The following is a 57,552-nucleotide window of genomic DNA, read 5'->3' on the forward strand; positions in this document are numbered from 1 at the left end:
CATGATCGATGCGGTTGAAGGCATGGAAAGCCAGGACGTGAACATCTTTCATCTCGCCGAAAAAAACAAAAAAGGCGTGGTAATTTTGGTGAACAAGTGGGATTTGATCGAAAAAAACAACAAAACCACCAAAGTTTTTGAAGAACAGATCAAACAAAAACTGGCACCGTTTACCGATGTGCCGATTGTTTTTACTTCGGTTACCGAAAAACAACGGATTTTTAAAGCGATAGAAGCAGCAACCAAAGTTTATGAAAACCGGAAGAAAAAAATCCCGACATCAAAATTAAACGAAGTGATGTTGCCGCTGATCGAAGCTTTCCCTCCGCCTTCTTTAAAAGGAAAATTCGTGAAAATTAAGTACGTAACACAAATTGTTGGCACGTCGCCCATGTTTGCGTTTTTCTGCAATTTGCCGCAATATATCAAAGAACCTTACAAGCGTTTTATTGAGAACAAACTGCGGGAAAATTTTGATTTTGAAGGCGTTCCGGTGCAGATATTTTTCCGGCAGAAGTAATAGGAAATTTCCCTATTTGACTTTGGAAAATTAAATTCAAAAATTATTTTGCTTTTTATAACTTTATAATTACTTTTGAGGTATAAATTTATAAAAAACACAAAGACTTCATGGGTCTATCCATGAAACTATAAACAAAAAAAGTATATAAAAGCCTCCATTAGGGGGCTTTATTTTTTTATAAAATAATATGGCAAAACCTTACACTTCTGAATTATTCTCCTTTTCATTTATTCCCGCGTATGAAGATAAGATTAAAGACTTAGCGGAAAATATAGCAGATATTGAAGCTTGGGATTTTTCTGACTCTCCCACTAAAAGTTATCAGATTTTAAAAAATTATTTGGAACATACATTTCGAAAACTTAAAGCAGAAGGAAAGATATGTTTCACGACGAACAATAAATTTGCAGCTTTTAATACAGGTTTAGTTACTTCTAACATGGAAGAAATTATTGCTTTTTTTGAGGAATATAAAAATCAAAAAAGCGGGTTTACTACTCCGTACTTTTTTAAGGGTTTTTTAAAAAATAGCGATAATTCCGTCCTTACACACTTTTATAATAATTTACCCGAAATAGCAAATTATTTTGAGAAACCTGCATCACTAATTTTTAATCCAAAGTGTAATCTTATACCAGATATCGATCATATTATCAGTGATAATTTACCCAGATTTCCGTCTCATTTACAAAACGCACACGAAGATGAAATTAGAAGGCAATTATTTGGAGCAATAGACGATGTAAAGAAAAAAGTTAGAACTAATTATAAAATTGCCATTCCGCAATATTACGATAACAAAATACAACTACTATTACCACTTTGCCTAACGGCAGGCTCCCCAAATCCTGATTTAGCACTTGTGGTTCATAGTTTAAATGATACGACTTACACCGCCAGAACTTGTCTAACTTTAAAAATGGCCTATAATAATGCAAGATTAATTGTAAAACCTCAAAGTTCTTGGTTAAAGCCATAACAAACGTTTTATCGAAAACAAGCTGCGCGAAAATTTTGATTTTGAAGGCGTTCCGGTTCAAATATTTTTTAGGCAGAAGTAAACCAATGCTTCTTTTATCGGCATAAAATTAAGGTTGAAAATGCCTTTTTTAATTTTAGAATCAGCAAAGAACTGTGTTTCTCAATTCTTAGTTTTTTATCGATTTTTGCACGATAAAAGAAGCATTCCGCATGGAACAAAGAACCACCGAAAAAGACTCCAATTACAACCACTTGGAGCAAATGCCGCTGCGCGAAATCCTGCAAAACATTAATAAGGAAGATAAAACTGTACCCGATGCGGTGGAAAAAGCAATTCCGCAGCTGGAAAAACTTGCTGCTGCTACGATTGAAAAAATGCAAAAAGGTGGCCGCCTTTTTTACATTGGCGCAGGCACAAGCGGCCGTTTAGGCGTAGTTGATGCTTCCGAGTGTCCGCCAACATTTGGTGTTCCGTTTGATTGGGTGGTTGGCATCATTGCAGGCGGCGATCCTGCCATCCGTAAAGCGGTAGAAAATGCCGAAGATGACGAAGGACAAGCCTGGAAAGACCTCGGGCAATACAACATCAGCCCAAAAGATGTGCTGGTTGGTATTGCCGCTTCAGGCTCCACGCCTTACGTGGTCGGCGGATTACAAAAAGCAAACGAAGCGGGTTTAATCACCGGCTGCATTGTTTGCAATGCTGGCAGTAAAGTTGCCGCCGAAGCAAAGTTTCCGGTAGAAATTATAACCGGGCCCGAGTTTTTAACAGGCTCGACCCGCATGAAAGCAGGGACGGCACAAAAACTGGCGTTAAATATGCTAAGCACTTCCGTCATGGTTTTGCTTGGCCGCGTAAAAGGCAACAAAATGTTTGATATGCAGCTTACCAATCATAAATTAGTTGATCGCGCCGTTAGGATGATTGTAACAGAAACCGGGCTGAACGAAGAAAAAGCCTCAGAACTGTTAAAAAAACATGGAAGCGTCCGCAATGCAGTTGCCTATGCTTCTTTTACGGATGAAAAAACGATATCAAAATAACTGGCGGCAAACCAGGAAATAAAATATGCACGAAATTGAGCCTTATTACAAGTGGCGCGACGATTATGTGGCTGCAGAAGATGAACGTTCGCCTTTTTACGACACACAATACAATGAATTTGAGTTTGATAAACAGGTTTACAATTATTTGCTCCATCCGCAGTGGGATTCTTTCGGCTCAAACACGCTTTACTTAAAAGTGCTTTATACAGATTATGATTTGGGGTTTACGATCATCGAATTTATTGGCGAATGGAACGATGCCATCGACAATGACATTATGCTGTTGAAACGCGAAATCCTGGAACTGATGATGGACGAAGGCATCAATCATTTTATCCTCATCGGCGAAAACGTGCTCAACTTTCACACCTCGGATGATTCGTATTACGAGGAATGGTTTCAGGAAGTGGAAGACGGCTGGATTACCGGCGTAAATTTCCGCGAACACGTTTTGGAAGAATTTAAGCAAAGTAACATCGACTATTATATTAACTTTGGCGGCGGTTTGGAACATCTTCACTGGCGGGCGTTAAAACCCGTGCAATTATTTCAAACCGTACAGGATTTGATGCAAAAACGTTTAAATTAGTTAAACTTTTCAACTTAAAAATTGTCTAAAATTGAAATAAAAAATAATGGAAACTCAAAAATCTAATTACGATTATAAAAATGTGATCCAACTGGACGGCACCGCAGACAGTACTCGCCGTTTTATGGCCAATGTATTTATGTGGATGTTTGTGGCACTGGGGATTTCTGCCGCACTTTCATACCTTTTTTCCCATGATTCTTCACTGTTGCAGTTGCTTTTTAACCCCGCAACCGGCCGAAACACAATTTTGGGCACTGTTGCCATTTTTGCACCGCTGGCTTTTGTACTCATAATGTCTTTCGGGATCAATAAAATTTCACAGCCGGTTTTAGTGGTTTTGTTTCTGGCTTTTGCAGCCGTAATGGGCATCAGTTTAAGCTATATTTTCCTGATTTATACTTCGGCATTGATCGGTACCGTTTTTCTCACTACTTCATTGGTTTTTGGGGTGATGGCCGTTACAGGTTATACCACCAATCAGGATTTGACCAAATTCGGTAGCATCATGATCATGGGCTTGTATGGTATTGTAATTGCTTCTTTTATCAACTATTTTTTAAAAAGCGATCAAATGCAATACATCATCAGTTATATTGGCGTAGCTGTTTTTGTAGGATTGACTGCTTATGACGTGCAGCGCATTAAACGTATTGGCGAAGGTTTGGAATACGGAAACGCTTCTGCCGGTAAAATGGCCATTATGGGGGCAATGACTTTGTACCTGGATTTCATTAATCTTTTTATCATGTTGCTGCGTGTTTTCGGTGGCAACGGAAGGAGAAACTAATACTGTTTTTATCACCTGAAAAAAGTCCTGCCGAACAAAACGGCAGGACTTTTTTATTGCACCTAAATGATTGCAGAAGCTGCTTTTATTGTGCAAATTTGTGCCTGCTTATAGCGAAAGACGGAGGGATTAGACCCTGCGATGTCTTGGCAACCTGTGCTTACAAGGTGCCACATTCTACTTCAATTTAGTTTTTAAGTTGAAGAAAGATAAGCGAAAGAGGAACCCAATACCGAATTTCGAGATAAGCTTTTTTTAGTTTCCAGTTGTGAGTTGCCGGTTGCCGGTTTAAACTGACAACTTGCAACTCGCAACTAACAACTCATGACAATCGAACAAGCATTACAAAAACGCATCCTGATTATCGATGGCGCAATGGGCACGATGATCCAACGCTATCAGTTGGAGGAAGAAGATTTCCGCGGAGAACGTTTCCGCAACCATCATTCTGATTTAAAAGGGAATAACGATTTATTAAATATTACACGGCCGGATATCATCAAAGCCATTCATGCCGAATATTTGGATGCCGGCGCAGATATTATCGAAACCAATACTTTTAGTACGCAGGTAATTTCGCTGGCTGATTATCACCTGGAAGAACTGGCTTACGAGCTGAGTTTTGAAGGTGCAAAAATAGCACGTGAAGCTGCAGACGGATACACGAAAAACAATCCGGATAAACCGCGTTTTGTGGCTGGCGCAATCGGGCCGACCAATCGTACCGCGTCCCTTTCGCCGGACGTAAACGATCCTGGTTATCGTGCCGTAACTTTTGATGATCTGGAAGCTGCCTATTACGAGCAGGTTCGCGGATTGGTTGATGGTGGTTCGGATGTTTTGCTTGTGGAAACGATTTTTGATACGCTAAATGCCAAAGCAGCGCTGTTTGCCATAAACCGTTATGCTTCTTTTACCGGTATAAAGTTGCCGATCATGATTTCCGGGACGATTACCGATGCCTCCGGACGTACACTTTCCGGGCAAACAGTCGAGGCGTTTTGGAATTCAATCCGCCATGCAAACCTGCTTTCCGTTGGATTAAATTGTGCGCTCGGTGCCAAAGATATGCGCCCGCATTTGGAAGAACTTTCACAAAAAGCAGACGTTTATATTTCCGCTTATCCGAATGCCGGTTTGCCCAATGAATTTGGTGCGTATGATGAAGTTCCGCATGAAACCGCCCATTTGGTAGAAGATTTCCTGATGGCCGGTTTCGTAAATATTGTGGGCGGCTGCTGCGGCACCACGCCGGAGCATATAAAATGTATCGCAGAAAAAGCGGCCAAATATCCGCCCAGGATCAAACCGGAAATCACACCGAATATGCGGTTAAGCGGTTTGGAAGCGGTTACGATTACGCCCGAAAGTATTTTTGTAAATATTGGCGAACGGACAAATATTACCGGTTCCCCGAAGTTTTCCAAGTTGATTTTGGCCGAAAATTATGAAGAAGCCTTAACCGTTGCACGCCAGCAAGTGGAAGGTGGTGCGCAGGTGATCGACATCAACATGGATGAAGGCATGATCGATTCTGAAGCGGTAATGGTTAAATTTTTGAACTTAGTTGCTTCAGAACCAGATATTTCCAAGCTGCCGATCATGGTAGATTCCTCCAAATGGACAGTTATCGAAGCTGGCTTGAAATGTTTACAAGGGAAAGGCATTGTCAATTCCATCTCGTTGAAAGAAGGCGAAGAAAAATTTAAAGAATACGCGCGTAAAATCATGAGTTACGGCGCGGCAACCGTGGTGATGGCTTTTGATGAAAACGGCCAGGCAGACAATTACGAACGCCGCATCGAAATCTGTAAAAGAAGCTACGATATTTTAGTTGACGAACTCGGTTTTCTTCCGCAGGACATCATCTTCGACCCAAACATTTTAACCGTTGCCACCGGCTTGGAAGAACACAATAATTACGCAGTTGATTTTATCAACGCCACGCGCTGGATCAAGCAAAACCTGCCCATGGCAAAAGTAAGCGGCGGCGTAAGCAATATTTCGTTTTCTTTTAGAGGGAATAATGTGGTTCGCGAAGCGATGCACTCAGCTTTCCTGTATCACGCGATACAAGCTGGCATGGATATGGGAATTGTGAACGCCGGTATGCTGGAAGTTTACGAGCAAATCCCGAAAGATTTATTGGAACTGGTTGAAGATGTGCTTTTAAACCGACGGGAAGATGCGACAGAACGATTGGTAACTTTTGCCGATACCATTAAAAGTAAAGGAAAAGAAATCGTTCGTGATGAAGAATGGCGTAAAGAACCGGTTGAAAAACGTTTATCGCACGCTTTGGTAAAAGGCATTATTGAGTATCTGGATGCTGACGTAGAAGAAGCACGCCAGAAAGCCGCAAAACCTTTAGATGTAATCGAAGGGCCACTGATGGACGGGATGAATATCGTTGGTGATTTATTTGGTGCCGGAAAAATGTTTTTGCCGCAGGTGGTAAAATCTGCACGGGTAATGAAAAAAGCAGTGGCTTATCTCCTGCCCTTTATTGAAGCAGAAAAAGCAAAAAACCTTGCTGCCGGAGGGAGTGCCGAAGATGCGCGCGCCAATGCTGGTAAAGTTTTAATGGCAACCGTAAAAGGCGATGTGCACGATATCGGCAAAAACATTGTGGGCGTAGTTTTGGCCTGCAATAATTTTGAAGTGATCGATTTGGGCGTGATGGTTCCCGCACAGCGAATCCTGGACGAAGCCAAAAAACAAAAAGTAGATATTATCGGTTTGAGCGGATTGATTACGCCTTCGCTAGACGAAATGGTGCATTTCGCTAAAGAAATGGAACGCGAAGGCATGACGATCCCGCTGATTATTGGTGGCGCAACAACTTCACGTATTCATGCGGCGGTAAAAATCGACCCAAATTATTCGGGCGCGGCCATACATGTTTTGGATGCTTCGCGCAGCGTAACGGTTTGCAGCAGTTTGATGAACAAAGACCAGCGCGAAGGTTATATTCAAAATATCAAAGACGAATACGCCAAAGCACGGGAAGCACATTTAAACAAACGCAGCGACAAGAAATTTATACCGATAAAAGAAGCATCGGCACAAAAGTTTCAGATTAGTGTTGACGGAGATATCGCTCCAAAACCAACATTCCTCGGCACCAAAACAATCCATAATTTCCCGTTGGAAGAATTGGTTCCGTACATTGACTGGACGCCGTTTTTCCATACCTGGGAATTGCGCGGCAGTTACCCGAAAATTTTTGCCGATACTTTTGTTGGTGCCGAAGCAAAAAAATTGTTTGATGATGCGCAGGTTTTGTTGGAAGAAATTGTCTCGCAAAAACAGCTTCAGGCAAATGCGGTGATCGGCTTTTGGCCGGCAAATGCGGTTGGCGACGACATCGAATTATATACAGACGATTCGCGCAAAGAAATTTTGGACACGATTTACACCCTCCGCCAGCAAGCAGAAAAACCCAAAGGCGAACCATACTACGCGCTTGCAGATTTTATCGCCCAAAAAAATACCGGAATTGCAGATTATTGGGGAGGTTTTGCCGTTACCGCAGGTTTAGGTTGTGATAAACTGGTGGCAAAGTTTGAGGCAGACCACGATGATTACAACAGCATTATGGCCAAAGCTTTGGCCGATCGTTTGGCAGAAGCTTTCGCAGAAAAAATGCACGAATTAGTGCGTCGCGAATATTGGGGCTACGCTAAAAACGAGCATTTGAGCAGCGAAGACATGATCAAAGAAAAATATCAGGGAATCCGGCCCGCACCTGGTTATCCGGCCTGCCCCGACCACACCGAAAAGTGGACTTTATTTAAACTTTTAGATGCTGAAAAAAATACGGGAATGTACCTCACAGAAAGTTTGGCGATGATGCCTGCTTCTTCTGTCAGCGGTTTCTATTTCGCGCATCCGCAATCTAAGTATTTTGGTTTGGGGAAGATTACCAAAGACCAGGTTGAAGATTATGCAGAACGCAAAAAAATGCCGGTAAACGAAGTAGAACGCTGGTTAAGCCCGAATTTATCTTATTAGATTGAAGATCGAGGAGCGGAGAGTGAGGACATGCATAGCGTAAATATCAAACGAAAACTATCTAATTATGACTTTTACAGATTTGGATGCCTGGAAAGAAGCAAGGAATTTAGTTAAAATAGTTTATACTCATACCAAGCTTTTTCCGAAAGAAGAAGTTTATGGCTTACAATCACAAATTAGAAGATCTGCAATTTCGGTTCCATCAAACATAGCAGAAGGATGTGGCCGAAACCATCCGAAAGATATTATGCGCTTTTATTACATTGCCCGTGGCTCTGCTTACGAACTGGAAACACAACTTTACCTTTCGCTTGATCTCAATTTTATTAATGAAGAAGATTTAAAGATGATGTTGGAAAAACTAAGGAAAATAAGAATTTTACTTGCCGGCCTTATTAATTATCAAAATAATCAACTCAACAAATAGTTATATCTTTTTCTCCGCTCATTGCTCTTATATTAAAATCAAGATATCTTTTTTCCGCTCCCCGCTCTAATCAACCCATGAAAATTACTGACCATATAAAAAACGCCGCTGGCAAAACACTTTTTTCTTTTGAACTTTTACCGCCTATAAAAGGACACGGCATTCAGGGAATTTTTGATGCGATTGATCCGCTGATGGAACTTAACCCGCCATTTATTGACGTTACTTCCCTGCGCGAAGATTCTTATTATAAAGAACGTTCTAACGGTTTGCTCGAAAAACTGACTTACCGCAAACGCCCCGGCACGGTTGCCGTTTGTGCAGCCATCATGAACCGTTATAAAGTAGATGCCGTGCCACATTTGCTTTGCGGCGGTTTTACCAAGGAAGAAACCGAATATGCGTTGATAGATTTACAGTTTCTGGGTATTGACAATGTGCTGGTTTTGCGTGGCGATGCCCGAAAAGGCGATACCGGTTTTGTGCCAACGCCGGGCGGACATACGTACACAACCGAATTATTGGAGCAGGTAAAAAACATGAACAATGGCATCTATCTGCATGAAGACCACGAAGCTTTTAAAACCAATTTTTGTGTTGGCATTGCCGCTTATCCGGAGAAACATTTTGAATCGCCCAATATGAAAACGGATTTTCAATTTTTAAAAAAGAAGGTTGATCTTGGTGCAGATTTTATGGTAACACAAATGTTTTTCGACAATTCCAAGTATGCGGAATTTGTAAAATGCTGCTGCGAAAATGATATCAACATTCCAATTATTCCGGGTTTAAAACCGCTCACTACTTCCAAACAACTGATTAGTTTACCAAAAATATTTCATATTGATATCCCGGAAGATTTAAGCGATGCCGTACAAGCCTGCAAAAACGAAAAAGATATAAAAGAAGTTGGCATCGAATGGATGATCAACCAATGCAAAGAACTGAAAGAAATGGGCGCACCGGTTTTGCATTTTTACACCATGGGCAATGCCGAGCCAACGAAGCGGATTGCGAAAGCGGTGTTTTGACTTTATATCGATAAAAGAAGCATTGCAAGTTTTGGACTTTACAAAATATCCAAAGCTTGCAACTCTTTCTCCAATTTCTCCGCAGAAGTAAACCTGATTGATTCAATTCCTAATTTCCGTGCAGCTTCCACGTTTCTTAAATTATCGTCGATAAAAACAGCATTTTCCGGTTTAACCTGATAACGGTCAAACAAAATCTGAAAGAAAGCAGCTTCCGGTTTGCGGATGCCTTCATCGCCGGAAACCACTATGCCATCAAACCATTTTAAAAACTCAAATTGCCGTAAAGCAATCGGAAAAAGCTCTGACGACCAGTTAGTTAAAGCATAAATTTCATATTTTCCGCTTGCTTTCAGTTGTCGGAAAACCTCTACTGTTCCTTCAATCGGCCCGTTCAGCATTTCTTCCCAACGATCATAATAAGCTTCGATATCTTTTTTATGCTGAGGAAATTCTTCAATTAAAGCTTTCGTTCCGGCTTCCAAACTTCGGCCGGCATCTTGTTCTTCGTTCCAATTTAACGTGCAGATATTTTCCAGGAAATAATTTGCTTTTTCTTCGGAATCAAAAATCTTGTTATATAAAAGTTTAGGGTCCCAATTAATCAAAACATTTCCTAAATCGAAGATGATTGTATTGATCATGAAATAATTAATCGATAAAAGTTGTCAAAAATTCTTGTGGTGAATAAATGGGTAAAGTTGGAATGGCTTGCTTTTGAAAATGCTGATCGAAAGTAATTATATAATCCAAACGATGTTGTAACGCAGTATAATATTGTAGCGCATCTTCAATGTCGGTCATTGCAGAATTAACTGCTAATACAACAGTTTTATGATCACAATCTATCGTTTTAATATCTGCCAAAAGTTCCAATAACAACATCTTTGTTGTTTCTGTTCCGAGCGACTTTTTCACCCAATAAGAAGTTATATGGATGATAGAAGACGTTACAAAAAGCTTATGAGGACTATCGATCAATCCTTTTAAAAGTCTTTGAGATAACTGAAAATTATTTCGTTCTAATAAGAATTCGATTAAAATATTCGCGTCTAAAAGTATTTTAGAAGCCATATTTTGCAGCGTTATCTTCGTAATAAGCTTTTTTTAGATCCGGAATGGAATCAAATTTCTCTTTGATATCAAGATTTTTGACCATATCAAATATTTTAGATTTCTTTTTTGGTTTGGCCAACTGCTTAAAGTACTCCTCAACCAGTTCAGAAATACTCACTTGCTTTTCCGCAGCATAAGATTTAATTTCCGAAAGCAGGTTTTGTTCGATGGTAAGATTAACGCGACTTTTCATATTCAAATGTACGCATAAAATTATTTAATGCGCACAATAATAATGCTTCTTTTATCGATATAAAATCTTTAAACCGAAGTTCCTTGTTCTGCCAATAAATACGCCTTAAAAGAAGCATAGTTTGTTCCAAGTGAATCCGCTTTTTTTGGTTTGTCCATTAATTCCAAAACCTGTTCCGGGATTTCTATTTCCGCGGCAATTTCATCCGAAAAAACATCCGGGAATTTACAAGGATGCGCCGTTGCTAAAAAAACGCCCATATTTTCCTGATGCGGATGTTGCTTTTGCCAAACATTCAAGGCTAAATATGCAATGGCTGTGTGCGGACAAACTACATAATTATACATGCGGTAAACTTCCTGAATTGCAGCTGTAGTTTGCGCATCATTAAAACTAAAACCACTTACCAATTTGGTGATGGCCGTTTGATCTTCCCGGAACATGTCCATAATGCGCGCCCAATTGCTTGGGTTGCCTACATCCATCGCGTTGGAAATCGTTGCAACAGAAGGTTTGGGTTGATAAATTCCACCGTTTAAAAATGTTGGAACGGTATCGTTTGCGTTGGTTGCGGCGATGAATTGTTTTACTGGCAAACCCATTTTCCAGGCCAATAACCCGGCACCGATATTACCGAAGTTGCCGCTTGGGACAGCAAAAACAACATCTGTTTTACCAACCCTTTTCAGCTGTGCAACTGCATCAAAATAATAGAAAGTTTGCGGGATCAAGCGTGCGATGTTGATGGAATTGGCAGAAGTCAAACGGAATTTTTCATTCAATTCTACATCAACAAAAGCCTGTTTCACCAATGCCTGGCAGTCATCAAAAGTACCGTCAATTTCGATAGCGCGGATGTTTTGTCCGTTTGTAGTGAGCTGCAATTCCTGTATCAAACTTACTTTTCCTTTGGGGTACAAAATCGTAACCAATGTATTTGGCACGCCCAAAAAACCTAAGGCAACTGCGCCGCCGGTATCGCCGGAAGTAGCCACTAAAACATTCAGTTCTTTTTCGCCTTCGCGGAGGAAATAAGCCATGATGCGGCTCATAAAACGTGCGCCAAAATCCTTAAAGGCAAGCGACGGACCGTGGAAAAGTTCCAATACATATCTATTTTCGTCAAGCCGAACAGCAGGTGCCGGGAAATTGATCGCGTCGTTGATTATCGAACGTAAATCCTCCGAAGGAATAATGCCTTGCAGCAAATTATCCGCAACTCGAAAAGCAATTTCCAGCAGTTCAAACTGATGCAGGTTTTCCAAAAAATCATCCGGTAAACGAAGTATGTCCACCGGCATGTACAAGCCTTTATCCTGCGGCAAACTGTTAAAAACAGCATCTTTAAAAGACACTTCGGTGGTTTTATTATTGGTGGAGTAGAGTTTCATTTTTTTTAGTGTGGGGTGAGAGGTGCGGGGAGCAAGGAAAAGATCAATTCGCCAATAACTAAATCAATCTAAAATAACTGGTCCGTGATCATTAATCGGCGATACATAAGTTTTGCTGCTGATATTCAAACCAGCTAAATGTTTCGCTATTTTTTGGGTGATAAAAACAGCATCGGCCTCTGTTTTACAAAACGCAAAAACCGATGGCCCTGAGCCGGAAATACCAAAACTTACCGCGCCGCTTTCCATCGCCATTTTGCGCATTTTGTAAAAGTCAGGGATTAAAATAGAGCGCACAGGCTCAACTAAAATGTCTTTCATGCTGCGGCCAATCATATCAATATCTTTCAAAAACAAACCGCTTACCAAACCGGCAATATTGCCCCATTGTGTTACGGCATCTTTTAAAAATACCTTTTTCCGGATCATTTCCCGTGCATCACGCGTTGGCACATCAACTTCCGGGAAAATAATGGCGCAAAACAAGTTTTCGGGATGCGGCAAACGGATAATATCCAGTGGTTCATAACTTCTGATCAACACAAAACCGCCTAAAATCGCTGGCGCAACATTATCTGCATGGCCGTAACCGCAGGCTAATTCTTCTCCTTTCATAGCAAACGGAACAAGTTCCATTTGTGATAACGGCTTATCCAACAGTTCATTAACAGCAAATAAACCTGCAACCGTACTGGCCGAACTGGAACCTAAACCGCTGCCGATCGGCATTTTTTTATGGAGTTCGATTTCAATGCCTAAATCCGGCTGGCCGATATGATCGAGAAAATGTTTTACACTTGCGCTAACGGTATTTTTTGTGGCATCCAAAGGCAAGCGGCCATCATCACCGGTAATTTTTTTAATGCTGATACCTGGTTTTTCAACTTTGCGCATCACCACTTCATCGCCGGGCGCGTTTACGGCAAAACCCAAAACATCAAAACCGCAAACCACGTTGGCAACGGTTGCCGGGGCAAATATTTTAATTGAATTTTTCATTTTTGAAGAAGTCAGGAAGACCGAAAGTCGGAAAAGTCCGAAAGTTAAAAAAGAGCGGAAGACCAAAGATAAAAGACCGGAATTTAAGTTTAACTAATTAATGCGCGCCAGCATTTACCAGATCGGCAAACACACCGGCAGCTGTAACTTCGGCACCTGCGCCCGGGCCTTTTACCACCAGCGGACGGTCTTTATAGCGTTCTGTAGTGAAAGAAATCACGTTATCACTGCCCGAAAGCGAGTAAAAAGCATGGTTTTGATCAACTTGTTGCAGCGTGATCGAAACCTGTCCGTTTTCTAATTTCCCAATGTAACGCAGCACTTTGCCGTTGCTTTCGGATGCTGCTTTTATGGCATTAAAATAAGCGTCCTCCGCTTTTAAGGCTTCATAAAATTCGGCAACAGAACCAGCTTCCAATGCTGTTTTTGGCAGCATATTTTCCAGTTGTACATCGCTTGCTTCCAGCGGATAACCGGCATCACGTGCCAAAATCAGCATCTTCCGCATAAAATCCATTCCGCTCAAGTCATCACGCGGATCAGGTTCGGTATAGCCTTTTTCCTGCGCTGTTTTTACCACATCATGGAAACTGGCATCGCCTTTAAAATTATTAAAAATGAAGGAAATAGTGCCCGAAAGTATTGCTTCGATCTTCAAAATACGGTCGCCGGAAACCATTAAATCTTTTAATGTGCGGATAATCGGCAAACCGGCACCAACATTGGTTTCGTAATAAAAATCTACGCCATGGCTTCTGGCCGTTTCTTTAAATTTTTTATATTGCTGATAACTCCCCGAATTACCGATTTTGTTGCAGGTTACGATAGAAATGTTCGACTTAAAAACCTCTTCGTAAAAAGTAACCGGTTTTAAACTGGCCGTATTATCGATAAAAACAGCGTTCGGAAGATTCATTTCCCGCATCCGGTTTACAAAAAGCCCCAGTTCGGCGGTCTCGGTAGAAGTTTCCAGCGTTTCCTGCCAGTTGTTCAGCGATATTCCATCCGCATCAAAAACCATTTTTCGGGTATTGCTGATGCCTGCAACTTTTACTTGAATGCCGTTGTGTTCTTCCAGAAAATCGCGGTTGGCTTTTAACTGATTGAACAATGTTTTGCCGATGTTGCCCGTGCCCAGACAAAAAGCATGGAGCGTTTTATTTAGTTCGATAAAAAAAGCATCGTGCACAGCATTTAACGCTTTGCGGAGATCAGAACGCGAGATCACAACGGAAATATTGTACTCAGACGAACCTTGCGCAATCGCCCGGACGTTAACACCATTTCGCCCTAAAGCATGAAAAAGTTTGCCCGACATGCCCGGCGTTTGCTTCATGTTTTCACCCACAATCGCCAATATGGAAAGGTTTTGTTCGAAAACAGGCTTTTCTAATTTTTTGGCATGAAGCTCGAGGTCAAATTCCTGTTCGATCAAATGCTGTGCTTTTGAAGCATCTTCCGGCCGGATAGCGAAGGTAATGCTGTGTTCTGACGATGATTGCGTGATCAAAATTACGTTGATCTGTTCCCGCGCCAAAAGCGAAAACAACCTACCGCTAAAACCGGCTTTTCCTACCATTCCGCTGCCTTCCAGGTTGATGATGCTGATCTCGTTGATGGAAGAAATGCCTTTTATGCTGAGGTTGGACGGCCCACAATCGTGTTTGATGATCGTGCCGGGAAAGTCGGGCTGGAAGGTATTTTTGATTGAAATCGGGATTTTTTTCAGGAATGCCGGGATCATGGTTGGCGGATAAATCACTTTGGCGCCGAAATAAGAAAGTTCCATCGCTTCGGTGTAAGAAAGTTCGGGAAGCGGAAACGCTTTTTTGACCATCCGCGGATCGGCCGTCATCATGCCGTTTACATCCGTCCAAATCTGTATTTCTTCTACGTTCAAGGCAGAGCCAAAAATTGCGGCCGTATAATCGCTTCCACCGCGGCCCAAAGTTGTGACACGGCCGTTTTCGTTGCTGCCGATAAAACCGGTCACAAACAAAACCTGATGCTGTTTTTGCAGGTAAAAAACCTGGATCAACTGGTCGGTCAACTCGGTTTGTAAACGCGCTTGCCCGAAATTACTGTCCGTTTTTACCAATTCCGTGGCATCAACAAAACACGTTTCGCCTAAATGCTGTTCGGCAATTTTACTGATTAAAAAAGCGGAGCAGCGTTCGCCGTAACTCAAAACCAGGTCGCGCGTTTGTGCGGTCAGTTCTTTCAGGCTGAAAATACCTTGCAGCAAATCCTCCAGTTCGTTAAAAAAGATTTTCAACTTAGTAAAAACCGGATTCTGCCGTTGTACATCAAGCAAAGTTTTAATAATGGTGAAATGCCGTGTTTCCAGCTCAGACAAATAGAGCGCATAATCCTCGCCCAAAGAAGCCTTTTCGGCCATTTTAGAAAGCAAATTGGTAACGCCGCTCATGGCCGAAACCACCACGACCGGATTGCCCGAAACCACAGTTTCCTGCTTTACAATTTGCATCAGCGATTGGATACTTTCGGCAGAACCAACGGACGTGCCTCCGAATTTTAGGACTTTCATTTTTTTGAGTTAACAAAAAAGCCTTCCTCTTTGCGGAGGAAGGCTTTTTTGATTTTTATCTTTAAATTAAAACCAAGTTTAAACTTCCTCCGCTATTTTGCCGGTGGTAGTAATAATGGTAATAACGGATGTATTGTTGAACATTTATAGTCAATTTTGATGACGGCGTAAAGTAAATGCTTTGTTCCGGCATTTACAATAGAAAACTAAAATTTACCGGTAAAAGAAGTATATACCAAAAGTATATTTATTTTTGATAGATAAAAACAGTATCAGATGAAAAGTATCCTGTTAAAAATTGACGACAAGCTTTTGGAGGAAATGGATAAGCAAGTCAAAAAAATGAATGTGAGTAGAAACGGTTATATAAAAATGGCCATTGAACAATACAATAAAAGCTGGGCACGCAAAGATTTAGAAGAACAATTGCGCAGAGAAGTAGAGATTATTAAAAATGATAAAGCTGGCTGGGCAGAATTTAAAGAATGGGAAGAAGCATCTTTAGTTGATTTGAACAAGTATCTGGATAAAATTGAAAATGGAAACGCTTAAACGTTTTGATATCTGGATTGCTGATATGAACCCGCCATTAGGCTCCGAACCGGGCAAAATAAGGCCGGTTGTAATTGTTCAGTCAGACGTACTTCACCGTTTTAATTTTCCGGCAACTATAGTTTGTCCGATATCTTCTCAACAAAAAGGTGTGTCCAAAATTAGGATTTCTATAGAACGAACTGTTCTAAACGGGTTAAAACGAAACTCTTCAATCCTAATTGATCAGATCACGGCAATAGATTTAAGCCGTTTGCGCGAAAGGATCGGCTTTTTGGAAGCCGAATATCGACAACCACTTTGCGAAAGTTTATTTGAGATTTTGGACTTAGCCAATACAGATTAAATGCAAGGCCTCATCACCAAATCTACCGGCAGTTGGTATCAGGTGCAAACTGCTGATGGTCAACGCTTTGATTGCCGCATCAAAGGGAAATTCCGCATAAAAGGTTTAACAACAACCAATCCGCTGGCTGTTGGTGATGTGGTAGATTTTGAAATCGAGCCCGAGCAGCAAACCGGCGTGATCAATAAGCTGCACGAACGCAAAAACTACATCATCCGCAAATCCATCAACCTGAGCAAACAAGCGCAAATTATCGCTGCCAACCTGGATTTGGCCTTGCTGGTTGTCACGCTGGCATCTCCACGGACTTCATTGGGTTTTATAGACCGTTTTTTGGTTACTGCGGAGGCTTATGATATTCCGGCCGGGCTGATTTTTAATAAACTGGATTTGTTTAGTGAGGAAGGTTTGGAAATTTTGGCAGTTTATAAATCTGTTTATGAAAACATTGGTTATCGGTGTTTTGAGGTTTCGGCCCTTAAAAAAACAGGTATAAAAGAAGTATCCGAAGTTTTGAAGGATAAAACAACCCTCTTTTCCGGCCATTCCGGCGTTGGGAAATCTACTTTGTTGAACGCGATTTTGCCTGGAATGGAAACCCGGACCGGCGAAATTTCTGACTGGAGCGAAAAAGGCAAGCATACCACCACTTTTGCCGAAATGTTCGAGCTGCCGTTTGGCGGGTTTTTGATCGATACGCCGGGCATCCGCGAACTTGGTGTGATCGATATTGAAAAACAGGAACTCAGCCACTTTTTTCCGGAAATGCGCCAATTGCTCAATCAATGTCGTTTTCATAATTGCCGCCACATCAACGAGCCCGGCTGTGCCGTTTTAGCTGCGCTGGAAGAAGGCGAAATTGAAGCTTCGCGCTATGAGAGTTATTTGAGCATTTATCAGGGAAATGATACGCGGGCGTAAAAAAGTAGCAAATATTCAATAGCAAGTTAAAACTTACAAACCTAAATGAGGGCCGTGATCCAGCGCGTTAGCGAAGCTTCCTGTAAAATAAACGGTTTGGCAACGGGCGAAATTGCCGTTGGCTTTTTAGTTTTACTTGGGATTGAAGATGCCGATACGGAAGAAGATGCAAGCTGGCTGGCACAAAAAATCATCGGAATGCGGATTTTTAGTGATGAAAACGGCCTGATGAACAAAGCTTTGGCCGATGTGAACGGCAATATTTTGCTGATTTCACAGTTCACGCTTTTTGCGCAAACCAAGAAAGGCAACCGGCCTTCGTTCATCCGCGCGGCAAAACCCGAAAAAGCAATCCCGCTGTATGAGCTGATGATCAAAACGCTGGAAAACCTATCAGGCAAACCTATTTTCACAGGTGTTTTCGGTGCAGATATGAAAGTAAGTTTGATAAACGACGGACCGGTAACGATTATGATGGATACAAAAAACAAAGACAACCACTGATTTTATGACGATAAAAGAAGCACAACAATCCGTTGACGAATGGATAAAAACAACCGGCGTCCGCTATTTTAACGAACTCACCAACACGGCGATTTTGATGGAAGAAGTAGGCGAAGTTGCCCGCATCATGGCGCGAAAATACGGTGAGCAATCCTTTAAAAAATCCGACGAAAGCATAAACCTCCCCGATGAAATGGCCGATGTGTTATTTGTGCTGATCTGTCTGGCCAACCAAACCGGCATCGACCTGACCGAAGCTTTGGAAAAAAACATGGCTAAAAAGAGTATCCGCGATGCGGATCGGCATCGGAATAATGAGAAGTTGAGGTGAATTTATACAAAATCTTTTTCTACCTTTCAATTAAACTTTTTTCCTGGCCTAAGCCCTTTTTATATTCTTCCAAACTTTCCAATAACCGCTTTGCATTTGCTGAACTTTTCAATAAATACAGCGTTTCCATATGCGATTTTATAATTTTTTTCTTATCAGTAAGGGCTTTTTTCATCAATACAAATTCAAGTAATCATTACTCCTTCAACTTCACCAAATTCTCACCTTCCAAAACCGGAATTGCCGTCGTCAAATTAACCTGCAAACAAAACCTAATATCTTCCTCAATACCCAACTTTTTTAAACGTTCACTGTGTGCTGTTTTTTGCAGATACAAATTCAGATCGTTTTTTCCAAGTTGAAAAAGATCGTTTGCAGCAATTCCCGGATCATCTAATTGGTAATTGCTTGCTTTTAATTGATTTATAACCGCTCCGGCAAAAAGTGTATCTTCCAAATTGAAATTGTTTTTCCATCCGGCACAAACCAACAGAATATTTTCCTCTTGAAATTTCAGCCAGTTGCACAAAGAAGTCAGGTTTAAAAACGAACCGATCACCACTTTTTTGGCCTGGCGGGAAAGGTGCAAAGCGTGCGTGCCGTTAGTTGTGGTAAGCACAACGGTTTTTCCGGCAACTTTTTCTTTAGTGTAAGAGAACGGCGAATTTCCGAAATCAAAACCAACTACCACTTCGCCGTTACGTTCTGCGGCGAGCAAATATTCGGAGCCTTTTTCACGATATGCAGCGCATTCTTCTACCTGCGCAACCGGAATGATCGCTTCGGCTCCGTTTTCAATCCCGTAACAAATAGAAGAAGTGGCGCGGAAAATATCAATAATTACCGCGATGCTGTTTTCGATGTTGTAAAGCGGTAATAATGCTGGCGTTAAGCAGGTTTCGATTTTTAGTTTTTCGCTCATTAGAATTTATTCGGACACCAAAATTTAGGTGATAAAAGAAGCATCGGCTCAAAAAATTATTTGTAAAAAGGCGGCTTTACAACTTTCGCTTTCACTTTTTGCCCGCGGATTTTAATATAAATTTCGGTTCCATCTTTGGTAAAAGCATTTTCTACATAACCTAAACCAATGGCTTTTTGCAGCGATGGCGATTGCGTACCCGAAGTTACTTTGCCGATTATATTTCCTTCCGCATCCGTAATTTCGTAATCATGGCGCGGGATGCCGCGTTCAATCATTTCAAAACCGATCAGTTTTTTGCTGATGCCTTGCTCTTTTTGTTGCTTTAAAGCTTCAGAATTGACAAAATTTTTGCTGAATTTGGTAACCCAGCCCAAACCTGCCTCAAGCGGAGAAGTGGTATCGTCAATGTCGTTTCCGTACAAACAAAAACCCATTTCTAAACGCAACGTATCGCGCGCAGCGAGACCGATTGGCTTGATACCAAAAGGTTCTCCGGCTTTAAAAATGGCTTCCCAGATTTGATCTGAATGTTCGTTATCAAAATAAATCTCAAAACCACCGGCACCGGTATAACCTGTGGCAGAGATGATTACGTTGTTGATCCCGGCGAAAGTGCTTCTTTTAAAGGTATAATATTCCATCGAAGCCAGGTCAACATCGGTCAAGCTTTGCAGTGCTTCGGCCGCTTTAGGGCCTTGCACGGCCAGCAGCGAAGTACGATCGGAAATGTTTTTCATCTCCACGCCAAAATCATTAAAACCGGAAATCCAATCCCAGTCTTTGTCGATGTTGGAAGCATTTACCACCAGCATATAGGTTTTTTCGTCCATGCGGTACACCAGTAAATCATCTACAATACCGCCGTTTTCGTTGGGCAGACAGGAATATTGCACTTTGCCGTCGTACAATTTGGAAGCATCGTTTGATGATACTTTCTGGATCAGATCCAACGCTTTTTCGCCTTTCAAAATAAATTCGCCCATGTGGCTCACATCAAAAACGCCAACGGCTTTGCGCACGGTTTCGTGTTCTGCGTTGATGCCTGCGTAAGTGACCGGCATGTTGTAACCGGCAAAAGGCACCATTTTGGCACCGGTTTTTATATGGGTAGCGGTAAGGGCGGTATTTTTCATGTTGATTTTTGGTGGATAAAAGAAGTATGTTAAAGTTTTGGGGCGATGGTTTTGACCGCATCCGGGCGCGGGTTGCGCACGCGGAAGGTTTGGCGGTGATAAGGCGTCAATCCTTTTTCAATAATAACCGAACGGTGTTTGATAGTTGGATAACCTTTGTTTTTATGCCAGTGATATTCGGGATGTTCTTCCGCTATTTTTTTCATGTAATCATCGCGATAAGTTTTGGCCAGGACAGAAGCCGCTGCAATGCTGAAATATTTGCAATCGCCGCGAACAATGCAGGCATGTCCCAGCGAAGTATAAGGTTTGAAATAATTGCCGTCGATAATCAAAAATTCAGGGTGTAAAAGAAGCATGTCCACCGCGCGGTGCATGGCCAAAACGGATGCCTGCAGGATGTTGATCTGATCTATTTCGAGGTTATCAACCTGGGCAACGGCAAAACTGAGCGCGCATTTTTCTATCTCCAGCCGCAGCTGGTTACGTGTTTTTTCGCCAAGTTGCTTAGAATCATTCAGTTCCGGATGGTTAAAATCTTCGGGCAAGATCACGGCCGCGGCAAACACAGGGCCGGCCAGGCAACCGCGCCCAGCTTCATCACAGCCGGCTTCGAGCAAATTATTTTGGTAGCGCGACAGTAATATTTCTTTATTGTTCATCAGCCTAAATTTACTGCCCTAAAAACAGCATAGGCCGCAAAGGTAAAAACCGGGATGCTGTTTTTAGCAACAAAAAAACATGGATTATCTGCAACTGATGGTGAGGATGGTCACATCGTCAATTGGTTTGCCATCTACCATTCGGCCCACATGATCCAGGATTTTGTTGTTAAACTGATCTGGTTTTAGTTTGCCGTGGGCCTTCACGTATTCGCTTAGTCTGACTTCGTTCCAGTCCGGGCTTTCCTGGTCATACTCAATCAAACCATCGGTATAGTTAAAAATCATGAACGGCCCATGCAGATGCATTTCGCCGGTGTTGATAAACGGTAAATTATCAAGCACGCCAATAATGGTTGTGCCCTGTTTCAGCTCGGTAATTTTGCCATTATCATAAACAACCGAAGGGTTGTGGCCGGCATTAATGTAAGTGAGCATCCGGGTTTGCTGGTTAAATTTCCCCAGAAACATGGTAATAAATTTTTCGCCTTTGGTTGTTTTGATAATTATATCGTTCAGTTTTTCAATAATGGTGGTCAAATTATCTTCTACCGATGACCATGCGCGCAAACTGGCCTGCAAGGTAGCCATCAGCAAAGCGGCCGAAACACCTTTGCCAGAAACATCTGCAATGCACCACAAAAATTCGTTTTCGTTCAGGCGGATAAAATCGTAATAATCACCGCCAATATTTTGGTGCGGCAGATAACGGGCCGAAACATCAATGCCGATTTCGTTATAAATAGTTATCGGGATGAGCATTTGCTGCACATCACTGGCCAGCTCCATTTCCCGCTGAAACCGTTCGGCCTCGATACGTTTTTTAAACAGCTTTTTATTTTCCAGCGCAACCACAATTACGTTGGTAAGGGTTTGGATAAAGTTTAAATCATTGCCCATCATCTGCGGGGTGGTTTTAAAATCACCGATGAGGGCAAAAGCCAGCATTTTGTTTTTCTGGAAAACTGGGATAAAATAATCGTAGTTTTTAAGCACTTTGTTTTCGTGCTGATTAATGGAAACCGGCCCTTTAAACCGGCTCAAACCTTTGCTGCATTGCACTAAAACCCGGTGCTGCTCAAACTCGCCGCCGTAATAAGAAATACATTTGAATTTATTATCTACTTCGGTGATGAACCTAAACTTGCCTACGTTGAGGTAATCCTTCATAATCACTTCCAGCATATCAACCAACACCACAATAGATGCGTTTTTGTTGATTGCCTGCGTAATTTCCAGCAGGGCGTTAAGCTCTGCCTGCCTTTTTAGCAGCAGCCGGATCAGTTCGTCTTCGTCAGAATAGCTATAGTTCTGCATGAATTATAATTCTTCTCCTATCATTTCTCAGTTTAAATGCGTGTATCCTGTAATTTAATATCAAACGCATCCCTTAAGCCAATGGTTACCAAATTAAAGGCATAAACCATCAGCATAATGGCCAAACCAGGCAAAACAGCCAGGTATGCCGAGCCAATTACGATATATCCGTAGTGTTCTTTGATCATGGCACCCCAGGTTGGCGTGGGCGGCTGTGCGCCGTACCCTAAAAAACTTAAACCGGCTTCCAGCAAAATGGCCGAAGCAAAATTGGATGCCGCGAGCACCAAAATCGGACCACTTATGTTGGGCAGGATATGTTTTGCAATAATCCTGAAATTACCGTAACCCAAAGCCCGTGCCGCCTCAATAAATTCCACTTGTTTCAGGGCAATAACCTGTCCGCGCACCAAACGGCCAACTTCAACCCACATCGAAAGCCCAACGGCCACAAATATCTGCCACAAACCTTTGCCCAAAGCAAAAGAAATGGCAATCACCAGCAGCAAAGTTGGCAAAGCCCACAAAACATTCATCAGCCAGCTTAAAACAGCATCCGTTCTGCCTCCGTAATAACCGGCGGCCGCACCAACAGCAACGCCAACTAACAGGCTGATGAGCACCGCTAAAAAACCAACGGCCAGCGAAATGCGCGAACCGATGATTAACCGGCTTAACATGTCCCGGCCATAAATGTCTGTGCCGAGCCAAAAAGTTTTTCTGACCAATTGGTGATGAACGATTTCATCCCGCAGGGCCGCAACGGATGCTTCTTTTACCATTGTTTTTTTGGTTTTGGCAGATGCAATGCTGTTTTTATCACTTATTTTATAGATATTGAACGAAGTTTCGGCTGCAGTTTCTTCATCGCCGATATATTTACGAACATAAACAGAATCTTGATCGAAACGAAAAGAGGAAACCGGAATATCACGAAAAGCGGAAGGCTGGCCATAAAGCATTTTCTGCAAAAAACCGGTTGGGGCAGCAGCATTTTCTTTTTTTATGCGGAGGACGGTAAAAGTGCTGCCCGGCTTTTTGAGGCCAAACTGCACCAGCATATCGTTGGCTTGCGGCGTGGCATCGGGCGTGATCAAATAACCCAAAACCGAAAGTACCGTGGCCAGCACAATCAGGCATAAACCTGTTACGGCAAGTTTGTTCTGCACAAATTTTTGCCATCCGGAAGTTAATGAATTGATGCTTGTCAAGGTAGAATCAAACAGAAAATTTATGGTTTAAAGATAGCCTATTATTACGCAAACCGCTGTGCTAATTTAATGCACTTTGCGGCCTTTCCATTCGTAAGTTTTTTTATTGCCGATGATCCCAATATAAACCACATAAAAAACGTGCAGCAAAGAACCCAGCGGCAAAAGCAGCAGCAGTTTTTCCCGCTTAAAAAACCTGGCAACAATCAGTAAAAAAACACCTTCTGCCAAAATTTTCGCCAGCAATTGCAAAGCGGCAACTTCCAGGTAAAACAAATTAAAAATACCGACCACCAGATTCATCAGAATAGTGGCATTAAACAGCCAGAAACCAACGGCCAGCGCCACAATGGCCTTATCTTTATATTTTACGGATTTTGATGCCCAGCGGCGGCGCTGCTGCTTAAACTCTTCCCAGTTTGGCTTGGCGTAAGTGTAAACAATGGCTTCGCGCTGTTTTAAAAAACCGATTTTGCCGGGATATCTGGCCGAAATTTTTTGCAGCAGCAGCTCGTCATCACCGGAGGCCAGATCGTCAATCCCTTTAAAACCGCCAACTTCATTAAAAATGCTTTTTTTATAGGCCAAATTTGCGCCGTTGCAGGTAGATGCTTTTTTGTTGCCGATGGTGGCCGCGCCCAAGCCGATAAAAGCCGAAAACTCCAGCGTCTGCATCCGCTCAAACAGGTTTTTCTCTTCAAAAAAAGCAACCGGCGAAGATAACATCAGCACATCGGTTTCTTCAAAACGGGCAACAATGGATTGCAGCCAGTGCACGCCCATGCGGCAATCGGCATCGGTGGCCACCATCAAATCGCCGGATGAAAGTTTGATGGCTTCGCTGATGGCTTTCTTTTTGTACGAATTTAATTGCTGATCTTTTGGCTGCAATAATTTTACGCCCCGATCTGCATAACTTAAAATAATTTCGGCAGTGCGGTCGGTAGAGTGGTCATCGGCAATAATTACTTCAAAAAGTGCTTTTGGATATTGCTGTGCCAAAATATCTTCAATGGTTTGGCGGATGCCGACTTCTTCGTTTCGGGCAGCAATCAAAACCGTTACTTTGGTTTGAAATGCTGTTTTTATCACCCCAAAACTTGGCTCGATGCTAAGCCAGCCTTTAATTAAAAATATAAAAAGGAGCACATATAAAACCGTGAACAGGATTGCTGCCGAACTAAGTATTGTTGCCAAAGAAGTTGAGTTTGAGTACAAAAACCGACCCTAAAATAGCCGGAATAATCAGGTTTATCAGCCAGATGCACGAAACACAGGCCATGATGGCAACCGATTGCGTGGTGATGAAGCCAAAAAGATAGGTGGCGATAAAATTACGGACACCAACGTCCAGCAAATCCAGCGAAGGGATGGCGGATTGGATAAAAAACAGGTTAAAAACCATCAGCATTACCGCAACCAGTTTTAAATCAGGCAGTAAAACATGGATCAGGATGTAATATTGAGAAGAAAAAACAATAAACCTTGTCAAACTGATCAGCATAATTGAAACCAGTTGTGCAAAACTGTACCTGGCCATAATCCCAAAAAAACGATGGTATTTTTTGAGGAATTTGATTTTGTCCAGCAAAAAAACCAGCCAGCGTATGCGAAAATAAAACAACAAAAAAACAGTGATAAAAACAGCACCGAGCAGCGTAATGCCCAGTGTAAGCCAGTGATTTAAATGCTGGTAAGTGTACACAAAATACAGCAGCGAAAGTGTGCCCACCACATTGGTGACCGTATTTTGTCCGAACGCGCCAACCGCCATTGCAAAAATGCCGTGTATCCGTTTTCGGGGCGGCAAATACAAAATCCGGCCACCATATTCGCCAATGCGGTTTGGGGTGATGATGGCCATCGTTAACCCACAGAAAACACCTTCGATGGCTTTCCATAAACTCATTTTTTCGAGCAGTTTGGTCAGGTATTGCCATTTAACAGCTTCCAGCAGCCAGTTGATCAGCATCAAAACGGTTACCAAACCAATGGCCAGATAAACTTCTGCATTGCTTAATTTATGGATGCGGTTTATAAATTGTTGCAGATTTTGATTGTTGTTAAGGTGCCGGTAAACAAACCAAATTGTTAAAAAAACAATACCTGTTTTTACTAAATAAGTTAATGTTTTACGGGCAATGCGGGCCAAAGCGAATTTTTTTGCAATGTTACGGATTTGGCCTATACTTGTTTTATGCAGGTGGAAAAATCGAAGGAGCGGATTATTTTAGGGATCGATCCGGGAACGAAAGTGATGGGTTATGGTTTGGTGAAGGAGAACGGACAAAAGCTGGAACTGCTGAGTCTGGGCGTGGTAAAAATGGACCAATTAGACGACCACATGCTGAAATTACAGCGCATTTTTGAGAAAACAGTCAACCTGATCGACAATTACCATCCGGATTGTTTGGCCATCGAAGCACCTTTTTACGGTAAAAACATCCAGGTAATGCTGAAATTGGGCCGGGCGCAGGGCGTGGCCATGTCGGCAGCCCTTTCCAGAAACGTGGAAATTACGGAATATTCGCCGCGAAAGATAAAGCAATCCATCACCGGAAACGGAAATGCCAGCAAAGAACAGGTTGCCGCGATGCTGCAAAACCTGCTGAAATTTAACGAAACGCCTGATTTTTTGGATGCCACGGATGGATTGGCGGTTGCCGTTTGTCATTCGTTCCAGAAAATCGGCACAAAAAACGGTGATAAAAAAAGCTACACCGGCTGGGAAAGTTTTGTGAAAGACAATGCAAAACGGGTTGCCGCACCAAAAAAAGTAGTGTAAAAGAAGCATCAGGATTATGTTTTGATGCTTCTTTTATCAGGTAAATTTTAGTCTTCCCGCAACGCTTCACGGATTTTTTCTGCCGTCAGCTCCATTTCTTCTTTGCTGAAATTTAGTTTCGGGCGGGAGAAATTCATATCGTTCACCTCGTTCATCGGGATTAAATGAATATGTGCGTGCGGCACTTCCAGTCCAATTACCGCAACGCCAACTTTTTTGCAAGGGATTACTTTTTTGATCCCGACGGCCACAATTTTGGTGAAGATCATCAGGCCGTTGTACAGCTCATCTTCCAGATCAAAAAGGTAATCCACTTCTTTTTTCGGGATCACCAACGTGTGGCCGTCCGCCAGCGGGTTAACATCCAGAAAAGCCAGAAAATCAATACTTTCGGCTACTTTATAAGCCTCAATTTCACCGGAAACGATTTTAGAAAATAGGGTTGACATGGTTTTAGTTGAATTTATTTAGGTTGGTTTTGTTATGCCGAACTTGTTTCGGCATCTCACTTAACTGGTTTTTAGCTTTGCCTGAGGAATCCTGAAACAAGTTCAGGATGACAATCACCTGCTGATTTCCATAATTTCAAACTCGATTTTACCGGCCGGAACGGTAATTTCTGTTTTGTCGCCTACTTTTTTGCCCAGCAAACCTTTGGCAATCGGCGAATTGACGGAAATTTTCCCGGCTTTAAAATCGGCTTCCGTTTCAGAAACCAACTGATATTGCATGATAGCACCGTTTTTCAGGTTTTTTATTTTGACTTTAGACAAAGCCAAAACTTTAGAAACGTCCATTTTAGATTCGTCCAGCAAACGCGCGCTGGCCAAAACTACGCCCAGCTTTGCAATTTTGGCTTCGTGCAAACCCTGTGCTTCTTTTGCCGCATCATATTCGGCATTTTCCGATAGGTCGCCTTTATCGCGCGCTTCGGCAATCTGCTTGGCGATAGATGCGCGGCCTTCCGTTTTTAAATATTGCAGCTCTTCTTTCAGTTTTTCCAAGCCTTCTTTCGTATAGTAAGCAACCTCTGCCATAACTTTTGTTTTTATGTTGAATAAATTTTAAACTAAAACATCCTTCCAAAAAAAAGAAGGATGCCACCTGATAAAAAACAAACAAGACTACACCGGCGCAACCTGCATAGTCTTGTTTTTATTGATAACGAAGATAAAAATTTTAAATCTTAAACTCCAAATTTTTTAGTTTTTCGGCCAAAACTTCGCTTATTTTCCGGTACGAATCAAACGTCCAGCCGGCAATGTGCGGCGTTAGCAACACTTTGCCCGAATTTTTTAATTCCTCAAACCAGCTTTGTTCGGCCAGTGCCGGGAATTTTTCTTTTTCCAGCACATCCAAACCTGCACCCAAGATTTTGCCGCTTTTAATGCCGTTTAAAATGGCCTGCACTTTGGCAATTTCGCCGCGCGCTGTGTTCAGCAAAAAAATTGGTTTGCGGAAATGGAACAGGTATTCATCGTCCACCATTCCTTTGGTTTCGGCCGTAAGCGGAATGTGGAAACTGACCACGTTGCTCAGCCTTACAATTTCTTCCATGCTTACCTCGCGTGCAAATTGATCCGAAAAACCGGTTTTATATTTATCGTAAGCAATCACTTCCACGCCAAAACCGCTTAGTTTTTGGGCGAAACTTCTGCCCATGTGGCCGTAACCGATTATGCCAACGGTTTTACCTTTCAGTTCGCAGCCGCGGTTGCCTTCGCGCTCCCAGATGCCGTTCCGGATTTCTGTATCAGCTCTCCGGAAATTGTTCATCAGCGAAAGCAGCAAACCAACGGCATGTTCGCCCACGGCATCGCTGTTCCCTTCGGGCGCGTTAATGCAGGTGATGCTTCTTTTACCGGCATAAATTTCGTCTATATTGTCCATCCCGGCACCGGCACGCGCAATAAAACGCAGGTTTGGAGCGGCATCGATCATTTCCTGATCAACTTTAAATTTCGTTCGGATGGCCAAACCCTCGTAATCTGCAATAATTTCCAACGTTTTTTCCCTGGTAAAAGAAGTATCGATGGTGCAGGAATAACCTAACTTTTCGGCAGCCTGCGCAAAGGCCGGATGAAGGTCATCAACAATTAATATTTTTTTATTTGGATGGAGATCAGACACATTATTTTGATTTTGAAGCAAATATACTGGATAATTTAGAAAGGGTTTTGAACCGGATCAGCGTTAATACCGTACCTGGTTTTGATTTCCTGCCCTAACGGCACATGCAACAAATAGCGTTTTTTGTGTTTTTTATTAAGCGGGTTTAGAAATAGTTTAAACAATGTGAGCCTGTTTAAATTTTGTCCGGTTAATTTTCCATGCTTCTTTTACCATACAAAAACAAGAAAAAACCCATGCTTCTTTTATCGGTATAAAATCCAAAACACAAAATTTACCGGCTAAAAGAAGCATTATCAATCTGAAACTAAACACACTTATCTATTTAAAACTTGCAAAAAACATCAAAATGTCATATACTTTTTTAGGACTTTACGTTTAATCAATCGTTTGATTAACTTTGTGCCCATAATGGAAAAGGAAAAAACCGATAAAAAAGACCATATCCTAGATATTGCCGAAAAGGTTTTTTCGGATTTGGGATATGATGGTGCTTCCACCCGTTTGATTTCCGGCGAAGCCAACGTAAACATGGCCATGCTAAATTATTATTTTGGCTCAAAGGAAGGTTTGTTTATCGCTGTTTTTGAGCGGAAAACAAATGATTTTAAAGCATTGCTTCAGAACATTTTAGAGGATGAAAGTTTAAACTCCTGGCAAAAACTGGAGCAATGTACCGATAAGTACCTGGACCGGGTTTTTGAAAACAGATGCTTTCATAAATTAGTTAACCGCGAGGTTTCGCTCAGCAATCACCCGGAAATCAATGCTAAGATATCCGATATTTTGATGGTGAATATCAGGGAGTTTAAAAAAGTGATGCAGGAAGGGATTGATGACGGCTCGTTTTTTAAAGATGCCGATATTGATTTGAGCATCATTACCATCTTTGGCACAAAAAACTTTATTATCAATATGCCAAAGGTGGCTTCGCAAATGCTGGAAAACGATGTACAGCAGGAAGATTTTTTACAAGCGACAATGAAACCACGGATGAAAACATACCTTAAAAGAATTTTAAAATCTTATTTAGTAATAGAACATGACAGGACAGACTCATAAATCTGCTTTGGTTTTTGCAAAGGGCCGGAAGCACCATCTTTTTAAATCTTTGCTTGGTTTGCTGCTCGTTGGCGGCGTGGTAAACGTTTCGAGCGCACAAGACAGGACACTTACTTTGGACGAAGCCATAAAATTAGGCCTTGACAACAGCAAAACTTTAAAGTATTCCCAATCTAAAATTGATCAGGCCGTATCAAAATACAATCAGGCCAAAGATTTGGCATTGCCCACAGGTTCTGTTAGTTACATGTACAGCAGGGCGCAAATTCCGGCCAATACGTTAAATTTAGGCCCGAGTTCTTTCAGTCTGCCAAAAAGTGCCAACGCTAATTTAGGCATTGCCTCAATTGCAGAACCTATTTTTGCCGGCGGAAAATTCAAATACGCTAAAGAATCTACCGATTTACTGGTGCAGGTGGCGCGTTTGGATGTGGACAACGATAAAGACCAGATCACTTACGGCATCATCAGTGCTTATTATAACCTGTACAAAGTGCTGCAAAACAAAAAAGTAGTTGAGCAGAATATTGCAACGGTTGACCAGCAGATCAAACAGGCGCAGCGCTTTTTTGACCAGGGAATTGTGACCAAAAATGACGTGCTGCGTTTCCAGCTGCAACGATCTGATATTGAACTGAATGGCATTGAGCTGGAAAGTAACCGCAAGATCATCAACTACAATTTAGATGTTTTATTGGGATTGCCGGAATCAACCCAAATCCAGGTAGATCAGGTAAACACAACCGACCATCCGGTTTTGCCTTTAACCAGTTATTTAGATAGTGCTTACACCAATCGGCAGGAACTAAAACAGATTGATTTGCGCACCCGCGTGGCCGAAACCAATATTAAAAATACCCGTGCAGACCGCTTGCCAACTTTGGCCGCAACCGTTGGTGCCTATTATGTAGATATTTCCCTGAACCCTTTTCCAACCAGAGGCAATTATATTACGCCAATAACAGCTGGTTTGGCTTTGTCCTGGAATTTTGGTTCGTTGTGGAACAATAAAAACAAAGTATCAGAAGCACGTATCGAGCGGGATCAAACGGTCATCAATAAAGGCATCATTACAGATAATTTAAAAAATGAGGTCAACCAGGATTATCAAAACTATTTATCTGCTTTAAGCAGGGTAACGCTGCTGCAAACTTCTATCACGCAGGCAACCGAAAACAACCGATTGCAGGAATCAAGGTATAAAAGCAGCATTGCTTCGGCAACAGACCGGGCAGACGCGCAAACGCTGCTCTATCAGGCGCAAATAAATTTAGAGTTGGCCAAGGCTGATGCAGGTTTGGCTTATTATAATCTATTGAAATCAACAGGAAAAATCAACAAATAAAAAAATACCTTATAAAAACAGTATTGATATGGCACAGGAAGTAGAAACAGAAGAACCGGCAGTTACCAAAAAACCGAACAAAGTGATTCCGATTATATTGGGGATTGTGATTTTAGTAGGGATATTTTTTGGGATTAAGGAATACATTTATTACAGTAAACACGAAGATACGGACGATGCGCAGATCGACGGCGATATCAGTCCGGTTGTAGCCCGCGTGGGCGGTTATGTGGACAGTATTGCTTTTGAAGAAAACACACACGTAAACAAAGGGCAGCTTTTAATTAAACTGGACGATCGTGATTATAAGCTAAAAGTAGAACAAGCCCAGGCTGCCCAAAAAGTTGCCGGTGCCGGTATAGGTGTTGGTCAATCACAAATCAGTACCACAGCGGCAAATTCTGCAGAAGCAAAGGCGCAGGTACAATCTGCCAATGCAAAATTAGAGCAGGCCAACCGCGATTATGCCCGTTATGCCAATCTGGTAAAAGATGGTTCGGTTACGCAGCAGCAGTTTGACCAGGCAAAAGCCAACCGCGATGTGGCTCAAGCTAATTACGGTGCAGCAAAAGAGCAATATAAAGCGGCTCAGCAGCAAATCAGCACTACCCGTAAGCAATTAAAAGTAACCAATACCGGTGTTGACCAGCGCCAGGCAGATGTAGATTTTGCCAAACTGCAATTATCCTACACCACTATTTACTCTCCGGCCAGCGGTATTGTATCAAAAAGAAATGTGCAAAGAGGGCAATTGGTACAAGCCGGGCAAACTTTGTTTTCTGTAGTGAATGACAACAGTATTTATGTTACCGCTAACTTTAAAGAAACACAGTTGGACAACCTGCGCAGCGGCGAAAAAGTAGATATTAAGGTAGATGCCTATCCTGATTTAAAGCTGGAAGGCGAAGTTTACAATTTCTCGCCCGCAACTGGCGCAAAATTTTCTTTGCTTCCGCCGGATAATGCAACCGGTAATTTTGTGAAAGTTGTACAGCGGGTTCCGGTAAAAATCAAAATTAACGCAAGCAAAGAAGTGATTTCCAAATTACGCCCCGGAATGAGCGTTGATGCTTCTGTAATTTATAAAGATTAATTATGGCCGAAGTTGGTTTTAAAAAGTGGATCATCACCATTACAGTGATCACAGCTTCATTACTGGAGCTGATCGATACCACTATTGTGAATGTTTCCATACCTCAGATACAAGGTAACCTGGGGGCAACATTGGAAGATGTTGCGTGGGTAACCACCGGATATGCAGTTGCAAACGTAATTATCCTGCCGATGTCTGGCTGGCTGGGCAGTTTTTTTGGCAGGAAAAATTATTTTCTCGGTTCAATCATCCTGTTTACGATTGCGTCTTTTCTTTGCGGAAATTCACATAGCCTCAACGAACTGATTGCCTTTCGTATCCTCCAAGGCGTGGCAGGCGGAGGTTTGATTGCCACTGCACAGGCGATATTGCTGGAAACCTGGCCTCCGGAGCAAATTGGCACCGCAACTGCTTTATTTGGTTTGGGCGCAGTTGTTGGCCCAACAGTTGGCCCCACAATCGGTGGTTGGATTACAGATAATTTTTCCTGGCAATGGATATTTTATGTAAATATCCCGGTAGGTACATTGGCTGCTTTTTGTACCTACACTTTTGTCCGCGCCACACCAAAAACCGGTCGGGGGAAACCGATCGACTGGTTGGGGATTGGCTTACTGGCCGTTGCGGTAGGTAGTTTGCAAGTTATCCTAGAAAAAGGTGAATCTGAAGACTGGTTTGCAAAAACATATATACTATTACTGACAATTGCAGCGGTTTTGGGCACACTATTATTTATTTGGAGGGAATTGAGCACCGACCATCCAATCATAAACTTTAGTATCATGCGCCACAGGAGCTTCTCCGTGGGCATGTTCACGTCTTTTATCCTCGGTTTTGGTTTGTACGGCTCCGTGTTTGTGTTCCCCATATTTTGCCAGCAACTGTTAGGCTTCTCTGCGGAGCAAACCGGTGAAATACTTTTTCCCGGAGGCGTATGTACAATTATCATGATGCCATTTATCGGTAAAATGCTTAATAAAGGCGTGCCGGCACAGTTTATGGCATCAGCTGGTATGTTTTTGTTCTATGTTTTTACCCACATGCTTAGTAAATCCACACTTTCTACGGGTATTGGTGATTTCTTTTGGCCATTAGCGATCCGGGGCGTAGGAATGGCTTTGTTGTTTGTGCCATTAACAGTATTGGCCATTGCAGATTTAAAGGGTGCCGAAATCGGCCAGGGCACAGGTTTGAACAATATGATGCGGCAATTAGGCGGATCATTTGGAATTGCGGCACTTACAACCATAATCCACGTCCGTCAAGGTGTGCACAGGAACAATCTTCTGGTCAATATTAATGCTTACAACCCGGCTTTTGTGCACCGCTTTCAAATGTATGTACAAGGATTTGAAGCGAAAGGTAAATCTTTGCTTGATGCCACGCACATGGCTTATGGTGCAATGGAAGGCGTGGTCATCAAACAATCGCTGCTGCTTACTTATGATGATGCTTATTGGATATCAGGTTTGGTAATGCTGTTTTCTATTCCGTTGCTGTTCCTGCAGCCATTTAGAAAAAAGAATGCACAGATGCCGGTAGATGCTCACTAAAAAAGTTTTTAAAAAATAAAAAGCCGTTCTGCAAAAACAGAACGGCTTTCCCCCAAAAAAAAATTAACAATTAGAATGTAATTGCCTGTGGTTATCTTTTTATAACAGATTGTTTGCGCAATCCATAGATAAAACATAAGCTTTTAATCTCTTTATAAAAATAAGTTTTAATATCTGTTAAAACAACTATCTGCAGCATTTTATATACAAAAAGTTTTGCACAAATGATATTGAAAGCTGCTGATTTCCTGCTGCGTGAATGGCAAACTGACGATGAATATTCGCTGTTCCAAAACGCCAACAACCCAAAAGTTTCTCAATATCTCGAAAACAGGTTCCCTGCACCTTATACTATTGCCGATGCCAGGTTTTGGATTGATGCACATTTGAACCAGCCTGAGCCAATTACCAATGCGGCCATCATTATTGCCGGTGAGGCTGCCGGTGCGATCGGTATCACGCTGCAAAACGATATTTATGTAAAAAATGCCCGCATCGGCTACTGGCTGGCCGAACCTTACTGGGGCAAAGGCATCATGACGGCAGCACTTGCTTTGTTTACCAGCTATATTTTTGCAGGATTTGAGGTTGAACGGATCGTGGCCGGCGTTTTCGGCAGCAATCCGGCATCGGCAAAAGTGCTGCAAAAAGCCGGGTTCCGGCACGAAGGGACTTTTAAAAAAGCCCTTTTTAAAAACGGGTTTTATGATGATGAACTGATCTTTGCCAAACTAAGGCCTTGAATTTAGGTAGATGAAAGAAGCATTCGCTGCCAAGTTATGTTCCTGAATTTATACCTGTAAAAGAAGCATTTAACCCTTCCCCGGAAAATAATAGTTGAAGCCATGCTTCTTTTACCGGCATAAATTTCAATTAATCAGTTTCCCCGTTAAATTCACCGAACGGTCAAACGGTTTCAGGTAAATATCCGCCAGTGCAGCAAATTCCCTTCTGGTGATCGGCCGCAACATGTTAAAATCTGATTTCAAATGCAGTTTTGTTTTCCATCCGTTTTGGATTTGCATCCGGAAAGTTTTGGCATCGCGTAAGTTCAGTTCCTCAATAAAAGAAAGCATATTGCCGATGGTAAACGTTTCCGCAGGTTTGTATTTGTTGAACCACAGAAAAGACCGCGTATAAATTTCATTTAAAACCGGTTTGATTTCCGCAGTTTTCACAACAGAATCCGGCAAAAAGAAAACCTGTGCCGTGCCGCCGTTTGCTTTTTGCACGCCTTGCAGCAAACCGGTAACGCCAAGCTTCTGTATCGCTATAAACTGCGGGTCGCTTTGTTTTACATCGATAAAAGGCATCAAAAAACCGTGATAACTTAAAATTTCATTCTGGATTATGCGCAGCTTGATGTTTTTAGTGGTGGTTTTAAAAAACGCACAATAGGCCGCAATGCTGCCGATACCTTGCCCGATCGTCATCTGCACCGAAGGGTACATCGTGCTGGCGTTGACCAAATGCGAGACCGACAATGCTTTTTCGGCCACTAAAAAATTATCAAAACCTTTTACAATCGTAGCTCCTGCGGGCACGCTGTAGGCCGGAAACGCGCCATAATTGGTTTCCGGTGCCGTTTTTAAAGGCAGTAAATGCTGTCCGGGCGAAGCATCGCCAATCCCGATCGAAGTACGGTACAATTTGGAAGAGCGGTTGTAAGGCGTATAAATATCGTCCAAAACCATTTTGACCATGCCTTTGCTGCGCCGCACTTCACGCAGGTACGGAATGTACGGCAAATGATCGGGCGTATTAAATTCCAGGTTTTCCAGGCTGATGTTTTTCATCCCCATTTTGGTTTGCAGGAAATAAACCAGGCCAAGCGTTTTCAGCCATGCTTTTTGGTAAGCCGCTTCTTTGTTTTCTGCGGAGGCAAAATCATGGATCGTAACCGGATAATCATTTATACCTTTTATTTTCAGCATAAACTGATCATTTGGCAAACGGCTGTCTTCCAGCATTTTCCTGATGTTTTTATTTTGAAGCGAAGCATATAAAGTTTCGTCATAACCTTCGGGCTTGGCCAGGGTTCGGTCTGCGGCGCGGCCATAATCTTTCAAAACCGCAATCCAGGTCATGTTTTGGATCATGGGCGATGCTGTTTTTGGTGCCCATTTTTCGCCGGATTGCGCTTGGCTTTCAAACCCTTCATCAAACGGAACACCGAGTTTTAAAGCTACCTCACCGGTTTCCGTGGCATCCACAACCACCTGTGCTTTAATGGTTATGTTTTCGCCGTTCAGCTTCGCCACAACTTCATAACCGTTGCCGTCCTTTTTTATGCCGATAAAAGAAGCATTAAGTTTTACGCTGAGGTTTTTTACGGTGTCGGCAATCTTTTTCAGGATGGATGCGCCTACTGCCGGTTCAAAACGGAGCACTGCATTGGCCGTAGTATCATAACCGATACTGTTTTTATAGTAGTTTTTTACGTGACGGGAAAATTCGCCCCAAACCCCCGAAGGAAAACTGCGGTTGCCATCTACCACACACATCGCACCGCTGGTCAAACTGCCGCCCAGCCACGGCCCGGGTTCTAAAATAATGGTTTTAACGCCGCTTCGGGCACTTTGGATGCCTGCCGAAACGCCTGCTGCGCCGCCGCCGATCACCAAAACACCAATTTTGATCGCTTCTGCAAAAACGCTGCTGCTTAAAAAGATTGTAAACAAAAAAATACAGATTTTTTTCATTGCGCCGAAGTTAACAAATTACAAAACGCTATTTTTAGGACAAACAGTTGTACCACTATGAATATTTCTACAAAAAAAACCTTTATCATCGTTTTTTTATGCGGATGCAGCTTTGTTTCCGGCGCATTCATCGCTCAAAAACTGGAAAACAGTGCAATTACGGTTGCTGTAGTTAAAGAGGCCGAAAAAATTATTGGTCTGGATTTTAAAGACGCGCAGGCAGATTCTATGCTGACCGGATTGGCCCAACACCGGAAAGCTTATGAAGAACTGCGGAAACTGAACCTGAACAACAGCGTGGTCCCGGCTTTAAACTTTAACCCGGTTCCGGTAAATTTTGTTTATCCGGATAAAACAAACGGATTTTTACTCGATAAAAGAAGCATTACAACCATGCCTGCGGACAAAAACGAACTGGCTTTTTATACGGTCAGGCAGTTGGCAGATTTGATCCGCACGAAGAAAATAACTTCGGTAGAATTGACAAAATTCTTTTTGGGGCGATTAAAAAAGTATGATCCGAAATTATTGTTCGTTGTAAATTACACGGAAAATCTCGCCCTAAAACAAGCCGCACAAGCCGATGCGGAGATTAAAGCCGGTCATTATCGTGGCGTTTTGCACGGCATCCCGTTTGGGGTGAAGGATTTGCTTTCAGTAAAAGGTTATAAAACTACCTGGGGATCAGTGCCTTACAAAAATCAGGAAATTGATGCAGATGCCACCGTGGTTAAAAAACTGGAAGCAGCCGGCGCGGTTTTAGTGGCAAAGCTGACGCTTGGCGAACTGGCAAACGGCGATGTGTGGTTTGGCGGGAAAACTAAAAACCCATGGGATATTACGCGCGGTTCGAGCGGTTCTTCGGCTGGCCCGGCTTCGGCAGTTGCGGCCGGTTGTTTGCCATTTGCTATTGGCTCAGAAACGTTAGGATCGATTGTTTCGCCTTCCACCGAATGCGGCGATACCGGTTTGCGGCCGTCGTTCGGGCGGGTTAGCAAAGCAGGTGCGATGGCTTTAAGCTGGACGATGGACAAACTCGGCCCGATTACGCGTTGTGCCGAGGATTGCGCCATCGTTTTTAATGCCATACAAGGAACCGATCCGCAGGATTTAAGCACGATTCCGGCCCCATTTAAATATGATGGCAATCAGAAAACGTTGAAAGGCTGGAAAATCGGTTACTTAAAAGCAGATTTTGACCGCAGCCGTTTTAACCGGGAAAGTGATTCATCAACATTAACCGAATTGAAAGCGTTGGGCGCAGAATTGGTGCCGATAGCTTTGCCAAAACTGCCTTATAATGCTTTGGGGTTTATTCTGGAAACGGAAGCAGGGGCAGCCTTTCAGGAACTGGTTTTGAACCACAAAGACGATCAGCTGGTGCGCCAGGGAAAAGATGGCTGGCCAAATATTTTTCGTACGGCACAGTTTGTTCCGGCGGTTGAATATATTCAGGCCAACCGTGTCCGCACCATGGTGATCCAGGATTGGTACGAAAAATTAAAAGGGCTGGATATGTACGTTGCACCTTCATTTTCGGGAAATTTGGTGTTGACTAATTTAACCGGAAACCCTTGCGTGGTGCTGCCAAACGGCTTCAACAGGCAAGGAAGGCCATTAAGCATTACCTTTATGGGCCAGCTTTTTGGCGAAGGGAAAATCCTGGAAGCCGCCAAAATATATCAGGAGGCCACGGGTTTCAACAAAAAACATCCTATCTTGAATTTTTAACCGATAAAAACAGCATCAACACAAAAAACAATGACAGACGAACGTTACCCAACCGGAAAATATACGCCGCCGGCATCTTTCACCAACGAGCAAATCCAGAGCTGGGTTGCAGAAATTGCCGCCCTGCCCGGGCAAATGCGCCAGGCCGTTGTTGGCTTAAATTACCAGCAATTTGATACGCCGTACCGTTTGGGCGGCTGGACGATCAGGCAGGTAATCCATCACGTGGCAGATAGTCATGCTAACGCTTTGACACGTTTTAAACTGGCTTTGACAGAAGAAAACCCAACCATCAAACCTTATCGGGAAGCCGACTGGGCCTTATTGCCGGATTATAAAATGCCGGTTGCGCCATCCTTCCAGATGATCGAAGGTATCCATTACCGCTGGGCAGAACTGATGAAAAGCCTGACAGAAGAACAATGGAGCCGAACCTTCTTCCATCCCGGAAACCAAAAAATTACCTCGCTAAAAGAAGCATTGGGTTTGTATGTCTGGCACGGGCGTCATCATCTGGCGCATATCGGGCTGGCGTTGGGCAAGGTGTAAAGTTGCCGAAATCCGGGTGGTAAAAGAAGCATTTCGATACTTCTTTTACCACCTGAAAATAGGAGTAATGAAAAAGATATAACTGACCCAACGTTTGGGTTTCGTTTAAACCTTTGATCCTGCAATTTTAAACAACCTGTAAAATTTAAACGTGTTCTAAAAATGTTACCGCAGTTGATAAACCTTTAGGAACAATTTGGCCGAAAACTTTTTTAACTATCTTCACGCTTTATCCAAAACATGAAATACTGCTGCGCCATACTGTTTTTATCCTGCTTTTTTAGACAAAGTTTCGCACAAACCGCCCCTCCTGCCGATCGGGTTTCTATCGAACAGGAACTCAAAAAGCTGCCTGTTTTGGGCACTGTGCTTTATATTGCCGCCCATCCGGACGATGAAAATACACGCCTGCTGGCTTACCTCGCTCAGGAAAAACATTACCGCACGGGTTACCTTTCGTTAAACCGGGGCGGCGGCGGCCAAAACCTGATCGGAACAGAACAAGGCGAATTGCTGGGTTTGATCCGCACGCAGGAATTGCTGGCCGCCCGGCGTGTGGATGGTGCCGAACAGTTTTTTACCCGGGCCAAAGATTTTGGTTTTTCCAAAGGGCCGGAAGAAACGCTGCGGATCTGGGACAAAGAAAAAGTTTTGGGCGATGTGGTTTGGGTGATCAGAAAATTCAGGCCGGATGTGATGATCTGCCGTTTCCCGACAACGGGCGAAGGTGGCCACGGCCATCATACCGCTTCGGCAATTTTGGCGCAGGAAGCTTTTACGGCCGCTGCAGATCCGAAACGTTTCCCGGAACAGTTAAAATTTGTACAGCCCTGGCAAGCCAAACGTTTGCTGTGGAACACGTTCAATTTCGGCGGAAATAATACCACCAGTCCGGATCAGTTTAAAATAGATGTTGGCGTTTACAACAGTTTGCTGGGCAAAGGTTATGGCGAAATTGCTGCCGATAGCCGATCTAACCATAAAAGCCAGGGGTTTGGCACGGCAAAACAACGCGGCAGTTCGTACGAATATTTTAAAACGATTTTGGGCGATGCGCCACACACGGATTTGATGGACGGCGTTAACACCACCTGGAAACGGGTGGCCGGCGGCGATGAAATTAACATCCGTATCAATGATCTGGAGAAGAGTTTTAATACTGAAAACCCGCCTAAATCTTTGCCGCTTTTAATGGATATTTATGCCTCGACCCAAAAACTAACGGATACCTACTGGAAAACGCAAAAGCTGAAAGAATTGAATTTACTGATCCCGGCTTGTGCCGGTTTGTGGCTGGAAAGTTATGCAGTAAACCCAACGTACGCTTTAGGCGATAGCATCACCATCCGCAACCAGCTGATTGACCGGGCTGGTAGTCCGGTGCGGTTTGTGGCCACTGTAATTGGCGGACAGACAAAAACTTATGATAAGCTGCTGCCGAACAATCAGTTGATAACTTCAGAAAATACCGCATTAGCACAAAAAATTACGCAGCCTTATTGGCTGGCTGGCCCGCAAGTTCACGAAATGTACCCGGTAGCCAATCAAGAATTGGTAGGTTATCCAGAAAACCCTGATCCGGTTACGGTTAACTGGCAATTTGTGATTTATGGTCATCTAATTACGCTGCAACGGCAGGTGATGTATAAATACGTAAGTGCGGTCCGGGGCGAAGTTTATCAGCCACTGGAAATTACGCCGCCGGTTACGGCCAATCTGGATCAGCAGGATTATATTTTCAACAGTAATCAGCCCCAACAAATTGTGGTAAAGCTGAAAAGCTTTACCAATGCCAGCGGCAGCATCAGCCTGAAAGCACCGGCGGGCTGGAGAATCACACCCGCCAATGCTTCTTTTACAGGTAAAAAATCAGGCGATGAATGGACGGCCGCATTTGCGGTTACTTCTGCCATCAGCAAAACTAAAACTGATACGGTTCAGGCCATTGTGCAGGTGAACGGTAAAACCTTTACGCAGGGCATCCACCAGATTACGTACGAACATATCCCGAACATTACTTTTTTTCCGCCTGCACAAGCTAAACTGGTCAATGTTGATTTAAAAACTGCCGGCAAACGGATCGGTTATCTGCCAGGAGCCGGGGATTTAGTGCCGGAAGCGTTGCAACAGGTTGGTTATCAGGTTACAATACTTAGCGAAAATGAAATTTTAAACGGAAACCTTTCCGGTTTTGATGCTATCATTGTTGGTGTCCGTGCTTTTAATATCAATGCACGTTTGCCCTCAGAGCAGCCAAAATTGTTGGAATATGTTAAAAACGGCGGAACACTGCTGGTTCAATACAACAACAACAATGGCCTGGTCACTAATCAGATCGGGCCATATCCTTTCCGGATTGTTAACGTTCGGGTGACGGACGAAAACGCGCCGGTCACGATTTTGAACCCGGCAGACCCGGTCCTGAATTATCCCAACAAAATAACCGATCAGGATTTTAAAGGCTGGATACAGGAACGCGGTATTTATTTTGCTACAGATATCGACCCAAAATACCGCACCGTCCTACAAATCAACGACCCGAACGAAGCACCCAACAAAGGCTCTTTGCTGGTTGCAGATTATGGAAAAGGCCGGTTTGTTTACACTTCGCTGGTGTTTTTCAGGGAATTGCCTGCCGGTGTCCCGGGCGCGTACCGTTTGTTCATCAATTTAATCAGTAAAGCAAAAAATACAAATTAGCATTAGGCCGCAACAAAATATTCGGTTAATTTTACGGCCATAACATCACAATCATGGAAAATCAGGAAGTAGAAGAAGTTAAAAGCTTTGATAATTTGTATTACATTGTTGGCCTGCTGGCCGGTATCATTACGGCCTACATTGTAAAAGGCACTTTTTTATGGGCCTTGATCGGGGCAGTTTTGGGCTTGCTGAGTGCCGGTTTCTACATTAAAAAGGTTGCGCCGAGAGATCCGGAAAATTAACGCTTTTAAGGAAATTTTCTTTTGATGACCGGAACCAGTTGAGTGATAAAAATACTTAATTGGTTTTTTATTGTAAAAATGATTATTACCGATGCTTTTTTTACCACCTAAATTTCCGGTTTTAAAGCAGCAAAAAAATAAAAGCCCCACGAAACGGTGTCCGTGGAGCTTTCAACCTAAACCTTATCACAATTAAACCAGCATTGCTACTGATTCAAACAAGGATTTATCAATTACCATACCAGAAATTAGCTTTTTTTCTAATAAATCTGCCCAGCTCAACAAATATTTAATCACGTCTTCAAGCTTGTTTCGTTTAAGATATTGTTTTCCTTGCGGCAGATTGGCCAGCACCGCATCGTCCGAAAGTTTTTCCAGGTGCGCCAGGTCTGTTCTGGTAAAACCAAAATCCAGCATTGTGTCAATTATATGATCGAAAGGCAAACCACTTTGCGGACAATAATCAAATAATTGTTCGTTCCAATCGCCATGCCGCCGCATCGCTTCCTGATGAATGGCCGCCTTGTCCAGATTTGTAACCACCTGTGCCAGATTACCGCAATTGCAGCTGCCCATGTGGCCCCATTGATAAGGTGCTTTGTTTTGCAGGTTTGCGGCCGTTTGTCGTAAAGCCTGAACCACTTCTATCGTTGCTTTTGCCATTTTGCTTCGTGTTTTGCCCTGATTTTTTATTTGATATGTTGAAGATAACGTTATTTCCTGTTGGTAAACAACTTTCTAAAATAATGATCTGCAAAAAACAATCCTAAAATCAAATCAAAAAACAAAAACCCTTTTAGCAAAGTGGCACTGAAATAAGCATTTACCGGTGGCAGCTTGATTTCCGGCACCGAAATCAGGGCTGATGAATGCCAGTTGACCTGCATAAAAAAATATCCTAAAAGAAGCACGATACAACTGATGAAAAACGCGGCAATACCAAAAACAATCCGCTGATCTACCCTGGTTTTAAGCGGTTTCAAAATCTTTTCCTGCTTAATGTTTTCCATCACGCTGAAGGTGAAATTCATGGCCGGTTCTTCTGTTTCCAGCAAAGCCAGACTTTCCTGCAAAGCCTTTAATTCATGGTATTTCCGGCAATAGTTTTCATCGGTTTCAATCAATAAACGGATGGCTTTCTGCTCTTGTTCCGGACAAAAACCATCCAGGTAATCCCATAATTTTTCTTCCATATTCATCCTAAATCCCTCACTTCCGTTTTTAACAACTGCTCCAGTTTTTCTTTTAAACGATGCCGCGCCCGGTGTAGTTTTACCTTCACCGTGTTAGTTTCCATTTTTACAACGGCCGCAATTTCTTCTAAAGATTGTCCGCCCTGATAAAACAACGTCAAAATCGCAGCATCATCCGGCAATAACTTACTGATAGCCAGGTTTATATAATACGATTGCGATTTCTGTTCGGCCAAATCCGACTTAATATCCGATTGATTATTTACCTCGATAAAAACAGCATCGTCATCCAGCGAATAGGTTTCGGGTTTTTTTCTGCGGAGAAAAGACATCGATGTAGTGTAAACGATGGTGTACAACCACGTGGTAAATTTGGATTGCTGCTGGAAACCGGCCAACGCTTTATATGCTTTTACAAAACTGTCCTGTGCAATTTCCTGTGCATCTTCGCGGTTTTTAACAAAGCGCAAAGCCAGCGTAAAAACATACCGCTGGTGCCGTTTCACCAAATCGGCATAAACCGTTTGGTTGCCGGCCAGCACCTGGCGGATCAGTTCTGTATCATCTGTTTGCATCGATTACCGGTTATGACGCCGTAAAGAAAACCCAGGTTACAGCCGATGCTTCTTTTATCGGTATAAATTTGGGCAAATAATTTTTGAGAAACTGAAATAACACTTCAATCAATTCCCGAAGTTTTTTTACAGCAGCAAACCATCAACCGATCGCAGCCCCAAACCTGATGCTTCTTTTAGCACATATTTTCCATTGGCAAAACCTGGGTTTTGGTACGGATTGTTTTTGGTGAGAAAAGGCCCGTCCAGATCGGCCCAGTCACACAACGGTGCCAATGCGGCGGCGGCTAAAGTGGCGCAACTGCTTTCGCTCATACAGCCGATCAAAACCTTTAAGCCCAACTCTTTAGCGCGCAAAATCATGCGGTGGCCTTCATACATCCCGGCAGCTTTCATCAGTTTTACGTTGATGCCGTGGTAAACGCCGTGTGCTTTTTTTACATCCTCAAAACGCTGTACGGCTTCATCGCCAATTATTACAACCGGACTATTTTCTGTCAGCCAGGCGTTGCCGTCGATGTCGTTTTTGTCCATCGGCTGCTCAATCAGTTGCACGCCTTGTTCCTGCAGCCAGAAAATCTTATCAAGCGATTGCTGCCTGTCCGTCCAGCCCTGATTGACATCTACATAAAGCGGAACATCGGTAACCGAGCGGATGGCACGGATGATTTCTTCATCGTTATTTTTGCCCAGCTTAATCTTAATCACTTTAAAATCAGCAGCTTCTGCGGCTTTTTTAATCATCATTTCGGGCGAATCAATGCCTAAAGTAAAACTGCTGACCGGCATTTTTTCCGGATCAGAGCCGAACAGTTGATAACACGGTTTTTGTTCGATTTTCCCAATCAGATCATGAAAAGCAATATCGATGGCCGCTTTAATGTTCGTATTTCCGGGAGCAAGATCATCCAGATAAGCCAAAATTTCAGTAATGTTGAACGGATAATGAAAGCGGCTTAAATCTGTTTTTTGCAGAAAAGCTTCAGCCGTTTCCGGATTTTCGTGATAATACGGTACCATTGAAGCTTCACCATAACCGGCAAAACCTTCATATTCCAGCTTTAAAAGCATCAACGGCGTGGCCGTGCGCGTAAATTTGGCAATACTGAACGGATGTTTCAGTTCGAGTTGAAAGGGTTGGTAAGTCAGTTTCATGTTAAATCGCCTAAAGCTAAAAAATCCCACGCAAAATCATTTCTATCTTTGGCGATATGTTAACGGAAATTTACCAGCCATTTGATCGTTTCAATTTCGGCAACAAAACCTGCTTCCTCAGCGGAAAACCACTGCAGTCCGAAGAAGAAAAAATACAGGTTTTCCCGGCCTGGCTGCTGGCCAGATACAATCTGTACGATGCGCCATTTAAAATGCTGGACGAGAATTTTCCGACGTATAAAGATTTGAAACTGCCGTGTTCTGCGGAAGTGAACAACCAGTATCTGGAGCCGCTGGAAACCGAAATCAAAGCTGCTTTTGAACAAGGTTTTGAAGCGGTGCAAGCTTTGGACGAATGGAAACTGTTTATCTGGGCCGGCAAAATCATGTACGGTATTATTTTCAACGAGCTGCAATCCGCTATCCGCCAGCAATATGCGCAGGGAGAAGGTTTAAATATTTCGCAATCGCTGATGCACAAATTCAGTTCGTTGCATATTATGCTGCAGATGCTGTTTTTACCGATCATTTTTGAGGATTTCAAACCGTACAGCTTTTTTCTGTTCAAAATAAGCCCGGAAACAGACCAGTTTAACTATCGCGACGAGATCAATTCGCTTACATTTTCATTACGGCTGAAAGATTTCGGTTTTATATTTTGCTTGCAGGACAACGGTGCAAACGGCGTTTATCACCAGGAAATCCTGCAAAAAATTGCCTTAAAAACATTGCATCCGATCCAGTTTGAAGAGTTTTGCGGACGCATTTTTTATTCGGCTTATTTATTCAACCGTTTGCCGGAATACAATTTGCTGCCTGTGGAAAATAAAATTTATGTAGAAGCCATGCCGCTGAAAGGTTTAAGCGCGAAACCGCTTTTTGATGAATGGAAACCGAAAGTTTACGGTCAGGTTTTAGAGAATTTTTGGAAACCCTGGGGCTTTTTGTTGTTGGAAATCATTAAAAACCCGGAGCAGCCGATGAGTTTTTTGGTCGATAAAAACAGCATGTTTATTCCGGCGGAGGCGATTTTGTTGCCAGGATAATTTTTAGCTGTCATTGCGAAAGCAGAGAGAGGAATCTTCTTCAAACCAAATTTATACCGATAAAAGAAGCATTGTATTGTTAAATAAAGATTTCTCCTAAAGTCGAAATGACAGAAATCAACTTTTTAATTTCTCCAAAACCGCTTCCGCAGATAACTTTTGCTGCTCACCGGAAACCATATTTTTAAGCGATAAAAGCTTGGTTTCCATTTCCTCACTACCGATCATCACCGCGAAAGGAATGCTTTTTTTATCGGCATAATCCAGTTGCTTTTTGATTTTTGCGCCCGGCGGATACAATTCTGTACGGATTTCCTGATTGCGTAATTGATTGACTAATTGAAATCCGTAGTTCTCAAACTCTTTATCAAAACAGCAAATTAAAACCTGCGTGCCTTGCGTGGCATCTTCCGGAAAAAGTTTTAATTCTTCCAGCACATCGTAAATCCGGTCGGCACCAAAAGAAATCCCGGCACCGGTCAGTTTTAGTTTCGGGTCGAAAATCCCGGTCAAATCATCATAACGGCCGCCGCCACCGATGCTGCCCATCGCCACTTCGTTGGTTTTTACTTCGAAAATAGCACCGGTGTAATAATTTAAACCGCGGGCCAATGTAATATCGAGTTCGAGTTTTGCTGTTTTTAGCGATACATTTTTTAGGTAGGTAAAAACAGTATTAAGTTCTTCGATGCCTTTTAAGCCGATTTCGGAAGTTTGCAATACTGTTTTTAGCGCATTAATTTTCTCCTCATTACTGCCTTCCAATAAAATTACAGGTGTTAATTTCAATAAATCATCTTCGGTGAAACCGCGTTCCAAAAGTTCTTTGTTTACGCCGGAAAGTCCGATTTTGTCGAGTTTATCAATGGCAACCGTCATATCTACGATCAATTCCGGTTTGCCGATGATTTCAGCAATGCCGGATAAAATTTTGCGGTTATTGATTTTGATCGTAAAATCTTTCAACCCAAAATTGCTTAAAGCTTCGTCGTATATCAGGATAAATTCAGCTTCATTCAGCAAAGAATCAGAACCAACCACATCGGCATCGCATTGATAAAACTCGCGGTAACGGCCTTTTTGCGGACGATCAGCGCGCCAAACCGGCTGTACCTGAAAACGCTTGAACGGAAAAGTAATTTCGCTTTGGTGCGAAACGACGTAACGGGCGAAGGGAACGGTGAGATCGTAGCGAAGAGCTTTTTCGGAGATGTCACCAACAATATTTTTTGAGGTAAGATAGTCTTTTACTATTTGTATAACTTTACCGGCGTTATCTTTAAGTTTAATGAATCCATTTTCAAAATTTTCCTTAAGTTTTAATTCAGCAAGTTTTTGTTTAAAATGATCATCAGATTCGATTAAAAGGTTTTGTACCTCACTTTGCATATCTCCATATTCGATTTGTAATTGCAACATTTTAGATGTATTGTCAACTAATTCTCGAAGTCCTATAATCGTAGTATTTTTTTCTAAAAACTCGCCACTATCTAAAATCTTAAAAATCAACTTATCACCTTCATCACCATATTTGCCGGTTAAGGTTTCCAGGTTTTCCATGGAAGGTGTTTGGATTTCCTGGTAGCCGTATTTGCGGAATACTGTTTTTATCGTATCAAAAATGTAATTGCGTTTGGCCATTTCGGCGGGAGAGAAATCGCGGGTGCCTTTCGGTACAGATGGTTTTGCCATAATGCCGCAAAGGTAGGGATTTGAGGACAAGGTGAAAGGCGGACGGGAGAAAACATAAACAGCTTTACAATTGCAAAATTTATGTTACCTCGGTAATATAGCACAATATTTATCCAGCTTTGCAGGATTGATTTAACTGATTCCGGTTACGCTGCCCATGCCAAAACTGAAATTTACGTATTTCCTTTTCTTTTTAGCTGCAATGTTTTTTGTTGCGAAGCCTTTTGTGGGTTTCAGGCTGCGTGCAATATTTTCAAAATCTTCAGGCACAAAATCTGTTTGCGTGAAAAGTTTTACCAAGCGCAAACCCGAATATCTGGAAGAAGCGGATTCAAAAAAAGCCGAAATTTCTGCAAAGCTGAACAATCCGCCGTTGACAGAACTGTTTACGATGCTGCAATTAATGGCGATACTGTTTTTATGCGCTAATTTTCTTCAAACCGTTTGGCATTTTTTTTATAACCGGTTTTACAAATCACGCCAACTTTATTTGCTTACGGGCAAGCTGATTATTTGATTAAGGATGCTTCTTTTATGCCCTGTTTTTACAGGTTTTAAACTGAACCAAATCGTTAAATTAAATACTTTAGATGTCTGGCTTAAAAAAAGCCTGGTGCATTTTATCACTGCTTTTACTTACCCTAACGCAGTTGTTTGCCCAGCAACCACCGGTTACTTTACCGCAATTACTTCATCTGGTTGGCCAAAAATCGCCAGCTTTACTTACGGATTCGGCTGCTGTTTTGATCCGGCAGGCCGAGGCAACCGAAATCCGCAGTAACCGCCTTCCCAATTTGCGTTTAAATTATCAGGCTGATATCGGCACAAACAACAACGTGGCCGGCCCGTACTTTGGTTATGGCATTGTGCCGTCCAATTCCCGCGGCGTGCGTGATCAAAGCAATACAACAACGGCAACGGTAAACTTGGGCATTGCCGCTTTTGATTGGGAAATTTACAATTTTGGTGCTTACGGCGCGCAAAACAAGGTTGCCCGTTCGGCCATTGGTGTAGAGGAAAACCAGTTTGCAAAATCAAAATACCAGCTTCAAAGTTTTACCATTGGCAATTATCTGCAGTTGTTGCGGCTGCAGGATTATCTTAACATCCAATCCAGAAACATCCGGCGCAACCAGGAAATCAACCGTTCTATCCGTTCGCTGGCCATCAGCGGCGTGCGGCCCGGCGTGGATACCAGCATTGCCGAAGCCGAACTTTCTAAAGCGCGCCTTAATTATATCGAACTGGACAATCAGTTGAAACAGATACAGTTGCAGCTGGCTTCGGTTAGCGGTTTAACTTACCAAACGATTGTTCCGGACACGCTGGCCGAGCAAAAACTGATTTCGCAAACCAGCGTTGTGCCAACTTTAAACACCGATACCAGCACCCATCCGCTGATTAATTATTACCGCTCGGTTTACAAAAATAACCTGCTAAAAGAAGCATTGGTCAAAAAGCAGTATAATCCGAAAATCATGCTGGAAGCGGCTGCCTGGGGCCGTGGATCGAGCATTGACGCCAACGATCATTTCAACAGTCTGGGCAGCGGTTTGGACCCGCAGCGTGGCAATTATCTGGTTGGCCTTGGCATTTCTTACAATTTGTTTGATTTGCGGCGGCGGCACCTCAAACTCAATACACAAAAAACAATCACCAATTATGCTTTAAAGCAGCTGGACGAGCAGAAATATCTGCTTGCCGTAAGTGCCAGCCAGGCTGATGTGGAGATGAATACCGCGCGCCAGCGTTTGCAGGAAATCCCGAACCAGCTAAAAGCCGCCAACGCAGGTTACCGGCAAAACTTAAGTTTATACCGAAATGGTTTGATCAACATCATCGAGCTGAATGCGGCTTTAAATATTTTGTACCGGGCCGAAACTGATTATGCCGAGGCCAAATATGCTTACGCCAATGCCCTGTTCCAGAAAGCCATTACCGATAACCGGGTGGGCAGCGTTCTAAACCTTTTAAACCCATAATTTATGTCGATGGTCACTTCCGCACTCAAACGGCCAATCACCACTTTGGTAATTACGCTGAGCCTGCTGATTTTTGCAGTTTTGAGTGCCATTAAAATCCCGATAGATATTTTCCCGCAGCTTAACCTGCCAGCCATTTACGTGATCGAATCTTACGGCGGCATGTCTCCGCAGCAAATGGAAGGTTTTTTTTCCACGCGTTTGCAGGATCAGTTTTTGTATGTAAACGGCATCAAAAGCATCACCAGTAAAAACATACAGGGTTTAACCATGCTTAAGCTCAGTTTTTACGAAAGTACAAACATGGCAGAAGCCTCGGCGCAAGTTGCTTTACAGGTAAACCGGGCCATGAAGTTTTTCCCTCCCGGAGCGTTGCCACCGCAGGTTGTACGTTTTGATGCTTCATCTTTACCTGTTGGCCAGTTGGTGCTGTCAAGTAAAACAAGAAGTTTAAAAGAGATTTATGATTTGGCTACAACACGTGTGAGGCCGCTGTTTTCAACAATCCCGGGCCTTTCTGCGCCGCCGCCTTTTGGTGCCAATTCGCGCTCTATTATCATCAGCGTAGATCCCGCAAAACTGCGCAGCTATAATCTTACCCCGGATGAAGTAGTGACCGCGTTGGCAAAGTTTAACGTAATGTCCCCTTCCGGAAATTTGCGGCTTGACAATTCGATGTTCATCACAACGATCAACTCGCTTGTGCAAAAAGTGGACGAGTTCGGATCCATTCCGGTGGTGACCAAAAATGGTGTTTCGGTAATGGTAAAAGATATTGCCCGGGTAACTGATGGCGCGGACATTACAGTTGATTACGCATTAATCAACGGAAAACGATCGGTTTATATTCCGGCGGTAAAAACAGCCGATGCCTCTACCTGGTCTGTAGTGCAAAACCTGAAAAAAAAATTGCCCGAAATGCAAAGTTTGTTACCGGATGATGTAAAGATCAGTTATGAGTTTGACCAATCGGTATTTGTGGTCAATGCAGTAAAAAGTTTGATGACAGAAGGCGGACTTGGCGCAATACTTACCGGTTTGATGGTATTACTTTTTTTACGCGATTGGCGCAGTAGTTTAATTGTTGTGGTTACAATCCCGGTTTCTATACTGATAGGTGTGTTATTGTTGAGCCTGTTTGGCCAAACCATCAACATTATGACTTTGAGCGGACTGGCTTTGGCCATCGGCATTCTGGTCGATCAGGCAACGGTAACCATTGAAAACATCCACCAGCATTTGGAAATGGGCAAAAATAAACGCCGCGCCATTTACGATGCCTGCGAGGAGATTTCGTTTCCGCTGCTGCTGATTTTACTTTGTATCCTTGCTGTTTTTGCACCTTCTTTTTTGATGAGCGGCGTACCCAAGGCAATGTTCCTGCCGCTATCGCTATCAATCGGCCTAACGATGATCGTGTCTTACATCCTGGCACAAACCGTTGTCCCTATTTTAAGTAATTGGTTGATCAAGGCTGAACAATACCAGCATTATCAACATGAGCGTATTCATTCTCATGCAGGCGAAGGCTTGGACAAACAGGAACGCCAGCAGATACAAGCGCACGCCAGCAAAGAAGCCGAAGAACCTGAAAAGAACGACTTTTTTGAAAACATCAAATCAAAATTTACGCTCATTCTCAAAAAGTGGATGCCTGCAAAAAAAATGATCGTATTGTTTTATCTGGTTATAGTAGTTGTTCTGGCTGGCTTATGCTTCGTTTACATTGGGAAAGATATGATGCCAAAAGTAAATAACGGGCAGTTTCAGATCAGGATAAAAGAACCGGAAGGTACAAGGCTGGAGCGAACGGAAGATAAACTGAAAATGGTTCTCGGCATTATTGACAGTACCGTTAATCATCATGTAGCCATCACTTCAGGTTATGTTGGATTGATACCCAGCAGTTATGGCGTGAGCAACCTGTATGTGTTCAATACCGGTACGCATGAAGCAGTATTACAGGTAAACCTTGATAAAGATTACAAAGTTAATATGGACGAATTGAAAGATGCGCTCCGTAAAAATATCGCCTACAAAATCCCTGAACTTAAAGTAAGTTTTGAGCCGATTGACATGACGGAGAAAATTATGAGCCAAGGGGCCGCAACACCGATTGAGGTGAGGGTGGCCGGAAAAAACATGGCTCAAATAGAAGGTTATGCTAATAGATTGGTTGGAAAACTCAAAAAGATTGGCTATTTGCGTGACGTACAGATTGTACAACCTTTGAAAGTCCCTGTGATTGCTATTACTATTGACCGTTTAAAAGCCGCACAACTTGGGTTGACCGTAACTGATATAGCACGTTCTGTAACGGCAAGTACCTCTTCCAGTCGTTTTACCGAAAAAAATCAGTGGCTCGATGAAGCCAAAGCTTATACTTACCAGGTGCAGGTACAGGTACCCGAATATGTGATGAACAATATGGATGAGTTAAAAGAAATCCCCTTGTTAAAAGGCCAAAATGCACCTGTACTGGGCGATATCGCAACTTTTAGTACCAAATATGTCCCTGGTGAGTATGACCGGACGGGGCCGCGCCGTTTTTTGACCGTTGGTGCCAATATTTACAAGAATGACCTGGCCAGTGCTACCAATGATGTGCAAAAAGCGATAAAAAGTTTGGGCCCGCCAGATAAAGGAGTGGTTGTGGAGATGAAAGGGATGTCAAGCCTATTAACGGAAACCCTGACCAGTTTACAAAACGGACTGTTGTTTGCCGTACTGGTTATCTTTTTGTTACTGGCTGCTAATTATCAATCGTTTAAAGTATCGCTAACGGTGCTTTCTACTATACCGGCAGTTATATTAGGGTCGCTTTTGATGCTGATTTTAACCGGATCTACGCTTAATCTGCAATCGTATATGGGCATGATCATGTCGGTAGGTGTATCTGTTGCTAATGCTATATTAATTGTAACTAATGCAGAAAAGCTTCGGGTAGATTATCACGATGCCACCAAAGCATCCATCACCAGTGCATCTATCCGGTTACGGCCAATCCTGATGACCAGCCTGGCCATGATTGCCGGCATGATCCCGATGGCATCCGGCATGGGCGAGGCAGGTGAGCAATCTGCACCGCTTGGCAGGGCAGTTATTGGTGGGTTGTTTGCCTCTACTCTTGCCGCATTGTTTGTTTTACCCCTTGTTTTTGCCTGGGTGCAAGATAAAACCACGTATGATTCGCCTGCTTTAATGCCGGAAGATGAACCGGAAACCGAAACTTTAAATGCTTATTAAAATCATGAAATTTAAACTCTTTTTAAGTGCTTCTTTTATCAGTACTTTTTTATGGTCATGCTCCGGCGACCAAAAACCTGTTGATCTCACCGCAAAAGCAAACAATAAAAATACCCACTATCAGATTGGGGATGTAACCGAAAAAAGTTTATCAACCAGCACACGTTTGCCCGGCCAGTTAAAACCTTATAATGAGGTTTATCTCTTCCCAAAAATCAATGGCTTTGTAAAAAAGATTTATGTTGATCGCGGTTCGATCGTAAAAAAAGGCCAGTTGCTGCTCACGCTGGAAGCACCGGAAATGCAATCACAATATCAGGCCGCAAACTCGAGATATTTGCAAACGCAGGAAACCGCCGCGGCCAGCAAAGAAAAATATCAGCGGCTAAAAGAAGCATCGCGCGAACCCGGTTCTGTTTCGCCGCTGGATCTGGACAATGCCAGTGCCAGGATGAAAGCCGATCAGGCCATTGCCGCTTCCGAGCGTTCTAATGTGGCTTCGGTGCGCACTATGCAAGGTTACCTCAACATTACCGCACCTTTTGATGGCATGATTGTGCAGCGCAACGTTTCGCCGGGCGCGCTGGTGGCACCGGGAAAAGCAACCGACCAGCCGATGCTGGTTTTGCAGGACATAAAAAAGCTGCGCCTGGAGGTTTATATCCCGGAAGATTATGTGGACAAAGTGGACCTGACCAAACCCGTGGATTTTACTTTTAACGCGATGCCCGGCCAGCAGCACACGGCAAAAATAAGCCGCTCGGCCAATGCGCTGGGCAGTATGCGCTCGGAAGCAATTGAAATTGATGTGCAAAACGCCAATGATCAGTTTAAACCGGGCATGTATGCAGAAGTGCGGATCCCGATGACTTCCGGTGCCAAATCTTTACTGATCCCGACTTCGGCCATTGTGCGCTCTACCGAACGTAAATATGTAGTGGCTTTGCGTGATGGCAAAGCGCACCTCATTGATGTAAAAAACGGTTTGGCCAGCCATGATTCTACCGAAGTTTTTGGTGAATTGAAGCCCGGCGAAAAAATCATCCTCAACGCCAGGGACAATATCGAGGAAGGTGATGTGATTAATTAACCCAAAAAAACAGGGATAAAAACAGCATGCCCCCCGCCAAAAATATTACGCAGGGTTTTTTTGCAGATGGGCGTAATGCCTGAAAGTTTGTTTTTGTAGCAACTGCTAATTTAATAATGCTTCTGGCTGTTCAGCATTTTTAGGTGATAAAAGAAGCATTTATTTGTTTACCGCTGATGGTTGAATGGTCAACAGTAGCTGCACCGGCAATTAGTTATCAACTATACGCTTTAATCACATCGGCGCAACCGGTTTCGATCAAATCAAAAACCTGCTCAAACTGCGCATTATTAAAGTAAGGATCGGGCACTTCTTTATCTCCCAGAAACAGCTTTACTTTGGCCTTGTCCTGTTGGTTTCGGGCCAAAGCCAAAACATTGCCGAGGTTGTTTTTGTCCATCACCAAAATCAGGTCGGACGTATCAAAATCATTCAATATAAACTGCCGGCAAACCTGCCTGCTGATGTCGATACCGTGGTTTTTGGCCACGCGGACGGAACGCCTGTCGGGAGGATCGCCAACATGCCAGTTTCCGGTCCCGGCAGAGTCGGTTTCCCAATCCAAACCTGCTTCTTTTACGGCATGTTTCATAATGCCTTCTGCCAGCGGCGAACGGCAAATATTACCCAGGCACACCATTAATATTTTCATAGCGGAGAAGAGAGGAGTGTGAAAGAGCAGTGAGCGAAGTAAATTTATAAGAAAGCGGGAGCGGAAAAGAAAGATATATCGCTTTATATCTCTTTCTTCCTCGCTCCCCGCTCTTCTTCACTATCCAAACAATTCATTTAAAATCCCGGCCAAACGAATACCGCCTTTCAGCAATTGCTGGTTGGCAATCGCGATATGATCAAACGTATAGCGATAACTTAAATGCGCTTCCGGCTTGATCTCGCTGTAAAGTTTTTCCGAAATCTGGTTCGATTCGTACAACCATTTGCTGATGCCGTCATGTTGCAAAGCTTCGCGTTGTGCCGCAGTGCTGTGGTTGATCCAGGCGGCATATTCGGTATAACTTAGCTGTTCATCATCAATCAGGTCAGAATCCCAGACCGCATGAAGGTTGGTGGGTTTGTTAAACCAAAACAATTTTATATCATTTCCACCTTTATCTGCCGTGTGCGCCGTATGCATCGGCTGGTGCACATCGCCCACAATATGGATCAGCAAACGCAGGTAAAGTTGCTTTTTGCCTTGCTCCAGGTTTTTGTTTTTAAGCTGGGCGATAATCAGGTTGAGCTTGGTATAAGCATCGGCGGCCGTGTCCTGCTTTAAAAAAACCTGCATTTCGGGGTAAGCGTACGGCTTATCAAAATCGATGTAATGCCAGGGCGATAAATAACTATAACTTTTGTCTGATTTGATAAAATCTGCCCAGGTGCTGGCCATCGCTACAGATTCATCGCCCAAAATCAAAGCAATGTTTTTACGTGCTTTTTTGGTGAGGTAACTATCGGCAATCTGGCCGACTACGCGGTGCCCAAGCATTCCCCAAGCCATGCTTTTCATCGGTACAGACAAAAAAAACAGGGCTAAAAACAGTATGCAGATTTTACTGGTTTTCATATCGAAATTAATTTAAAGTGGTTGTGGTACACAAACGGTTTTTTTGGTGAGGCGAAGGTTAAACGGGATGGTGCTGGAAAAACTGATCACATGAAGCAGCGAATCCGATTCTTTTTTCAATTTGAATAGGTTTTCATACACGCCAATATGGAAACAGCCTTCGTTTTTGAGTGAAAAATCCGGATGGCAATACAACCCGCGCACGCGCAATGTATCATGGTGCAGTTCGTATTTGCCGCGCACGTATTCTTTCCAGTTGCCTTTGTTCATGCAGGTATCTTCGCCATAATTTACTTTGCTGAAATTGTTTGTGGTAATGTAAACCGAATCGCAGCGAAACCGTAATTGATATAACGAATAACTCAGCAACTTCTTTTCCATCCGTACAGAATCCTGCTGCCATTCGCCCTGCAAAAAATCAGTTCCGGGTTCCTGCACGGCAGCTTTACGCTTACATGAAACGATCGCCACAATAAAAAACAGCAGGTAAAAGAAGTATCGTTTTTTTAACATTCAAAAAGGCAAGTCCCTCTTCCTTTGGAGAGGGATTTAGGGTGAGGCTTGTGAGGCTTGTTAAGCTTTTAATTTTACAAACTGCCGATCATATTTTCCGGACGAACCCATTCATCAAATTGCTCGTTCGTCAGTAAACCCAAACCGATGGCCGCTTCGCGCAAAGATTGGTTTTCTTTCAAAGCTGTTTTGGCAATTTTAGCCGCGTTTTCGTAACCGATATGCGGGTTCAAAGCGGTAACCAGCATCAGCGAGTTTTCCAAATGTTTTTTAATGCCCTCAAAATTTGGGGTGATGCCAACTGCACAATGATCGGTAAATGAAACGCAGGCATCGCCAATTAACCGTGCAGACTGCAAAAACGCTGCGGCCATCATCGGTTTAAAAACGTTCAGTTCATAATGCCCGCTTGCACCGCCGATAGAAATCGTCACATCATTGCCCATCACTTGCGCGGCAACCATCGTTACCGCCTCGTTTTGGGTTGGGTTTACTTTTCCGGGCATGATTGAAGAACCCGGTTCGTTGTCCGGGATATGGATTTCGCCGATGCCTGAACGCGGACCTGAAGCCAGCATCCGGATATCATTTGCAATTTTCATCAGCGAAACGGCAATTTGTTTCAGTGCGCCGTGTGTTTCCACAATTGCATCGTGCGCAGCCAATGCCTCAAACTTATTTTCCGCAGTGATAAAAGGAAGATTGGTAAACTGCGCAATATACTCGGCCACTTTTACATCATAACCTTGCGGCGTGTTGATGCCGGTCCCAACCGCTGTTCCGCCTAAAGCCAGTTCTGATAAATGTGCCAAAGTGTTTTTCAAAGCCTTTAAACCATGGGAAAGCTGCGAAACATAACCTGAAAACTCCTGGCCCAAAGTCAGCGGCGTGGCGTCCATTAAATGCGTACGGCCGATTTTGACCACGTTTTTAAATTCTTCGGATTTTGCCTGAAGTGTGTCGCGCAATTTTTCCACGCCCGGAATCGTCGTTTCCACCACCATTTTATAAGCCGCAATGTGCATGGCCGTTGGGTAAGTATCGTTGGACGACTGCGATTTGTTCACATCGTCGTTCGGGTGTACAAAAGGTTTGCCTTCGCCCAAAGGGTTTCCCTGCAAAACATGCGCCCGATTGGCTACCACTTCGTTCACGTTCATGTTGGATTGCGTGCCCGAGCCGGTTTGCCAGATCACCAGCGGGAACTCACCGGCCAGTTTACCTTCCAGAATCTCATCACAAACATGCGCTATCAAATCGCGTTTCTCCGCAGAAAGCACACCTAAATCCGTGTTGGTAAACGCCGCCGCTTTTTTCAGGTAAGCAAAAGCCTCGATAATTTCTGCCGGCATACTCGCCGCCGGCCCAATTTTAAAATTATTGCGTGAACGCTCGGTTTGTGCGCCCCAATATTTGTCGGCAGGAACCTGTACGGCCCCCATCGTATCATATTCAGTTCTGAAACTCATCGTTTTAATTTGATAGCTACGGCCAAATTTAGGGCAAAATCTAAAAGCTGCGTTATCCAAATCAATAAAATTACAATGCTGTTTTTAGTGGGTAAAATTTAGTGTGTTGATTTAGAGCGGAGAATGGAGATCGAGAAGCGAAAAAATAAAAAACAACTGTTTCCTTTTTCAATTTAAATTCCACTTTTTCTTCGCTCCCCGCTCCTTTTCATTTTGGGCGTGTCCCTTCGGGCCGGGCTTTACGTTACAAGTCCTCGCTGCGCTGCGGGCTTTCCACTGCAATCCCTCACGCGGCGAAACGTAAACTACCTGCAAACGGAAACACACCAAAAAAACACTGGTAAAAGAAGCATCAGATAATTGAAACTTTTCCCCGCACAATCGTAAGATAATATCTACTTTTCGCCTTCGTTAAAACCACAGACTTTACAGGTTAATGAAATTACAGAACTACTTGCTATCCCTTGCAGCCGGGTTAATTTTGCTGTCATCCTGCACCAAACACGCCAAAACGCCACAGGAAGTGGCTGCCGAAGTGCCTTTTGATACCGCCGCACTCCTTAAATACAACCCGC

56 protein-coding genes, 1 pseudogene and 1 riboswitch (2 of these 58 running past the window's edge) are annotated in these 57,552 nt (G+C 43.1%); of the genes and pseudogenes, 30 read left to right on the forward strand and 27 right to left on the reverse strand.

Translation table 11 applies throughout. The annotated features are described in order from the left end of the window. From der to ACOFKR_RS16600, 9 genes and pseudogenes are all read left to right on the forward strand, one after another. A protein-coding gene (gene der, locus ACOFKR_RS16560) for a ribosome biogenesis GTPase Der (protein ID WP_419801909.1) crosses the window boundary here: on the forward strand, positions 1 to 520 show its end. It extends 782 nt beyond the left edge of the window; only the last 520 of its 1,302 coding nucleotides appear in the window; its start codon lies beyond the left edge, outside the window; its stop codon occupies positions 518 to 520. 190 nt (positions 521 to 710) lie between these two features. Beyond that, on the forward strand, positions 711 to 1,502 hold the full coding sequence (locus ACOFKR_RS16565) for a DUF3825 domain-containing protein (protein ID WP_419801910.1): 792 nt from the start codon (positions 711 to 713) through the stop codon (positions 1,500 to 1,502). Between the two features lies 1 nt (position 1,503). Next, positions 1,504 to 1,584: pseudogene (locus ACOFKR_RS16570) on the forward strand (hypothetical protein); the annotation flags it as partial. 130 nt (positions 1,585 to 1,714) lie between these two features. Further along, positions 1,715 to 2,548, forward strand: coding sequence for an N-acetylmuramic acid 6-phosphate etherase (gene murQ, locus ACOFKR_RS16575; protein WP_419801911.1), 834 nt, complete (start codon positions 1,715 to 1,717; stop codon positions 2,546 to 2,548). 25 nt (positions 2,549 to 2,573) lie between these two features. Then, a complete protein-coding gene (locus ACOFKR_RS16580) occupies positions 2,574 to 3,140 on the forward strand; it encodes a hypothetical protein (RefSeq protein WP_419801912.1) in 567 nt (188 codons plus the stop codon). 46 nt (positions 3,141 to 3,186) lie between these two features. Next, the gene (locus ACOFKR_RS16585) at positions 3,187 to 3,930 is read left to right on the forward strand and encodes a Bax inhibitor-1/YccA family protein (RefSeq protein ID WP_419801913.1); all 744 of its coding nucleotides are present in this window, start codon (positions 3,187 to 3,189) and stop codon (positions 3,928 to 3,930) included. A 105-nt stretch (positions 3,931 to 4,035) separates the two neighbouring features. Beyond that, a riboswitch (SAM riboswitch) is annotated at positions 4,036 to 4,146 on the forward strand. 108 nt (positions 4,147 to 4,254) lie between these two features. Further along, on the forward strand, positions 4,255 to 7,944 hold the full coding sequence (gene metH / locus ACOFKR_RS16590) for a methionine synthase (protein ID WP_419801914.1): 3,690 nt from the start codon (positions 4,255 to 4,257) through the stop codon (positions 7,942 to 7,944). Between the two features lie 67 nt (positions 7,945 to 8,011). After that, complete coding sequence (locus tag ACOFKR_RS16595; protein WP_419801915.1) at positions 8,012 to 8,374, forward strand: four helix bundle protein; 363 nt, start codon at positions 8,012 to 8,014, stop codon at positions 8,372 to 8,374. 77 nt (positions 8,375 to 8,451) lie between these two features. Further along, positions 8,452 to 9,405: a methylenetetrahydrofolate reductase gene (locus tag ACOFKR_RS16600; protein ID WP_419801916.1), complete on the forward strand. Its 954-nt coding sequence runs from the start codon at positions 8,452 to 8,454 to the stop codon at positions 9,403 to 9,405. A 38-nt stretch (positions 9,406 to 9,443) separates the two neighbouring features. On the opposite strand, the gene ACOFKR_RS16605 is transcribed toward ACOFKR_RS16600, so the two are convergent. The 6 genes from ACOFKR_RS16605 to thrA all read right to left on the reverse strand — a co-directional run bounded on the left by ACOFKR_RS16605 (position 9,444) and on the right by thrA (position 15,652). Next, the gene (locus ACOFKR_RS16605) at positions 9,444 to 10,049 is read right to left on the reverse strand and encodes an HAD family hydrolase (protein ID WP_419801917.1); all 606 of its coding nucleotides are present in this window, start codon (positions 10,047 to 10,049) and stop codon (positions 9,444 to 9,446) included. Between the two features lie 7 nt (positions 10,050 to 10,056). Next, a complete protein-coding gene (locus ACOFKR_RS16610; protein WP_419801918.1) occupies positions 10,057 to 10,479 on the reverse strand; it encodes a type II toxin-antitoxin system VapC family toxin in 423 nt (140 codons plus the stop codon). Continuing rightward, positions 10,469 to 10,714 carry a DUF6364 family protein gene (locus ACOFKR_RS16615; RefSeq protein WP_419801919.1) on the reverse strand — a complete coding sequence of 82 codons (246 nt, stop codon included), beginning with the start codon at positions 10,712 to 10,714 and terminating at the stop codon, positions 10,469 to 10,471. The genes ACOFKR_RS16610 and ACOFKR_RS16615 overlap by 11 nt, the downstream gene beginning before the upstream one ends. Positions 10,715 to 10,782: 68 nt before the next feature. Further along, on the reverse strand, positions 10,783 to 12,105 hold the full coding sequence (gene thrC, locus ACOFKR_RS16620) for a threonine synthase (RefSeq protein WP_419801920.1): 1,323 nt from the start codon (positions 12,103 to 12,105) through the stop codon (positions 10,783 to 10,785). A 63-nt stretch (positions 12,106 to 12,168) separates the two neighbouring features. After that, entirely contained in the window at positions 12,169 to 13,104 is a 936-nt protein-coding gene (locus ACOFKR_RS16625) for a homoserine kinase (RefSeq protein ID WP_419801921.1), read from the reverse strand. A gap of 97 nt (positions 13,105 to 13,201) precedes the next feature. After that, a complete protein-coding gene (thrA, locus tag ACOFKR_RS16630; RefSeq protein WP_419801922.1) occupies positions 13,202 to 15,652 on the reverse strand; it encodes a bifunctional aspartate kinase/homoserine dehydrogenase I in 2,451 nt (816 codons plus the stop codon). Positions 15,653 to 15,928: 276 nt separating this feature from the next. Between thrA and ACOFKR_RS16635 the strand changes: the two genes are divergently transcribed. Genes ACOFKR_RS16635 through ACOFKR_RS16655 form a run of 5 tightly spaced genes read left to right on the forward strand, consistent with a single transcriptional unit; the run spans position 15,929 to position 18,306 of the window. Next, complete coding sequence (locus ACOFKR_RS16635) at positions 15,929 to 16,204, forward strand: hypothetical protein (protein WP_419801923.1); 276 nt, start codon at positions 15,929 to 15,931, stop codon at positions 16,202 to 16,204. Next, complete coding sequence (locus ACOFKR_RS16640; protein ID WP_419801924.1) at positions 16,191 to 16,550, forward strand: type II toxin-antitoxin system PemK/MazF family toxin; 360 nt, start codon at positions 16,191 to 16,193, stop codon at positions 16,548 to 16,550. The genes ACOFKR_RS16635 and ACOFKR_RS16640 overlap by 14 nt, the downstream gene beginning before the upstream one ends. Continuing rightward, the gene (gene rsgA / locus ACOFKR_RS16645) at positions 16,551 to 17,471 is read left to right on the forward strand and encodes a ribosome small subunit-dependent GTPase A (protein ID WP_419801925.1); all 921 of its coding nucleotides are present in this window, start codon (positions 16,551 to 16,553) and stop codon (positions 17,469 to 17,471) included. Between the two features lie 45 nt (positions 17,472 to 17,516). After that, positions 17,517 to 17,975 (forward strand): D-aminoacyl-tRNA deacylase, encoded by a 459-nt coding sequence (gene dtd, locus ACOFKR_RS16650; RefSeq protein ID WP_419801926.1) that lies wholly within the window; start codon positions 17,517 to 17,519, stop codon positions 17,973 to 17,975. Between the two features lie 4 nt (positions 17,976 to 17,979). Further along, entirely contained in the window at positions 17,980 to 18,306 is a 327-nt protein-coding gene (locus ACOFKR_RS16655) for a nucleotide pyrophosphohydrolase (RefSeq protein WP_419801927.1), read from the forward strand. 19 nt (positions 18,307 to 18,325) lie between these two features. On the opposite strand, the gene ACOFKR_RS16660 is transcribed toward ACOFKR_RS16655, so the two are convergent. The 8 genes from ACOFKR_RS16660 to ACOFKR_RS16695 all read right to left on the reverse strand — a co-directional run bounded on the left by ACOFKR_RS16660 (position 18,326) and on the right by ACOFKR_RS16695 (position 25,706). After that, entirely contained in the window at positions 18,326 to 18,481 is a 156-nt protein-coding gene (locus ACOFKR_RS16660) for a hypothetical protein (RefSeq protein ID WP_419801928.1), read from the reverse strand. A gap of 21 nt (positions 18,482 to 18,502) precedes the next feature. Further along, positions 18,503 to 19,228 carry a 2-phosphosulfolactate phosphatase gene (locus tag ACOFKR_RS16665; RefSeq protein ID WP_419801929.1) on the reverse strand — a complete coding sequence of 242 codons (726 nt, stop codon included), beginning with the start codon at positions 19,226 to 19,228 and terminating at the stop codon, positions 18,503 to 18,505. 56 nt (positions 19,229 to 19,284) lie between these two features. Beyond that, the gene (gene gcvT, locus ACOFKR_RS16670) at positions 19,285 to 20,364 is read right to left on the reverse strand and encodes a glycine cleavage system aminomethyltransferase GcvT (protein ID WP_419801930.1); all 1,080 of its coding nucleotides are present in this window, start codon (positions 20,362 to 20,364) and stop codon (positions 19,285 to 19,287) included. A gap of 29 nt (positions 20,365 to 20,393) precedes the next feature. Beyond that, positions 20,394 to 21,011, reverse strand: a complete 618-nt coding sequence (locus tag ACOFKR_RS16675) for a ribonuclease HII (RefSeq protein WP_419803659.1) — start codon at positions 21,009 to 21,011, stop codon at positions 20,394 to 20,396. Positions 21,012 to 21,110: 99 nt separating this feature from the next. Then, entirely contained in the window at positions 21,111 to 22,343 is a 1,233-nt protein-coding gene (locus ACOFKR_RS16680; RefSeq protein WP_419801931.1) for a PP2C family protein-serine/threonine phosphatase, read from the reverse strand. A gap of 32 nt (positions 22,344 to 22,375) precedes the next feature. Then, a complete protein-coding gene (locus tag ACOFKR_RS16685) occupies positions 22,376 to 23,554 on the reverse strand; it encodes an ABC transporter permease (protein ID WP_419801932.1) in 1,179 nt (392 codons plus the stop codon). A gap of 66 nt (positions 23,555 to 23,620) precedes the next feature. Next, a complete protein-coding gene (locus ACOFKR_RS16690) occupies positions 23,621 to 24,751 on the reverse strand; it encodes a glycosyltransferase (protein ID WP_419801933.1) in 1,131 nt (376 codons plus the stop codon). Beyond that, positions 24,735 to 25,706: a hypothetical protein gene (locus ACOFKR_RS16695; RefSeq protein ID WP_419801934.1), complete on the reverse strand. Its 972-nt coding sequence runs from the start codon at positions 25,704 to 25,706 to the stop codon at positions 24,735 to 24,737. The genes ACOFKR_RS16690 and ACOFKR_RS16695 overlap by 17 nt, the downstream gene beginning before the upstream one ends. 45 nt (positions 25,707 to 25,751) lie before the next feature. Between ACOFKR_RS16695 and ruvC the strand changes: the two genes are divergently transcribed. Then, positions 25,752 to 26,339, forward strand: a complete 588-nt coding sequence (gene ruvC / locus ACOFKR_RS16700) for a crossover junction endodeoxyribonuclease RuvC (protein WP_419801935.1) — start codon at positions 25,752 to 25,754, stop codon at positions 26,337 to 26,339. 47 nt (positions 26,340 to 26,386) lie between these two features. Here ruvC and ACOFKR_RS16705 read toward each other — a convergent pair whose 3' ends face one another. The 3 genes from ACOFKR_RS16705 to ACOFKR_RS16715 form a co-directional block, all read right to left on the reverse strand. Next, a complete protein-coding gene (locus ACOFKR_RS16705; RefSeq protein ID WP_419801936.1) occupies positions 26,387 to 26,788 on the reverse strand; it encodes an HIT family protein in 402 nt (133 codons plus the stop codon). Between the two features lie 114 nt (positions 26,789 to 26,902). Beyond that, entirely contained in the window at positions 26,903 to 27,376 is a 474-nt protein-coding gene (greA, locus tag ACOFKR_RS16710) for a transcription elongation factor GreA (protein ID WP_419801937.1), read from the reverse strand. Between the two features lie 142 nt (positions 27,377 to 27,518). Beyond that, positions 27,519 to 28,469 carry an NAD(P)-dependent oxidoreductase gene (locus tag ACOFKR_RS16715; protein WP_419801938.1) on the reverse strand — a complete coding sequence of 317 codons (951 nt, stop codon included), beginning with the start codon at positions 28,467 to 28,469 and terminating at the stop codon, positions 27,519 to 27,521. Between the two features lie 411 nt (positions 28,470 to 28,880). Here ACOFKR_RS16715 and ACOFKR_RS16720 point away from each other — a divergent pair, with 411 nt between their 5' ends. The 5 genes from ACOFKR_RS16720 to ACOFKR_RS16740 all read left to right on the forward strand — a co-directional run bounded on the left by ACOFKR_RS16720 (position 28,881) and on the right by ACOFKR_RS16740 (position 34,265). Further along, positions 28,881 to 29,531: a TetR/AcrR family transcriptional regulator gene (locus tag ACOFKR_RS16720; protein ID WP_419801939.1), complete on the forward strand. Its 651-nt coding sequence runs from the start codon at positions 28,881 to 28,883 to the stop codon at positions 29,529 to 29,531. Beyond that, on the forward strand, positions 29,512 to 30,876 hold the full coding sequence (locus tag ACOFKR_RS16725) for a TolC family protein (protein ID WP_419801940.1): 1,365 nt from the start codon (positions 29,512 to 29,514) through the stop codon (positions 30,874 to 30,876). The genes ACOFKR_RS16720 and ACOFKR_RS16725 overlap by 20 nt, the downstream gene beginning before the upstream one ends. Positions 30,877 to 30,904: 28 nt before the next feature. Next, positions 30,905 to 31,969 (forward strand): HlyD family secretion protein, encoded by a 1,065-nt coding sequence (locus ACOFKR_RS16730; RefSeq protein ID WP_419801941.1) that lies wholly within the window; start codon positions 30,905 to 30,907, stop codon positions 31,967 to 31,969. Between the two features lie 2 nt (positions 31,970 to 31,971). Next, positions 31,972 to 33,522 carry a DHA2 family efflux MFS transporter permease subunit gene (locus ACOFKR_RS16735; RefSeq protein ID WP_419801942.1) on the forward strand — a complete coding sequence of 517 codons (1,551 nt, stop codon included), beginning with the start codon at positions 31,972 to 31,974 and terminating at the stop codon, positions 33,520 to 33,522. A gap of 224 nt (positions 33,523 to 33,746) precedes the next feature. Then, positions 33,747 to 34,265, forward strand: coding sequence for a GNAT family N-acetyltransferase (locus ACOFKR_RS16740; RefSeq protein WP_419801943.1), 519 nt, complete (start codon positions 33,747 to 33,749; stop codon positions 34,263 to 34,265). Positions 34,266 to 34,391: 126 nt separating this feature from the next. Here ACOFKR_RS16740 and ACOFKR_RS16745 read toward each other — a convergent pair whose 3' ends face one another. Next, complete coding sequence (locus ACOFKR_RS16745) at positions 34,392 to 36,224, reverse strand: FAD-dependent oxidoreductase (RefSeq protein ID WP_419801944.1); 1,833 nt, start codon at positions 36,222 to 36,224, stop codon at positions 34,392 to 34,394. Between the two features lie 57 nt (positions 36,225 to 36,281). On the opposite strand from ACOFKR_RS16745, the gene ACOFKR_RS16750 reads away from it, so the two are divergent. From ACOFKR_RS16750 to ACOFKR_RS16765, 4 genes are all read left to right on the forward strand, one after another. Beyond that, a complete protein-coding gene (locus ACOFKR_RS16750; RefSeq protein WP_419801945.1) occupies positions 36,282 to 37,955 on the forward strand; it encodes an amidase in 1,674 nt (557 codons plus the stop codon). A 30-nt stretch (positions 37,956 to 37,985) separates the two neighbouring features. Then, on the forward strand, positions 37,986 to 38,504 hold the full coding sequence (locus tag ACOFKR_RS16755; RefSeq protein WP_419801946.1) for a YfiT family bacillithiol transferase: 519 nt from the start codon (positions 37,986 to 37,988) through the stop codon (positions 38,502 to 38,504). A gap of 240 nt (positions 38,505 to 38,744) precedes the next feature. Beyond that, positions 38,745 to 41,204 carry a PIG-L family deacetylase gene (locus ACOFKR_RS16760; RefSeq protein WP_419801947.1) on the forward strand — a complete coding sequence of 820 codons (2,460 nt, stop codon included), beginning with the start codon at positions 38,745 to 38,747 and terminating at the stop codon, positions 41,202 to 41,204. 53 nt (positions 41,205 to 41,257) lie between these two features. Beyond that, positions 41,258 to 41,449, forward strand: coding sequence for a hypothetical protein (locus ACOFKR_RS16765; protein WP_419801948.1), 192 nt, complete (start codon positions 41,258 to 41,260; stop codon positions 41,447 to 41,449). A 192-nt stretch (positions 41,450 to 41,641) separates the two neighbouring features. Here ACOFKR_RS16765 and ACOFKR_RS16770 read toward each other — a convergent pair whose 3' ends face one another. From ACOFKR_RS16770 to ACOFKR_RS16785, 4 genes are all read right to left on the reverse strand, one after another. Beyond that, positions 41,642 to 42,112: a hypothetical protein gene (locus ACOFKR_RS16770; RefSeq protein ID WP_419801949.1), complete on the reverse strand. Its 471-nt coding sequence runs from the start codon at positions 42,110 to 42,112 to the stop codon at positions 41,642 to 41,644. A 50-nt stretch (positions 42,113 to 42,162) separates the two neighbouring features. After that, positions 42,163 to 42,642, reverse strand: coding sequence for a hypothetical protein (locus ACOFKR_RS16775; protein WP_419801950.1), 480 nt, complete (start codon positions 42,640 to 42,642; stop codon positions 42,163 to 42,165). Positions 42,643 to 42,644: 2 nt separating this feature from the next. Beyond that, a complete protein-coding gene (locus ACOFKR_RS16780; protein WP_419801951.1) occupies positions 42,645 to 43,217 on the reverse strand; it encodes an RNA polymerase sigma factor in 573 nt (190 codons plus the stop codon). A 126-nt stretch (positions 43,218 to 43,343) separates the two neighbouring features. Continuing rightward, positions 43,344 to 44,372, reverse strand: coding sequence for a dipeptide epimerase (locus tag ACOFKR_RS16785; protein WP_419801952.1), 1,029 nt, complete (start codon positions 44,370 to 44,372; stop codon positions 43,344 to 43,346). A 56-nt stretch (positions 44,373 to 44,428) separates the two neighbouring features. Here ACOFKR_RS16785 and ACOFKR_RS16790 point away from each other — a divergent pair, with 56 nt between their 5' ends. Further along, positions 44,429 to 45,418, forward strand: a complete 990-nt coding sequence (locus ACOFKR_RS16790; protein WP_419801953.1) for a hypothetical protein — start codon at positions 44,429 to 44,431, stop codon at positions 45,416 to 45,418. Positions 45,419 to 45,535: 117 nt separating this feature from the next. Here the strand turns inward: ACOFKR_RS16790 and hisS are convergent, their stop codons facing one another. Further along, positions 45,536 to 47,110 (reverse strand): histidine--tRNA ligase, encoded by a 1,575-nt coding sequence (gene hisS, locus ACOFKR_RS16795; RefSeq protein WP_419801954.1) that lies wholly within the window; start codon positions 47,108 to 47,110, stop codon positions 45,536 to 45,538. Between the two features lie 157 nt (positions 47,111 to 47,267). Between hisS and ACOFKR_RS16800 the strand changes: the two genes are divergently transcribed. The 4 genes from ACOFKR_RS16800 to ACOFKR_RS16815 all read left to right on the forward strand — a co-directional run bounded on the left by ACOFKR_RS16800 (position 47,268) and on the right by ACOFKR_RS16815 (position 53,428). After that, positions 47,268 to 47,627, forward strand: a complete 360-nt coding sequence (locus ACOFKR_RS16800; protein ID WP_419801955.1) for a hypothetical protein — start codon at positions 47,268 to 47,270, stop codon at positions 47,625 to 47,627. A gap of 73 nt (positions 47,628 to 47,700) precedes the next feature. Next, the gene (locus ACOFKR_RS16805; RefSeq protein ID WP_419801956.1) at positions 47,701 to 49,092 is read left to right on the forward strand and encodes a TolC family protein; all 1,392 of its coding nucleotides are present in this window, start codon (positions 47,701 to 47,703) and stop codon (positions 49,090 to 49,092) included. A gap of 3 nt (positions 49,093 to 49,095) precedes the next feature. Continuing rightward, entirely contained in the window at positions 49,096 to 52,338 is a 3,243-nt protein-coding gene (locus ACOFKR_RS16810) for an efflux RND transporter permease subunit (RefSeq protein ID WP_419801957.1), read from the forward strand. A gap of 4 nt (positions 52,339 to 52,342) precedes the next feature. Then, the gene (locus ACOFKR_RS16815) at positions 52,343 to 53,428 is read left to right on the forward strand and encodes an efflux RND transporter periplasmic adaptor subunit (RefSeq protein WP_419801958.1); all 1,086 of its coding nucleotides are present in this window, start codon (positions 52,343 to 52,345) and stop codon (positions 53,426 to 53,428) included. Between the two features lie 217 nt (positions 53,429 to 53,645). Here the strand turns inward: ACOFKR_RS16815 and ACOFKR_RS16820 are convergent, their stop codons facing one another. From ACOFKR_RS16820 to fumC, 4 genes are all read right to left on the reverse strand, one after another. Then, positions 53,646 to 54,080: a low molecular weight protein-tyrosine-phosphatase gene (locus tag ACOFKR_RS16820; protein WP_419801959.1), complete on the reverse strand. Its 435-nt coding sequence runs from the start codon at positions 54,078 to 54,080 to the stop codon at positions 53,646 to 53,648. 120 nt (positions 54,081 to 54,200) lie between these two features. Continuing rightward, positions 54,201 to 54,995 carry a S1/P1 nuclease gene (locus ACOFKR_RS16825; RefSeq protein ID WP_419801960.1) on the reverse strand — a complete coding sequence of 265 codons (795 nt, stop codon included), beginning with the start codon at positions 54,993 to 54,995 and terminating at the stop codon, positions 54,201 to 54,203. Positions 54,996 to 55,007: 12 nt separating this feature from the next. Further along, on the reverse strand, positions 55,008 to 55,508 hold the full coding sequence (locus ACOFKR_RS16830) for a fumarate hydratase (protein ID WP_419801961.1): 501 nt from the start codon (positions 55,506 to 55,508) through the stop codon (positions 55,008 to 55,010). A gap of 74 nt (positions 55,509 to 55,582) precedes the next feature. Beyond that, positions 55,583 to 56,977, reverse strand: coding sequence for a class II fumarate hydratase (gene fumC, locus ACOFKR_RS16835; protein WP_419801962.1), 1,395 nt, complete (start codon positions 56,975 to 56,977; stop codon positions 55,583 to 55,585). Between the two features lie 436 nt (positions 56,978 to 57,413). Here fumC and ACOFKR_RS16840 point away from each other — a divergent pair, with 436 nt between their 5' ends. Beyond that, positions 57,414 to 57,552 carry the 5' portion of a serine hydrolase domain-containing protein gene (locus ACOFKR_RS16840; RefSeq protein ID WP_419801963.1) on the forward strand. 1,067 nt of this gene lie beyond the right edge of the window, so the window shows 139 of its 1,206 coding nt (coding positions 1–139); the start codon lies at positions 57,414 to 57,416; its stop codon lies beyond the right edge, outside the window.

Source organism: Mucilaginibacter sp. (assembly GCF_965201005.1).
Taxonomy (GTDB): domain Bacteria; phylum Bacteroidota; class Bacteroidia; order Sphingobacteriales; family Sphingobacteriaceae; genus Mucilaginibacter_A.

Coding starts and splice junctions, on each gene's coding strand:
- ACOFKR_RS16825 (WP_419801960.1), bottom strand. CDS start 54,995: ATGAAAACCAGTAAAATCTGCATACTGTTTTTAGCCCTGTTTTTTTTG.
- ACOFKR_RS16585 (WP_419801913.1), top strand. CDS start 3,187: ATGGAAACTCAAAAATCTAATTACGATTATAAAAATGTGATCCAACTG.
- ACOFKR_RS16605 (WP_419801917.1), bottom strand. CDS start 10,049: ATGATCAATACAATCATCTTCGATTTAGGAAATGTTTTGATTAATTGG.
- ACOFKR_RS16830 (WP_419801961.1), bottom strand. CDS start 55,508: ATGTTAAAAAAACGATACTTCTTTTACCTGCTGTTTTTTATTGTGGCG.
- ACOFKR_RS16600 (WP_419801916.1), top strand. CDS start 8,452: ATGAAAATTACTGACCATATAAAAAACGCCGCTGGCAAAACACTTTTT.
- ACOFKR_RS16745 (WP_419801944.1), bottom strand. CDS start 36,224: ATGAAAAAAATCTGTATTTTTTTGTTTACAATCTTTTTAAGCAGCAGC.
- ACOFKR_RS16610 (WP_419801918.1), bottom strand. CDS start 10,479: ATGGCTTCTAAAATACTTTTAGACGCGAATATTTTAATCGAATTCTTA.
- ACOFKR_RS16640 (WP_419801924.1), top strand. CDS start 16,191: ATGGAAACGCTTAAACGTTTTGATATCTGGATTGCTGATATGAACCCG.
- ACOFKR_RS16790 (WP_419801953.1), top strand. CDS start 44,429: ATGTTAACGGAAATTTACCAGCCATTTGATCGTTTCAATTTCGGCAAC.
- ACOFKR_RS16755 (WP_419801946.1), top strand. CDS start 37,986: ATGACAGACGAACGTTACCCAACCGGAAAATATACGCCGCCGGCATCT.
- ACOFKR_RS16730 (WP_419801941.1), top strand. CDS start 30,905: ATGGCACAGGAAGTAGAAACAGAAGAACCGGCAGTTACCAAAAAACCG.
- ACOFKR_RS16665 (WP_419801929.1), bottom strand. CDS start 19,228: ATGAGCGAAAAACTAAAAATCGAAACCTGCTTAACGCCAGCATTATTA.
- ACOFKR_RS16765 (WP_419801948.1), top strand. CDS start 41,258: ATGGAAAATCAGGAAGTAGAAGAAGTTAAAAGCTTTGATAATTTGTAT.
- ACOFKR_RS16800 (WP_419801955.1), top strand. CDS start 47,268: ATGCCAAAACTGAAATTTACGTATTTCCTTTTCTTTTTAGCTGCAATG.
- ACOFKR_RS16740 (WP_419801943.1), top strand. CDS start 33,747: ATGATATTGAAAGCTGCTGATTTCCTGCTGCGTGAATGGCAAACTGAC.
- murQ (WP_419801911.1), top strand. CDS start 1,715: ATGGAACAAAGAACCACCGAAAAAGACTCCAATTACAACCACTTGGAG.
- rsgA (WP_419801925.1), top strand. CDS start 16,551: ATGCAAGGCCTCATCACCAAATCTACCGGCAGTTGGTATCAGGTGCAA.
- ACOFKR_RS16705 (WP_419801936.1), bottom strand. CDS start 26,788: ATGTCAACCCTATTTTCTAAAATCGTTTCCGGTGAAATTGAGGCTTAT.
- fumC (WP_419801962.1), bottom strand. CDS start 56,977: ATGAGTTTCAGAACTGAATATGATACGATGGGGGCCGTACAGGTTCCT.
- thrC (WP_419801920.1), bottom strand. CDS start 12,105: ATGAAACTCTACTCCACCAATAATAAAACCACCGAAGTGTCTTTTAAA.
- ACOFKR_RS16720 (WP_419801939.1), top strand. CDS start 28,881: ATGGAAAAGGAAAAAACCGATAAAAAAGACCATATCCTAGATATTGCC.
- ACOFKR_RS16785 (WP_419801952.1), bottom strand. CDS start 44,372: ATGAAACTGACTTACCAACCCTTTCAACTCGAACTGAAACATCCGTTC.
- ACOFKR_RS16775 (WP_419801950.1), bottom strand. CDS start 42,642: ATGGAAGAAAAATTATGGGATTACCTGGATGGTTTTTGTCCGGAACAA.
- ACOFKR_RS16770 (WP_419801949.1), bottom strand. CDS start 42,112: ATGGCAAAAGCAACGATAGAAGTGGTTCAGGCTTTACGACAAACGGCC.
- ACOFKR_RS16625 (WP_419801921.1), bottom strand. CDS start 13,104: ATGAAAAATTCAATTAAAATATTTGCCCCGGCAACCGTTGCCAACGTG.
- ACOFKR_RS16655 (WP_419801927.1), top strand. CDS start 17,980: ATGACGATAAAAGAAGCACAACAATCCGTTGACGAATGGATAAAAACA.
- thrA (WP_419801922.1), bottom strand. CDS start 15,652: ATGAAAGTCCTAAAATTCGGAGGCACGTCCGTTGGTTCTGCCGAAAGT.
- ACOFKR_RS16735 (WP_419801942.1), top strand. CDS start 31,972: ATGGCCGAAGTTGGTTTTAAAAAGTGGATCATCACCATTACAGTGATC.
- ACOFKR_RS16780 (WP_419801951.1), bottom strand. CDS start 43,217: ATGCAAACAGATGATACAGAACTGATCCGCCAGGTGCTGGCCGGCAAC.
- ACOFKR_RS16565 (WP_419801910.1), top strand. CDS start 711: ATGGCAAAACCTTACACTTCTGAATTATTCTCCTTTTCATTTATTCCC.
- ACOFKR_RS16725 (WP_419801940.1), top strand. CDS start 29,512: ATGACAGGACAGACTCATAAATCTGCTTTGGTTTTTGCAAAGGGCCGG.
- ACOFKR_RS16805 (WP_419801956.1), top strand. CDS start 47,701: ATGTCTGGCTTAAAAAAAGCCTGGTGCATTTTATCACTGCTTTTACTT.
- ACOFKR_RS16810 (WP_419801957.1), top strand. CDS start 49,096: ATGTCGATGGTCACTTCCGCACTCAAACGGCCAATCACCACTTTGGTA.
- hisS (WP_419801954.1), bottom strand. CDS start 47,110: ATGGCAAAACCATCTGTACCGAAAGGCACCCGCGATTTCTCTCCCGCC.
- ACOFKR_RS16615 (WP_419801919.1), bottom strand. CDS start 10,714: ATGAAAAGTCGCGTTAATCTTACCATCGAACAAAACCTGCTTTCGGAA.
- ACOFKR_RS16595 (WP_419801915.1), top strand. CDS start 8,012: ATGACTTTTACAGATTTGGATGCCTGGAAAGAAGCAAGGAATTTAGTT.
- greA (WP_419801937.1), bottom strand. CDS start 27,376: ATGGCAGAGGTTGCTTACTATACGAAAGAAGGCTTGGAAAAACTGAAA.
- gcvT (WP_419801930.1), bottom strand. CDS start 20,364: ATGAAAAATACCGCCCTTACCGCTACCCATATAAAAACCGGTGCCAAA.
- ACOFKR_RS16680 (WP_419801931.1), bottom strand. CDS start 22,343: ATGCAGAACTATAGCTATTCTGACGAAGACGAACTGATCCGGCTGCTG.
- metH (WP_419801914.1), top strand. CDS start 4,255: ATGACAATCGAACAAGCATTACAAAAACGCATCCTGATTATCGATGGC.
- ruvC (WP_419801935.1), top strand. CDS start 25,752: ATGCAGGTGGAAAAATCGAAGGAGCGGATTATTTTAGGGATCGATCCG.
- ACOFKR_RS16580 (WP_419801912.1), top strand. CDS start 2,574: ATGCACGAAATTGAGCCTTATTACAAGTGGCGCGACGATTATGTGGCT.
- ACOFKR_RS16635 (WP_419801923.1), top strand. CDS start 15,929: ATGAAAAGTATCCTGTTAAAAATTGACGACAAGCTTTTGGAGGAAATG.
- ACOFKR_RS16750 (WP_419801945.1), top strand. CDS start 36,282: ATGAATATTTCTACAAAAAAAACCTTTATCATCGTTTTTTTATGCGGA.
- ACOFKR_RS16820 (WP_419801959.1), bottom strand. CDS start 54,080: ATGAAAATATTAATGGTGTGCCTGGGTAATATTTGCCGTTCGCCGCTG.
- ACOFKR_RS16815 (WP_419801958.1), top strand. CDS start 52,343: ATGAAATTTAAACTCTTTTTAAGTGCTTCTTTTATCAGTACTTTTTTA.
- ACOFKR_RS16660 (WP_419801928.1), bottom strand. CDS start 18,481: ATGAAAAAAGCCCTTACTGATAAGAAAAAAATTATAAAATCGCATATG.
- dtd (WP_419801926.1), top strand. CDS start 17,517: ATGAGGGCCGTGATCCAGCGCGTTAGCGAAGCTTCCTGTAAAATAAAC.
- ACOFKR_RS16760 (WP_419801947.1), top strand. CDS start 38,745: ATGAAATACTGCTGCGCCATACTGTTTTTATCCTGCTTTTTTAGACAA.